42 protein-coding genes, 1 tRNA gene and 2 pseudogenes (1 of these 45 running past the window's edge) are annotated in these 50,848 nt (G+C 60.3%); 31 read left to right on the top strand and 14 right to left on the bottom strand.

All coding sequences use genetic code 11. The features are described 5' to 3' along the window. Positions 1–251, bottom strand: a pseudogene (locus AKU94_RS20485) (IS110 family transposase); the annotation flags it as partial. Positions 252–415: 164 nt separating this feature from the next. On the opposite strand from AKU94_RS20485, the gene AKU94_RS14380 reads away from it, so the two are divergent. From AKU94_RS14380 to AKU94_RS14370, 3 genes are all read left to right on the top strand, one after another. Continuing rightward, positions 416–1,492 carry an NAD(P)/FAD-dependent oxidoreductase gene (locus AKU94_RS14380; RefSeq protein ID WP_050527947.1) on the top strand — a complete coding sequence of 359 codons (1,077 nt, stop codon included), beginning with the start codon at positions 416–418 and terminating at the stop codon, positions 1,490–1,492. Positions 1,493–1,599: 107 nt separating this feature from the next. Beyond that, positions 1,600–1,938 carry a carboxymuconolactone decarboxylase family protein gene (locus AKU94_RS14375; protein ID WP_050527946.1) on the top strand — a complete coding sequence of 113 codons (339 nt, stop codon included), beginning with the start codon at positions 1,600–1,602 and terminating at the stop codon, positions 1,936–1,938. Positions 1,939–1,996: 58 nt separating this feature from the next. Next, the gene (locus AKU94_RS14370; RefSeq protein ID WP_050527966.1) at positions 1,997–2,785 is read left to right on the top strand and encodes a glycoside hydrolase family 25 protein; all 789 of its coding nucleotides are present in this window, start codon (positions 1,997–1,999) and stop codon (positions 2,783–2,785) included. Here the strand turns inward: AKU94_RS14370 and AKU94_RS14365 are convergent. Continuing rightward, on the bottom strand, positions 2,782–5,280 hold the full coding sequence (locus AKU94_RS14365) for a GcvT family protein (protein WP_050527945.1): 2,499 nt from the start codon (positions 5,278–5,280) through the stop codon (positions 2,782–2,784). The two genes, AKU94_RS14370 and AKU94_RS14365, sit on opposite strands and share 4 nt — an antisense overlap. Before the next feature lie 123 nt (positions 5,281–5,403). After that, the gene (gene selD, locus AKU94_RS14360) at positions 5,404–7,596 is read right to left on the bottom strand and encodes a selenide, water dikinase SelD (protein ID WP_050527944.1); all 2,193 of its coding nucleotides are present in this window, start codon (positions 7,594–7,596) and stop codon (positions 5,404–5,406) included. Between the two features lie 143 nt (positions 7,597–7,739). On the opposite strand from selD, the gene rpoN reads away from it, so the two are divergent. The 11 genes from rpoN (at position 7,740) to AKU94_RS14305 (ending at position 21,222) form a co-directional block, all read left to right on the top strand. Further along, on the top strand, positions 7,740–9,020 hold the full coding sequence (rpoN, locus tag AKU94_RS14355; protein ID WP_050527943.1) for an RNA polymerase factor sigma-54: 1,281 nt from the start codon (positions 7,740–7,742) through the stop codon (positions 9,018–9,020). A gap of 78 nt (positions 9,021–9,098) precedes the next feature. Further along, entirely contained in the window at positions 9,099–11,102 is a 2,004-nt protein-coding gene (locus AKU94_RS14350; RefSeq protein ID WP_050527942.1) for a hydantoinase/oxoprolinase N-terminal domain-containing protein, read from the top strand. Between the two features lie 74 nt (positions 11,103–11,176). Next, a tRNA-Met gene (locus AKU94_RS14345) sits at positions 11,177–11,253 on the top strand. A 187-nt stretch (positions 11,254–11,440) separates the two neighbouring features. Continuing rightward, positions 11,441–12,430 carry a hypothetical protein gene (locus tag AKU94_RS14340; RefSeq protein ID WP_157056556.1) on the top strand — a complete coding sequence of 330 codons (990 nt, stop codon included), beginning with the start codon at positions 11,441–11,443 and terminating at the stop codon, positions 12,428–12,430. Between the two features lie 137 nt (positions 12,431–12,567). Then, positions 12,568–14,232, top strand: a complete 1,665-nt coding sequence (locus tag AKU94_RS14335; RefSeq protein WP_050527941.1) for a Na/Pi cotransporter family protein — start codon at positions 12,568–12,570, stop codon at positions 14,230–14,232. A 76-nt stretch (positions 14,233–14,308) separates the two neighbouring features. Then, positions 14,309–15,208, top strand: coding sequence for a LysR family transcriptional regulator (locus AKU94_RS14330; RefSeq protein ID WP_050527940.1), 900 nt, complete (start codon positions 14,309–14,311; stop codon positions 15,206–15,208). 73 nt (positions 15,209–15,281) lie between these two features. Next, on the top strand, positions 15,282–15,773 hold the full coding sequence (locus AKU94_RS14325) for a formate dehydrogenase subunit gamma (RefSeq protein WP_050527939.1): 492 nt from the start codon (positions 15,282–15,284) through the stop codon (positions 15,771–15,773). Further along, on the top strand, positions 15,770–17,296 hold the full coding sequence (locus AKU94_RS14320; RefSeq protein ID WP_050527938.1) for a formate dehydrogenase beta subunit: 1,527 nt from the start codon (positions 15,770–15,772) through the stop codon (positions 17,294–17,296). Before AKU94_RS14325 ends, AKU94_RS14320 begins: the two co-directional genes overlap by 4 nt. Then, positions 17,293–20,190: a formate dehydrogenase subunit alpha gene (fdhF, locus tag AKU94_RS14315; RefSeq protein ID WP_050527937.1), complete on the top strand. Its 2,898-nt coding sequence runs from the start codon at positions 17,293–17,295 to the stop codon at positions 20,188–20,190. Before AKU94_RS14320 ends, fdhF begins: the two co-directional genes overlap by 4 nt. Then, a complete protein-coding gene (fdhD, locus tag AKU94_RS14310) occupies positions 20,190–21,011 on the top strand; it encodes a formate dehydrogenase accessory sulfurtransferase FdhD (protein ID WP_050527936.1) in 822 nt (273 codons plus the stop codon). The genes fdhF and fdhD overlap by 1 nt, the downstream gene beginning before the upstream one ends. Further along, entirely contained in the window at positions 21,001–21,222 is a 222-nt protein-coding gene (locus AKU94_RS14305; RefSeq protein WP_050527935.1) for a formate dehydrogenase subunit delta, read from the top strand. The genes fdhD and AKU94_RS14305 overlap by 11 nt, the downstream gene beginning before the upstream one ends. An 11-nt stretch (positions 21,223–21,233) precedes the next feature. On the opposite strand, the gene AKU94_RS14300 is transcribed toward AKU94_RS14305, so the two are convergent. Continuing rightward, the gene (locus AKU94_RS14300; RefSeq protein ID WP_050527934.1) at positions 21,234–21,938 is read right to left on the bottom strand and encodes a GntR family transcriptional regulator; all 705 of its coding nucleotides are present in this window, start codon (positions 21,936–21,938) and stop codon (positions 21,234–21,236) included. Positions 21,939–22,118: 180 nt separating this feature from the next. Between AKU94_RS14300 and AKU94_RS14295 the strand changes: the two genes are divergently transcribed. After that, entirely contained in the window at positions 22,119–23,069 is a 951-nt protein-coding gene (locus AKU94_RS14295) for a dihydrodipicolinate synthase family protein (protein ID WP_050527933.1), read from the top strand. 765 nt (positions 23,070–23,834) lie between these two features. Beyond that, positions 23,835–24,027 (top strand): annotated as a pseudogene (locus AKU94_RS14290) (IS66 family transposase); the annotation flags it as partial. A 74-nt stretch (positions 24,028–24,101) separates the two neighbouring features. Here the strand turns inward: AKU94_RS14290 and AKU94_RS14285 are convergent. Further along, positions 24,102–25,136 (bottom strand): Ldh family oxidoreductase, encoded by a 1,035-nt coding sequence (locus AKU94_RS14285; protein ID WP_050527964.1) that lies wholly within the window; start codon positions 25,134–25,136, stop codon positions 24,102–24,104. 199 nt (positions 25,137–25,335) lie between these two features. Between AKU94_RS14285 and AKU94_RS14280 the strand changes: the two genes are divergently transcribed. From AKU94_RS14280 to AKU94_RS14240, 9 genes are all read left to right on the top strand, one after another. Further along, positions 25,336–26,844, top strand: a complete 1,509-nt coding sequence (locus AKU94_RS14280; RefSeq protein WP_050527931.1) for an aldehyde dehydrogenase (NADP(+)) — start codon at positions 25,336–25,338, stop codon at positions 26,842–26,844. 186 nt (positions 26,845–27,030) lie between these two features. After that, a complete protein-coding gene (locus AKU94_RS14275) occupies positions 27,031–27,837 on the top strand; it encodes an ABC transporter substrate-binding protein (protein WP_050527930.1) in 807 nt (268 codons plus the stop codon). A gap of 72 nt (positions 27,838–27,909) precedes the next feature. Further along, complete coding sequence (locus AKU94_RS14270) at positions 27,910–28,575, top strand: amino acid ABC transporter permease (RefSeq protein ID WP_050527929.1); 666 nt, start codon at positions 27,910–27,912, stop codon at positions 28,573–28,575. Between the two features lie 12 nt (positions 28,576–28,587). Further along, entirely contained in the window at positions 28,588–29,241 is a 654-nt protein-coding gene (locus tag AKU94_RS14265; RefSeq protein ID WP_050527928.1) for an amino acid ABC transporter permease, read from the top strand. Continuing rightward, positions 29,234–29,959 carry an amino acid ABC transporter ATP-binding protein gene (locus AKU94_RS14260; RefSeq protein ID WP_050527927.1) on the top strand — a complete coding sequence of 242 codons (726 nt, stop codon included), beginning with the start codon at positions 29,234–29,236 and terminating at the stop codon, positions 29,957–29,959. The genes AKU94_RS14265 and AKU94_RS14260 overlap by 8 nt, the downstream gene beginning before the upstream one ends. Positions 29,960–29,970: 11 nt before the next feature. Then, complete coding sequence (locus tag AKU94_RS14255; protein WP_050527926.1) at positions 29,971–31,194, top strand: NAD(P)/FAD-dependent oxidoreductase; 1,224 nt, start codon at positions 29,971–29,973, stop codon at positions 31,192–31,194. A gap of 10 nt (positions 31,195–31,204) precedes the next feature. Continuing rightward, positions 31,205–32,206, top strand: a complete 1,002-nt coding sequence (locus AKU94_RS14250) for a 4-hydroxyproline epimerase (protein ID WP_050527925.1) — start codon at positions 31,205–31,207, stop codon at positions 32,204–32,206. Beyond that, complete coding sequence (gene lhpI / locus AKU94_RS14245) at positions 32,203–33,891, top strand: cis-3-hydroxy-L-proline dehydratase (RefSeq protein WP_050527924.1); 1,689 nt, start codon at positions 32,203–32,205, stop codon at positions 33,889–33,891. Before AKU94_RS14250 ends, lhpI begins: the two co-directional genes overlap by 4 nt. A gap of 1 nt (position 33,892) precedes the next feature. Further along, positions 33,893–34,921, top strand: a complete 1,029-nt coding sequence (locus tag AKU94_RS14240) for a trans-3-hydroxy-L-proline dehydratase (RefSeq protein ID WP_050527923.1) — start codon at positions 33,893–33,895, stop codon at positions 34,919–34,921. A gap of 4 nt (positions 34,922–34,925) precedes the next feature. On the opposite strand, the gene AKU94_RS14235 is transcribed toward AKU94_RS14240, so the two are convergent. Continuing rightward, complete coding sequence (locus tag AKU94_RS14235) at positions 34,926–38,015, bottom strand: efflux RND transporter permease subunit (protein WP_050527922.1); 3,090 nt, start codon at positions 38,013–38,015, stop codon at positions 34,926–34,928. A 10-nt stretch (positions 38,016–38,025) separates the two neighbouring features. Then, a complete protein-coding gene (locus AKU94_RS14230) occupies positions 38,026–39,114 on the bottom strand; it encodes an efflux RND transporter periplasmic adaptor subunit (RefSeq protein ID WP_050527963.1) in 1,089 nt (362 codons plus the stop codon). Positions 39,115–39,307: 193 nt separating this feature from the next. Here AKU94_RS14230 and AKU94_RS14225 point away from each other — a divergent pair, with 193 nt between their 5' ends. The 3 genes from AKU94_RS14225 to AKU94_RS14215 all read left to right on the top strand — a co-directional run bounded on the left by AKU94_RS14225 (position 39,308) and on the right by AKU94_RS14215 (position 41,534). Then, positions 39,308–39,703 (top strand): YbaN family protein, encoded by a 396-nt coding sequence (locus AKU94_RS14225; RefSeq protein WP_050527921.1) that lies wholly within the window; start codon positions 39,308–39,310, stop codon positions 39,701–39,703. A gap of 156 nt (positions 39,704–39,859) precedes the next feature. Beyond that, complete coding sequence (locus AKU94_RS14220) at positions 39,860–41,173, top strand: NAD(P)/FAD-dependent oxidoreductase (protein ID WP_050527920.1); 1,314 nt, start codon at positions 39,860–39,862, stop codon at positions 41,171–41,173. Positions 41,174–41,183: 10 nt separating this feature from the next. Continuing rightward, positions 41,184–41,534 (top strand): DUF5368 domain-containing protein, encoded by a 351-nt coding sequence (locus AKU94_RS14215; RefSeq protein ID WP_050527919.1) that lies wholly within the window; start codon positions 41,184–41,186, stop codon positions 41,532–41,534. 18 nt (positions 41,535–41,552) lie between these two features. On the opposite strand, the gene AKU94_RS14210 is transcribed toward AKU94_RS14215, so the two are convergent. The 7 genes from AKU94_RS14210 to AKU94_RS14180 all read right to left on the bottom strand — a co-directional run bounded on the left by AKU94_RS14210 (position 41,553) and on the right by AKU94_RS14180 (position 48,416). Beyond that, positions 41,553–42,398 (bottom strand): metal ABC transporter permease, encoded by an 846-nt coding sequence (locus AKU94_RS14210; protein ID WP_050527918.1) that lies wholly within the window; start codon positions 42,396–42,398, stop codon positions 41,553–41,555. Continuing rightward, positions 42,395–43,273 (bottom strand): metal ABC transporter permease, encoded by an 879-nt coding sequence (locus tag AKU94_RS14205; protein ID WP_050527917.1) that lies wholly within the window; start codon positions 43,271–43,273, stop codon positions 42,395–42,397. The genes AKU94_RS14210 and AKU94_RS14205 overlap by 4 nt, the downstream gene beginning before the upstream one ends. Beyond that, positions 43,270–44,190, bottom strand: coding sequence for a manganese/iron ABC transporter ATP-binding protein (locus AKU94_RS14200; RefSeq protein WP_050527916.1), 921 nt, complete (start codon positions 44,188–44,190; stop codon positions 43,270–43,272). Before AKU94_RS14200 ends, AKU94_RS14205 begins: the two co-directional genes overlap by 4 nt. A 51-nt stretch (positions 44,191–44,241) precedes the next feature. Continuing rightward, positions 44,242–45,123, bottom strand: coding sequence for a metal ABC transporter substrate-binding protein (locus AKU94_RS14195; RefSeq protein ID WP_050527962.1), 882 nt, complete (start codon positions 45,121–45,123; stop codon positions 44,242–44,244). 152 nt (positions 45,124–45,275) lie between these two features. Further along, entirely contained in the window at positions 45,276–46,037 is a 762-nt protein-coding gene (gene yaaA, locus AKU94_RS14190; RefSeq protein ID WP_050527915.1) for a peroxide stress protein YaaA, read from the bottom strand. A gap of 39 nt (positions 46,038–46,076) precedes the next feature. Then, a complete protein-coding gene (recQ, locus tag AKU94_RS14185; protein ID WP_050527914.1) occupies positions 46,077–48,122 on the bottom strand; it encodes a DNA helicase RecQ in 2,046 nt (681 codons plus the stop codon). Positions 48,123–48,128: 6 nt separating this feature from the next. Further along, positions 48,129–48,416, bottom strand: a complete 288-nt coding sequence (locus AKU94_RS14180) for a YggT family protein (RefSeq protein ID WP_050527913.1) — start codon at positions 48,414–48,416, stop codon at positions 48,129–48,131. A gap of 129 nt (positions 48,417–48,545) precedes the next feature. Here AKU94_RS14180 and AKU94_RS14175 point away from each other — a divergent pair, with 129 nt between their 5' ends. The 3 genes from AKU94_RS14175 to mepA all read left to right on the top strand — a co-directional run. Continuing rightward, positions 48,546–49,079, top strand: coding sequence for an acyl-CoA thioesterase (locus AKU94_RS14175; RefSeq protein ID WP_050527961.1), 534 nt, complete (start codon positions 48,546–48,548; stop codon positions 49,077–49,079). A gap of 61 nt (positions 49,080–49,140) precedes the next feature. Then, positions 49,141–50,484 carry an MFS transporter gene (locus AKU94_RS14170; protein WP_050527912.1) on the top strand — a complete coding sequence of 448 codons (1,344 nt, stop codon included), beginning with the start codon at positions 49,141–49,143 and terminating at the stop codon, positions 50,482–50,484. Beyond that, on the top strand, positions 50,484–50,848 hold the beginning of the coding sequence (mepA, locus tag AKU94_RS14165; protein WP_050527911.1) for a penicillin-insensitive murein endopeptidase. 526 nt of this gene lie beyond the right edge of the window; 365 of the gene's 891 nt are visible here — the first part of the coding sequence; the start codon lies at positions 50,484–50,486; its stop codon lies beyond the right edge, outside the window. Before AKU94_RS14170 ends, mepA begins: the two co-directional genes overlap by 1 nt.

Here is a 50,848-nt window from a genome sequence, read left to right as displayed (position 1 = left end):
ACGTAGGGTTTGACGTATTGCGGGGCGATCAGCTTGACATCGTGACCAAGTCCGGAAAGCTCCCGGCTCCAGTGATGCGCACCTGCACAGGCCTCCAGGGCGATGATACAGGGCTCAACCCGACCGAAAAACTCCAACACTCGGCCTCGCGGTAAAGCCTTACTAAAAACCTTCGATCCGTCCTCGGCCGCTCCATGTGCGTGAAATGAATTCTTGGCAATATCCAGCCCAACAATGCTAACCTTTTCCATGGGCGCTTCCTCCTCGTAGCAAGTTTCGACACCGCTACCTTGGCACAAAGATGCCGTGAGGGGGCGTCCACCCCATCAAGGGGGGCCACCCCTTCGGGATATTTTTTTCCATAACGCCTTTGACGGGGCTTTTCTTGTCGGCTTGCCCGTGTCAGGTTCGCGCTATGGAATATGATTTTTTGATCATCGGCGGCGGCATTGCGGGGGTGTCCTGTGCCGCCAGATTGGCGGGCGCAGGCTCGGTTTTACTGCTGGAGGCCGAGGAGGCCTTGGCGCATCACGCCTCGGGCCGCTCCGCCGCCCTTTATGAGCCGCATTATGGCTTGGCCCCCGTGGTCGCACTGTCGATGGCCTCGGGCGCTTATTTCCACGGCACCAAGGATTTGCTGACCCCGCGCGGCATTATGATCGTCGCCAAAGCCGAAGAACGCGCCGCCTTTGAGGCCGACGCCGCAGTTATGGACCTATCGCCGGTATCCTTTGACGCGGCACAGGCCGTGGTCCCGATATTGAACTCCGAAACCGTGGCCCATGTGGCGGTGGCCGAACATGCCTGGGACATTGACACCGATCTTTTGCTGCAAGGTTTCGCGCGCGAGGCACGCAATGCGGGCGCGCAGATCCTGACCAAAGCGCCGGTGACTGCGATTGCCCGTGAGGGGGCGGGGTGGCGTGTCACCTCTGCCAAGGGGCATTTCACGGCGCGGGTTCTGATCAACGCCTCGGGCCCTTGGGCCGATGTGGTGGCGGGTATGGCTGGGGTGCGCCCCTTGGGCTTTACCCCGCTACGCCGGTCGATGGCGCGTATTCCCGCCCCTGGTGGCCTTGATGTCAGCAAATGGCCGATGATCTTTAACGCAGGTGAGACTTGGTACGCCAAACCCGACGCCGGCGCGTTGATTGTTTCGCCGGCCGAGGAGGACCCAAGCGTGCCGCATGACGCCTTTGCCGATGATATGGTGCTAGCTGAGGGCCTTGCCCGATATGAGGAAATGGTGACCGAACCCGTCACACGCCTGCTCGCAAATTGGGCGGGACTGCGCACCTTTGCACCCGACCGTGTGCCTGTGATCGGCTTTGATACCGAGGTGCCGGACTTCTTCTGGCTGGCGGGTCAGGGCGGATACGGGTTCCAATCCGCGCCCGCAGCCTCAGAACTGGCCGCCGGTTTGCTGACCGGCACCCCCTGCGGGATCGACCAGGATATTATCGCCAGCCTAAGCCCTGCACGTTTCATCTGAACGCGGCGTTTTCGCCAAAACATATTCTAAACTTGATATATGTCAATGCGCTGCGCCCTACCCTATGCCACCTCTGCCCCAATGAAACATTGAGCGGAGCCTAAGGCATGGATTGGAAATCGAAAAACGCAGAAATGCGGGATCATTTGCGCACAATGAACAAGGCCATCCCCGAGGTGACCAAAGGCTTTGGTGTCCTCTCCAAAGCCGCCAAAGAGGCACAGGTTCTTGACGTAAAGACCTTGGAATTTGTCGCCCTCGGGATCGCGATTGCTGACCGCTGCGAGGCCTGCATCGGGTTCCACGTCGAAGCTCTGGCCAAGGCGGGTGGCACGCGCGAGGAATTGGGCGATGTCTTGGGCATGGCGGTGCAAATGGGCGGTGGACCGTCATTGATGTATGCAGCCAAGGCGCTGGCGGCATGGGATGAGCTGACGGCCGGCTGATCACCGATTACAGATGACAAATAGCAAACCGGCTGTCAGATTGGCAGCCGGTTTGCTTATGGGCAGGTGCGGCGTGCGGATACTCTTTGGCATTTTGGCGTTATTCTTGGCGGCTTGCGGCGGCGGGCAGCCCGCGCCAACGGCGGTTTTTACCGCGAACACCGCCCGTTTTGGTGATGCCGATCCGCATGACTGGGACGGGCGCGCGCCTGAAACCTATGCCGTGCATGGGATCGATGCTTCACGCTGGCAGGGTGCAATTGACTGGCCCAAGGCGCAGGCAAATGGCGTATCCTTTGCCTTTTTCAAAGCGACCGAGGGCGGTGACATTGTTGATCCCGCCTTTGACGCTTACTGGCGCGCGGCAGGGCGGGCCGGGGTGCCGCGCGGAGCCTATCACTATTTTTACTTTTGCCGGCCCGCGATCAAACAGGCTCGCTGGTTCATCCGCCATGTTCCGCGCAGCGCGGGCGCCCTGCCGCCGGTGCTGGATATGGAATGGAACGCCCATTCGCCAACCTGCACCAAACGCCCGGATGCCGCCCATGTGCGCCGTGAGGCCAAGCTGTTCATGGATGCGCTGACGCGGCATTACGGCCAACGGCCGATCCTTTATACTACGGTGGATTTCTATGCCGACAACCAGATGGGCCGCATGTCCGGCACCGAATTCTGGCTGCGCTCGGTCGCGGGGCATCCGTCCAAAACCTATCCCGGGCAGCACTGGACGTTTTGGCAATACAGCGGCACCGGCCTTGTCCCCGGAATTTCCGGCAAGGTCGATCTGAACGCCTTTGCCGGAACGCGGGCGGACTGGGCGCGCTGGCTTGCGCGCCGCACGCGTTAGCCGTCCACGCGGATGCGGGCGTTTTTGGGATCAAAGGGGCTGTCCTCGACCACCTCGGCGTCCCATTCCTGCAACTGCATTTTGACCTTCAGCTTGGTGCCGACCTCGGCCAGTTCGGGGGGGACATAACCCATGCCGATCTGTTTGCCAAAGGCAACCGACCACCCACCCGAGGTCAAACGACCCACCTTCTTGCCATCTGAAAACAGCGCCTCACGGCCCCATGGGTCGGCATCCACCGGCCCTTCGATCAGCACGGTCACACATTTGGCACGGATGCCGGTGTCGATCATCGCCTGCTTGCCCTGAAACGCCTTGGACAGGTCGATAAAGCGGTCCAACCCCGCCTCCATCGGGGTGGCGTCGCGGCCCAATTCATTGCCAAAGGCGCGATAGGATTTTTCCTGCCGAAGCCAGTTTTGCGCCCGCGCGCCGACCAGCTTCATCCCGTGTTTCTCACCCGCCTTCAGCAAGAGATCCCACAGGTAGCGGTTCATCTCGATCGGGTGATGCAGCTCCCAGCCCAGCTCTCCGGTATAGGCGACGCGGATGGCGTTGACGGGACACATGCCCAACTCCAGCTTGCGGGCGGTCAGCCATGGGAAACGCTTGTTCGACAGCACGCTGTCGGGGTCGGCATCCCTGACCACCTCGCGCAGGATCTTGCGGGCATTGGGACCGGCCAGCGCAAAGACACCCCATTGGCTGGTCACATCATGGATTTCCACCGGCGCGCCGCCGCCTGCCATGAAATCCTCGGCCGATTTGCGCAGATAGTCGGCGTCATAGGCGGTCCACGCCCCCGCCGAGACAAGGTAATAGTCGTTCTCGCCGTGGCGCACGATGGTATATTCGGTGCGCGTCGTGCCCGTAGGCGTCAGCGCATAGGTCAGGTTGATCCGGCCGACATTGGGCAGTTTGTTACAGGTGAACCAGTCCAGAAACGCCGTCGCCCCCGCCCCCCGCAGGCTGTGCTTGGTAAAGGCGGATGCATCGATCAGCCCCGCAGTTTCACGCAGGGCTTCGGCCTCGGCCAGCGCGTATTGCCACCATTCCCCGCGCCGGAAACTGCGCGAATCGTGATCGAAATTCGCGGGCGCATCAACGGGACCGTAATAGTTCGGACGTTCCCAGCCGTTGACCTGACCCATCTGTGCGCCAAGGGCGATTTGCTTGTCATAAACCGGCGTCGTGCGCAGCGGGCGGCAGGCGGGGCGTTCCTCATCCGGATGATGGAGGATAAAGACGTGGTCGTAGCATTCCTCATTCTTGCGCATGGCATATTCTGTGGTCATCCAGTCGCCATAGCGGCGCGGATCGAGCGAGGCCATGTCGATCTCTGCCTCACCTTGCGTCATCAACTGCGCAAGGTAATAGCCGGTCCCACCCGCCGCCGTGATGCCAAAGCTGAACCCTTCGGCAATCCACATATTGCGCAGGCCCGGCACCGGACCCACCAGCGGGTTGCCATCAGGCGTGTAACAGATCGGCCCGTTGAAATCATCCTTGAGGCCGACATTTTCCGAACTGGGCAAACGGTGGAGCATCGACATATACTCCACCTCGATCCGGTCGAGGTCGAGAGGGAAGAGGTCAGCACGGAAACTGTCGGGGACGCCATATTCAAACCGTGACGGCGCGCCCTTTTCATAGGGACCAAGGATCCAGCCGCCGCGCTCCTCGCGCACATACCATTTGGCATCGGCATCGCGCAAAACGGGATGTTCGGGGTTGTTCTTGCGGTATTCCACCAGCATCGGGTCAGGCTCGGTGACGATGAACTGATGTTCGACCGGAATCGCGGGGATCTTGATCCCCAAGAGCTTGGCCGTGCGCTGTGCATGGTTGCCGGTGGCGGTGACGACATGCTCGGCGTGGATCTCGAAACTTTCCTCGGAAGGGATCAGATTGCCACCCTTATCCACCATACGGGTGCAGCTTACGATCCATTCCGATCCGGTCCAGCGATAGCCGTCGACCTGAATTTTCCGCTCGATCGTGGCGCCGTGCTGACGCGCGCCCTTGGCCATCGCCTGGGTCACATCGGCGGGGTTAATATAACCGTCTTGCGGATGGAAAAGCGCGCCCTGAAGGTCATCGGTGCGCAACAGCGGCCAGCGTTCCTTGATCTGGGCGGGCGTCAGGAACTCGTGATAGACATCCGCGCTTTCGGCCACCGCCGAATAGAGCATATATTCGTCCATCCGTTCCTGACATTGTGCCATGCGCAGATTGCCGACAACCGCAAAACCTGCGTTCAGGCCGGTCTCTGCCTCCAGCGACTTATAGAAATCGACCGAATATTTATGGATATGGGTCGTCGCATAACCCATGTTGAACAGGGGCAACAACCCCGCCGCATGCCAGGTGGAACCGGAGGTCAGCTCATCCCGCTCTACCAGCATCACATCCCAGCCCGCCTTTGCCAGATGATAGGTGATACCATTGCCAACGGCACCCCCGCCGACGACCAAAGCTTTGACATGCGTTTTCATTCAGCGGCTCCCCTGTACGGTTTTCCCTATCAATGCCCGATTGTGGCGGGCAGGGGCAATATCCGCCGACGCTTGACGGATAAAAACGACATGGGTGGAATTTGAGCCGCAAAAATCCGCGTATCAGCCCGTAACCCGCAACATCACCGGACCGTTTCCGGTATGCCCGATGAGGGCCGCCGGTTCGCCCGCCTCATGCAAGGCCGCCAGAACCTCGGTGGCCCGCGCGGCCGGGACCGTTGCCAAAAGCCCGCCTGCGGTTTGCGGATCAAACAGCAAGGCCGTGCGCGCATCATCCGGCGCCGCGATCCGCCCGACACAGGCCGCGCGGTTGGCCGGTGCCCCGCTAGAGGCGATACCAAGCCCTGCAAGGGTTACGGCGCCGTCAAGAAAGGGGATCTGGTCAAGTTGCACATCAGCCGCAAGCCCCGCCCCCTCCAGCATTTCCAGCAGATGGGCGGCAAGGCCAAAGCCGGTCACATCCGTCATCGCGGTGGCATGGGGGGCAAGGCGTCTGCTGGCTGCGCCAAGCGGGTGCTGCATCGAGGCATAGCAGCCCGCCACAGCCTCCCCCAAGAGCATCCCCTTGGCATTGGTCGCAGCCATCTCGGCGGCAAGGATGGTGCCGGTACCGATGGGTTTGGTGAGGATGATCGCATCCCCCGCGCGGGCCGAGGTTTTCAGGATCGGCTTGCCGACAAGCCCGGTGAGGGAAAAGCCGATGCTCAACTCGGCGCCGATGGTGCTGTGACCGCCCAGAATATCGGCACCCGCCGCCGTGAACACCTCGGCCGAGGCGGCAAGGATCTCGGCCAGCATATCGGCCTGAAGCGCGGGGCCGAGGCGCGGCAATGTGATCTGCGACAGGGCCGATTGCGGCGTGGCCCCCATTGCCCAGATATCGCCCAGCGCATGAATGGCCGCGATCCGTGCCATCAGCGCGGCATCATCGCTAAAGGCGCGCAGATGGTCAGTGGTCAACACCTGCATCCCCTTGCCCACCGATATGATCCCCGCATCATCGCCGGGACCGGACAGCACATCGGCCCGCCGCGGCGCAGGCAACGACGTCAGCGCCCCGCGCAAGGTCTCACCCCCGACTTTGGCACCACAGCCGCCGCAAAGAGGCTTCTCGCCCATCACCTCGGCCAGCCCTTCCACCGCGCCCTTTGGCAAAACGGGCTGCTCCATCGCAGGATACGCCTCAAATTTCGCCATGAATTTGCGGTCGATCCGGTCCTTCCAACGCCACAGCCACGCGCCCTCCAGCCGCAAACCCAGCTTGTCGGCCACCGCCCGTTGCCCGCCCATGGATATCAGCTTGAGGTAATCACGCTGCGGGCGGTAACGGCGCAAAGGCGCGCCCGAAAGGCTGGCCCGCAGGTTGTGGAAAAGGATCGGCGCCTGACGTACGGCAAAAACCCCGGCCTTGGGCCGCGGCGCATACCCCATATGCGCGCAATCGCCGACGGCAAAGATGCTCGGGTCACTCGATTGCAGGGTGGGGTTGATGGTCACGAAGCCGTTGTGCAAGGCCAACCCTGTATCTGCCAACCACGGTTGCGGCTGTGATCCCGCTACCGAGAGCGTGAAATCGGATGGCAACACCTGACCATCCGCCAACGTCACCGACCCTTGCGCCACCGCCGCAGGCGTAGCCCCGGTTTTGACCACCACCCCATGCCGCGCAAGTGCTGCAAGCAGTGCCTTGCGCGCGCCCTCGCCAACATTGGGCAGGGCTTTATCCTCACGCTCCAACAGGGTGATACTGGCTTTGCGGCCCGTTCGGGCCAGCCGGTGCGCTGAGGCCATGGCCAGCTCTGCCCCGCCAACCCCTGCGCCGATGATAACCAGATGCGCAGCCTCGGGGGCGCAGGCCAAAAACGCCTCCCACCCTTCGGCGTACCCGCCCAAGGGTTTGGCCGCCAATGCGTGATCCTCAAACCCCGGCAGATCAGGCAGGGTTGAGGCAATACCGATATCAATCGAGGCCACATCATAGCGCAAGCGCCGCCCGTCTGCCAAAACCGCCTGCTTGGCGTCCCGATCAAGCCCCACAGCACGGCCCATGATCACCCGTGCCCCCGCAAAACGTGCAAGGCGGATCAGGTCGATCATCATCACATCACGCGGATAATGCCCCGCGATATGACCCGGCAACATACCCGTATAAGGGGCCACAGGGCCGGGGTTGATCACCGTAATGCGGCTACCCGCTTGCGGTGCCATCCCCCATTTGCGCAACACCAGCGCATGCGCATGGCCCCCGCCGATCAACAAGACATCGCGCATTTGTGGCCAGAAGGGGCTTTGCATCCGGGGACAACTTTCACTTTTCAATCATTGGTGCTGCAAACTAGCCGCCCGTCGCACAAAAGGCGATGGGGCCTGCTGCCACAGTTGCGTGACCGCATATCCCCGCCTAAAGTGGCGGCGGTATCATCTTGGAAAGACACACAATGTCCCGTCAGGTCCAGCGCCTCTCCCTGACCCAGAAACTGCAATTGAACATGCCGCTTGCCACCTCTATCCGGGTGCTACACCTCGATGCCAGCGGCCTGACCCGTTATCTGGAAGAAGAAGCCAAAACCAATCCCCATATCACCCTGACCCCTCCTGCTCCCGAGACAACCCCCTGGTTGCCCCGCTGGACCGCCGCTTTTGCCGCACAGAACGCGGGCGCCCCTCACGACATCGATATGGGTGCGCAGCTGCAAACCGCAGCACTCGGGCTGATCGCCCATGTTACCCAGCAAATCTCTCAGGTCACCCGAACCCCTCGCGAACGCGAAATCGGGCTTTGCTTCATGCAGGCGCTGGAGCCCTCGGGCTGGCTGGGACGGCCGCTTGGCCCCTTGGCACAAGAGGCCGGTTGCAACCTTGAGGAGGCACGTCAGGTCCTGCACCGTTTGCAAGGGATGGAGCCGACGGGCCTTTTCGCGCGATCCTTGGCGGAATGCCTCACGCTACAAGCAAAAGAGGCGGAGGTTTATGATGATGTGATGGCCTGCATCTTTGACAATCTGGACCTGTTGGCCGAGGGCCGTTTTTCCGCGCTTGCAAGAATATGCGCAGTGGAACAGGAGGAGATCACCCAACGGCTGCGCATCATTCGCGGATTTGACCCCAAGCCCGGCGCGCAGTTTGGCATGGTGTCAACCCTTGTACGCGAACCTGATCTGCTGGTCACCCGCGACAGAACCGGCTGGCGCATCAGCATCAACCGCGCGGCGCTGCCAGATGTGACCGTCACCACCCGAGGCCCTTCTGACCCTGTCGCCCTGACCAAAGCCCGCGAGTTGCTGCGCGCCGTCAACAGCCGCAGCCAGACGCTGCTGCTGATCGGGCAAGAGGTGCTGACACGTCAGGAGGCCGTCTTGACATATGGATTGGAGGCCCTGAAACCCATGGCGCTGCAAGACGTGGCCGAGGCGCTTGGCCTGCACATCAGCACCGTCAGCCGCGCCGTCGCAGGGGTCAGCGTCGATACGCCACGCGGAACGATCTGGTTGCGGCCGCTCTTTACCGAGGCCGTGGGCGGTGAGGCCGCCGGTGCCGTCCGCGCCCATCTGCAACGGATGATCCAGCAAGAGGATACACGCGCGCCGCTCAGCGATCAGGCCTTGGCCGACAGGCTCTCGGAAAACAACGCGCCCATCGCGCGGCGAACGATTGCCAAATATCGCGCTATGCTCAACATTCCGCCCGCGCATCGTCGCAAACGCATCACATTGACATGACGGGCGGTCTTGCGGCGCAATAAGCTGCGCAAACCGTGCCAAACCACCCTAGACAGCATAGGCAGGATGAGGAAACCAATGGCGATTTTTCTGGGCGTGGATACCGGCGGGACCTATACGGATGCGGCTTTGCTGGAGGCCCAAACCGACCGCATCTTGGGCACGGCAAAATCCCTGACCACCCGTCACGACCTCTCGCTTGGCATCGGTCGCGCGGTTGATGCCGCTCTGCAGGATGCGGGGGTTATGCCTGCTGATGTGGCAATGGTGTCACTGTCCACCACGCTTGCGACCAATGCGCTGGTCGAGGGGCAAGGCGGGCGTGTGGCGCTGGTCTTTATCGGCTTTGACGAGGGCGATCTGGAACGAGGCGGGCTGGCCGAGGCCTTGGGCGGGGATCCGGTGCTCCGCATTGCCGGGGGTCATACACATGCCGGTGCCGAGGCCGCCCCACTGGACCTGCCCGCGCTTCGGACGGCTTTGGCCACGCATAGCGTCATGGGCTATGCCGTGGCCGCCCATTTCGCCACCCGCAACCCAGCGCATGAGCTGGCCACCCGCGACATGATCCGCCAGATCACCGGCCGCCCTGTCACGTGCTCACATGAGCTGTCGGCAAATCTGAACGGACCCAAACGCGCGTTGACGGCGGTGCTGAATGCGCGGCTGATCGGGATGATCGACCGGCTGATAACCGCCTGTGAGGGCCATATGGCCCGCGTGGGCATCACGGCCCCCCTGATGGTCGTGCGCGGCGACGGCGCGCTGATATCGGCCGCGATGGTGCGCGAACGGCCGATCGAGACGATCCTCTCCGGCCCCGCGGCATCCATTGTCGGCGCGCGCTGGCTGACGGGGGTCGGTGATGCCTTGGTCGCCGATATTGGCGGCACCACCACCGATATTGCAATGCTACGCAACGGCCTGCCCGAAATTGACCCGCTTGGCGCGCGGGTCGGCGGGTTCCGCACCATGGTAGAGGCCGTCGCCATGCGCACCAGCGGCCTTGGCGGCGACAGTGAGGCCCATCTGATTACCGAAGGGCTGGAAGGGGGCTTCACCCTTGGGCCGCGGCGCTTGATCCCCGTCGCTTTGCTGGCGGTGGATCATGGCGCGATGGTGCATGACGCGCTGGATCGCGCACTGCGCGGCACCGCTGTGGGCGAATACGACGGGCGCTTTGTCCTGCCCACGAGGTTTGAGGCAGAGGGCCTTTCCCCGCGCGAGGCCACGCTTTTGGCCCGCGTCACCGCGCCGATACCGCTTGGTCAGGCGCTGACCTCGCGGTTGGAGGTTGCCGCACTGGACAGGCTGGTCGCACGCGGGCTGGTGATGCTGTCGGGGATCACGCCCTCTGATGCCAGCCACGTTCTGGGCGGGCTGACCGATTGGGACGGAACAGCGGCAGAAAAGGCGCTGACCCTCTTGGCGCGGCGACGGGGTGGCAACGGTATGCAGATCGCGCCCGATGCCAAAACCGTCGCCCAAGCCATCATCGACCAGTTGACCGCACAAACCGCCACCCACCTGCTTGAGGCCGCCTTTGCCGAGGATCCCCGCTTTGACGGCGATGATACTGCCGCCCTCGCCCGCCACAGCCTGCTGCGCGCCGGGCTGGAACAGCATCGCGGCGCGATAGAGATCTCGGCTCGGCTTGGCGTGCCCGTGGTCGGGCTTGGCGCATCGGCGCCCTATTACTACGGCGCTGTGGGTAAACGGCTGGGGGCAAAGATGATCCTGCCCGAACATGCGGGCGTGGCCAATGCCATCGGTGCCGTGGTCGGACAGATCAGCCAGCGCACGACGGGGCTGGTTACCTCAGCCGGAGAGGGGCAGTTCATCGCACATCTGCCAAGTGGCCCCAAGTATTTTGACAATCAGACCGCCGCAATGGCCGCCATGCAAGATGCCCTGATCACCGAGGCCACAAACCGCGCCCGCGCCGCCGGTGCCCACGAGGTAACTCTGACCACGACACAGGACCTGCAAAAAGCCACGGTCGAAGGCCGTGCCATGTTCGTCGAGGCCACCCTGACAGCCACCGCATCGGGACGTCCGCAAATCACCCGCACAATGTCATAGCGACCCTTTCCGGTCGTCGCGCACCGATTTCCTCTTGACGGCCCGCGCCAGCGCCCCTAATCAGCCCCCCAAGTGGCGAGGTAGCTCAGCTGGTTAGAGCACACGACTCATAATCGTGGGGTCGGGGGTTCAAGTCCCCCCCTCGCCACCACTTTCCCCGTAAATGTCAGAATCCATAGCCCGTCTGACGGAATTTCTGTGAAATTTACCGTTGCGTAATCAAACCGCTGCACAACGAGATTGGCGGGGTGTCCCCATGGGCACCGCTTTCAATCTCTGGTCGCCGCTTTATGCTGATAACAAAACAAAACCGGTCAATGACGCAAATGGGGCACAGCATGGAGGACAAGCGGCAATTCAATATTGTCGCCGTGGGTCAAAGCGGACGTTTGTCCTTTGAGGCGGTCTTGTTGGCCGCAAGCCTGCGCGCGACCAATCCCGATTTTACCGGACGTCTTTTGATTGCAGTGCCACAAGCCGGACCGCTTTGGCCGGATGATCCCGCCATTCAGGACCCAGATATTTTGGCGCTCTTGGCCGCTTTCGGCGCCGAGATCATACCATTTGAAAACAGAATCTTCGGCGCCTCATACCCCTATGGCAACAAAATCGAATGTCTGAGCGCCCTGCCGGATGAACCCTTTCTTTTTCTTGATACCGATACCGTCTTTACCGGGCCGCTTGCATCCATCGGGTTTGATTTTGCCAAACCATCGGCATCGATGAAACGTGAAGGTACCTGGCCGGTGTTGGAGCTTTACGGCCCCGGCTATACCGAGGTCTGGCGCGCGCTTTATGACCGTTTCGGGCTGGATTTCGAAAGCAGTCTCGATACCAGCCAACCTGATGAATACTGGAATCGCTATCTCTATTTCAACGCAGGCTGGTTCTTTCATCAAAGCCCGCAGCAGTTTGGCAGTCGTTTTGCCGAATATGCCCGTGCGATCCGCGATGAGACCCCGCCCGAGCTTATATGCCAACCCCTAAGCCCGTGGCTCGACCAGATCGCCCTGCCCTTGGTCGTTCACAGCTTTGGCGGCGGCCGACCGGGGGAGGCGCTAGCCGGGTTGGACGGCGATGTGACCTGCCACTGGCGCACCATGCCGCTGTTTTACGCCCGCGAAAGCGACCGTGCCGTTGAGGTTGTGGAACAGGTTCTTGCACCAAACCCGATCAAGAAGGTGCTTAAGGAATATCTGCCGTTCAAAAAGATGGTCTACCAAGGAAAAGGCCGCGATGTGCGCGCTTTGTTTGATCGCAACGACCTGCCAAGACGTGAGCAGCAGATCCGCAACAAAATCAAGCGTGAGGGGCTTTGGGTTCGTTAATCGCGATGCAAAAGCGGGCTTATGGCCTCGGTTCACACAGCTTTTACGACCGCGCCCTGAATTTTACCGTTTGTCCAATGGACGGCGGGCATTCTATGTGAAATGACGCCCTCTACTTAAAACAAAGGACCCTGTTGATGCTGCCTGTTGCCTTTCTGATCCACCTCGCCGGGGCTGTCCTGCTGTTGCTCTGGGCGGTTCGCATGGTGCGCACGGGGGTGGAGCGGGCGCATGGGACGCGGCTGAAATCCGCCCTGCGCGGGGCAAAGGGCGGCACCCCGCAAATGGCACTGGTGGGAATGATTCTGGCCGTGGTCCTGCAAAGCTCTACGGCGGTGGGGATTCTGGCGGCGGGTTTTGTGACCTCTGGGATTTTGACGGTCGGCACGGGGATTGCGGCCCTCTTGGGGGCTGATCTCGGCTCGGCCTTGGTGGTCAAGATCCTGTCCTTTGACCTGTCGGGCCTGATCCCCTTTCTGCTTTTGGTCGGTGCTACGATGTTTTTGAAATTTGAGGCACGAACCATCCGGCAAACCGGGCGAATCGTGTTGGGCATCGCCTTTATCCTGTTGTCCTTGCAGATGGTCGGCGACGCGACCGAACCTTTGCGCGACTCTGCCTTGATGCCGGGGATGATGGCCTATTTGCAGGGTGATCCCCTGACCGCCTTTCTGGCGGCGGCCGTGATTGCATGGGTTGTGCATTCCTCGGTTGCGACGGTGCTTTTGTTCGTGACCTTTGCCAATAGCGGGCTGTTGCCGTTGGAGGTCGCCGTGCCAATGGTGCTGGGTGCAAACCTTGGCGGCGGGATTATTGCCGTTTGGCTGACCCGCGGGATGGAGGTAGAGGCCCGCCGTATTCCGCTTGGCAACCTGATCTTTCGCGGGGTGGCGGCAGCGGTCGTGTTGACTGTTTCGCAAATTGTCGAAATCCCGATCACGCTTCTGGGCGGGTCGGAACCGGTGCAACTGGTCAATTTCCATCTTGCCTTCAATCTGGGTCTTTTAGTGCTGGCCCTGCCCTTTGTGCGGCCCATGGCACGGCTTACGGCAGCCTTGCTGCCGGATTCTGCCGCAGAAGCCGCTGCGAATGATGCCACCCCCACCGTCAGCATGCTTGACCACGCGTCGGTCGATAATCCGCGCATCGCACTTGCCAGCGCCAAGCGTGAGCTGTTGCGCATGGGGGAAACGGTCGCAACAATGTATCATCCCATCATGGAGCTGATGGACGGCGGCAGCCCCGAGCAAATCAAACGCGTGCGCGCGCTGGATGCACAGGTCAACCGCAAGCACACTGAAATCAAGCTCTTTGTTGCACAGGTCCAACGCGGAAAATTAACCGAGGCAGAGGCAAAGCTTGGCAATGATCTGACCGAGTTTTCCATCAACCTTGAATATATCGGGGATATCATCACCAAAAGCCTGCTCAACCTTGCCGAGGCACGGACCAAAAAAGGGCTGCGTTTCTCGGCCGAGGGCTGGTCCGAAATGTGCAATCTTCACAGTCGGGTAGAGGCGAATTTGCAACTTGCCCTGAATGTTCTGGTCTCGGGCGATGTGGAAAGTGCGCGCCAGCTGGTCAAGGAAAAGGAAATGATGCGCAAGCTGGAGCGTGAAAGCCATGACCGCCACCTCGAAAGGCTGCGCAACGGCCATTCCGATAGTGTCGATACCTCTGACATTCACCTCGAAACCGTGCGGGCCTTCAAGGAAATCAACTCTTTGCTGGTGACGGTGGCCTATCCGATCCTGACCGAAAGCGGGCATCTGCTGCAAAGCCGTCTGGCACAACCGGAATAGCGGCGCCCTTGACCGGCGCGGCGGATCCTTCCATAACTCTGATCAAAATGACCGGATTTGATCGGAGATCCCGATAATGATCGACAAGCTTGAAATGTTCATCGCCGTCGCCCGCGAAGCACATTTCGGGCGGGCGGCGCAAAGTCTGAATATCTCCCAACCCTCGCTGTCTTCGGGGATCAAACAGCTGGAGGAACAGCTGGGCGTCCAGCTGGTCTTTCGCGGCTCCCGCTTTGGCGGCCTGACCCCCGAGGGGCAAACCGCGCTGATCTGGGCCCAGCGTATCGTCGGCGATGCCCGTCAGTTCCGCGAAGAGATGCGGGTCAAGCGCAACGGCCTTTCGGGCGAGTTGCGCCTTGCCGTTATCCCCACTGCCCTGACATGGGCTGCCCGGCTTTCGTCGGATTTCACCAAGCGCAATCCCAAGGTCCATTTCACCATTCTGTCCAGCACCTCACGGGAAATCCTTGCCCTGCTGGACGGTTTCGAGGTCGATGCCGGCATTTCCTATCTCGACAATGAGCCCTTGGGCCGCGTGCATACCGCGCCGCTTTATGACGAAAGCTATGTCCTGCTGTGTCGGCACGACTCCCCTTTTGCCAGCAAGGCCGAGGTCTGCTGGTCCGAGTTGAAGGACGAGACCCTGGCCCTGTTGACACCCGATATGCAAAACCGGCGTATCATCAACCAGATCTTTGCCGAACATGACATCTCTCCCGTCACCCGCATTGAATCCAATTCCATCATGGCCTTGACCGCGAGTGTGGAAACCGGACGCTGTATGACAGTGCTTTCGGCCGATATCGCGCGGTTTTTGACGGCAGGCAAAAAGCTGGTGGTTGTACCGATGTCAGAAGCGCGCAAACAACATTCCGTCGGGCTGATCGTGCCCCACCGAGAGCCGCGCAGCCCCGTGATTGATGCATTACTGACCTCGGCACGCAAGCTTTCCACGGCTCTTGATCGGGAATCCTGATCACTTAACGGAACTTTATTATTGATTTCCGTATGACTGGCGGGGTTCTATAGGGCAAAGAAGGAATTTTACCATGCCCGCAGTCTCGCCAGCCCCGGATCAGCCAGCCCCTGATCAAAATGAAATCAGCGATATCATCGCCGCCTATACGCATCTCGAAGGCCCCATGTTGCCGATCCTGCATGCGCTTCAAGACCGGTACGGCTGCATCCCCCAAGGCGCAGAAGCCCTGATTGCAATGGCACTCAACATCACCAAGGCCGAAGTGCATGGGGTGGTCTCCTTCTATCACGATTTCCGCGAGGAACCGACGGGTCGGCATGTCATCAAGATTTGCCGGGCAGAGGCCTGTAAGTCCGTGGGCGCGGATGCTTTGGCGGCCTCGACATTGGCCAAGCTGGGGCTGGACTGGCACGGCACGACCGCGAATGGCGCGGTAACAATTGAACCGGTCTATTGCCTCGGGCTTTGTGCCTGCGGGCCTGCCGCGATGGTCGACAACAAGGTCGTGGCAAGGGTCGATGAAACGCGGATGGCCGCCCTGTTGCAGGAGGCCGGCGCATGAAGATTTTCCTCCCCCTTGATAGCGTCGCCAAGGCGCTTGGTGCCGATGAAGTGGCCAAGGCGATCACCCAAGAGGCGGCACAGCGCGGGATTGAGTTGACGCTGGTGCGCAACGGATCACGCGGGATGGTCTGGCTGGAACCTTTGGCGGAGGTCGTGGTTGACGGCATCCGCCACGGCTTTGGCCCGATGGAGCCAGGCGATGTTGCGGGGCTGTTTGGCGATCTCTCCGCGCACCCCAAGGCCCTGGGTCCGGTGGATGACCTGCCATGGATGCAGCGCCAGACACGGCTGACCTTTGCGCGCGTCGGGGTGATCGACCCGCTGGATCTGGCCGATTATGAGGCCCACGGCGGGCTTGCGGGCCTGCGCCGCGCGGCCGGCATGAGCAGCGAGGACATCGTAGCCGAGATCACGACAAGCGGCTTGCGCGGGCGCGGTGGTGCGGGCTTTCCGACCGGCATCAAATGGAACACGGTTCTGGGCGCAAAAGCCCCGCAGAAATACATCGTCTGCAATGCCGATGAGGGCGACAGCGGCACCTTTGCCGACCGGATGCTAATGGAAGGCGACCCCTTTACCTTGATTGAGGGCATGGCGATTGCGGGCCTCGGCGTGGGCGCGACCAAAGGCTATGTCTATATGCGTAGCGAATACCCTGATGCGGTTGCGGTCTTGCAAGAGGCCGTCGAGATCGCACGTACAAAGGGCGTGCTTGGCCAGGATGTCATGGGGTCCGGTCGTGCCTTTGATATGGAGGTTCGCGTTGGTGCCGGCGCATATGTTTGCGGTGAGGAAACCTCGCTGCTGAACTCGCTTGAGGGCAAGCGCGGCGTGGTGCGCGCCAAGCCACCGCTGCCCGCGCTCGAAGGGTTTCTTGGCCGCCCGACCGTGGTCAATAACGTCATCAGCCTTGCCACCGTTCCGGTGATTTTCGAACGCGGCGCGCAGGCCTATGCCGATTTCGGGCTTGGCCGGTCGCGCGGCACGGTCACGCTGCAAATCGCCGGCAATGTAAAGCAGGGCGGCTTGTTCGAGACCGCCTTTGGCATGACGCTTGGCGAGGCGGTGGATGTGATCGGGGGTGGTACGGCCTCGGGACGTCCGGTCAAGGCGGTGCAGGTTGGCGGGCCATTGGGCGCCTATATGCCACGCCACAAGTTCGAGACCGCCATCTGCTATGAGGCGTTTGACCAGCAGGGCGGTTTGATCGGCCATGCCGGTTTGGTCGTCTTTGATGATGCCACCGATATGCTGGATATGGCCCGCTTTGCGATGGAATTCTGCGCGGTCGAATCTTGCGGGAAATGCACGCCGTGTCGGGTCGGTGCCGTGCGCGGGGTCGAAACCCTCGACCGTATCCGCCAAGGCGATGCGGGTGCCGCGGAATTGCTGACCGACCTGTGTGACACCATGAAAGACGGCTCTCTTTGTGCCTTGGGGGGCTTTACCCCCTTTCCCGTCATGTCCGCCCTCACCCATTTTCCTGACGATTTCGCGACCCAAAAGGAGGCCGCCGAATGAAAGATTTCATCATCCCCACCGATGACCGCGATATGGGCACCCCCGCACGCAGCGGCGCGCCCGTAACCCTGACCATTGACGGTTTTGCCGTAACCGTACCCGATGGCACTTCCGTGATGCGCGCCGCCGCCGAGGCGGGCCTACAGATCCCCAAGCTTTGCGCCAGCGACAACATGGAGGCCTTCGGGTCATGCAGGCTGTGCGCGGTGGAAATCGAAGGTCGGCGCGGCACGCCCGCCTCTTGCACCACACCTGTGGCCGAGGGCATGGTCGTCCAGACCCAGACTGCGAAAATCAAAAAACTGCGCAAGGGCGTGATGGAGCTTTATATCTCCGATCACCCGCTGGATTGTCTGACCTGTTCGGCCAATGGCGATTGCGAGTTGCAGGATATGGCCGGCGTTGTGGGCCTGCGCGATGTGCGCTACGTCGCCCCCGAAAATGCACCTTTGGCCAATCACTTTGCCCCGCGCAACACCAGCGGCGAGGCGAACCCCGAATGGATGCCCAAGGACGAAAGCAACCCCTATTTCACCTATGATCCCGCGAAATGCATTGTCTGCAGCCGTTGCGTGCGCGCCTGCGAAGAGGTCCAAGGCACCTTTGCCCTGACCATCGAGGGCCGCGGTTTCGACAGCCGCGTGTCCTTTGGCGCGAAAACCGATGATGCGCTGGCCTCGGATTGCGTTAGCTGTGGTGCCTGTGTTCAGGCCTGCCCGACCGCGACCTTGCAAGAAAAATCCATCGTTGAGCTGGGCACACCGCAGCGTTCTGTCATCACCACCTGCGCCTATTGCGGGGTGGGCTGTTCGTTCAAGGCCGAGTTGAACGGCGATGAGCTGGTGCGCATGGTGCCCTATAAGCATGGCAAGGCAAACCGGGGTCATAGCTGCGTCAAGGGGCGTTTCGCCTATGGCTATGCCAACCACAAGGACCGCATCCTGAACCCGATGATCCGCGACAAGATCACCGATCCATGGCGCGAGGTCAGCTGGGATGAGGCGCTGGATTTTGCCGCCAAGCGGATGCGCGGGTTGCAAGAGAAATACGGCCAGAAATCCATCGGGGTGATTACCTCCAGCCGCTGCACCAATGAGGAAACCTTTCTGGTGCAAAAGCTGACGCGTCAGGTCTTTGGCAATAACAACACCGATACCTGTGCGCGGGTCTGCCATTCCCCCACCGGCTATGGGCTGGGTCAGGCATTCGGCACCTCGGCCGGCACCCAGGATTTCGATTCCGTCGAGGAAACCGATGTGGTGATCGTGATCGGTGCCAATCCGACCGATGCGCATCCGGTCTTTGCCAGCCGCTTGAAAAAGCGGTTGCGCGAAGGGGCCAAGCTGATCGTAATCGATCCCCGCCGGATTGATCTGGTGAAATCCGCCCATATCGAGGCGGCACACCACCTGCCCCTGCGCCCCGGCACCAATGTCGTTGTCGTCACCGCCTTGGCCCATGTCATCGTGACCGAGGGGCTGATGGATGAGGCCTATATCCGCGAGCGTTGCGATTGGGATGAATTCCAAGACTACGCCGCCTTCGTAAGCGATGCGCGCCATTCACCCGAGGCGACGGCCATGCTTACCGGCGTTGACCCGCAGGAATTGCGCGCGGCCGCACGGCTGTTTGCCACGGGTGGCAATGGCTCCATCTATTACGGGTTGGGCGTGACGGAGCACAGTCAGGGGTCCACCACCGTGATGGGCATCGCCAACCTTGCCATGCTGACCGGAAATGTCGGGCGCAACGGCGTTGGGGTGAACCCGCTGCGGGGACAAAACAACGTCCAAGGCTCTTGCGATATGGGCAGCTTCCCGCATGAATTGCCCGGCTACCGCCATGTCAAACTGCCCGAGGTGCGCAAGATATTCGAGGATGCCTGGGGCACTGTGATCGACCCCGAACCGGGGCTTCGCATCCCCAATATGCTGGATGCTGCGGTGGATGGCACCTTCAAGGGGCTTTACTGTCAGGGCGAGGATATCTTGCAATCCGACCCCGATACCAAACATGTGGCTGCGGGATTGGCCGCGATGGAATGCGTGATCGTGCATGATCTGTTTTTGAACGAGACCGCCAATTACGCGCATGTGTTCCTGCCGGGTTCGACCTTCCTTGAAAAGGACGGCACCTTCACCAATGCCGAGCGCCGCATCAACCGCGTGCGCCGTGTGATGGCCCCCAAGAACGGCTATGCCGATTGGGAGGTGACGCAGATGCTGGCCAATGCGATGGGCGGCAGTTGGACCTATACCCACCCCTCCCAGATCATGGAGGAAATCGCGGCCACGACCCCCAGCTTTGCCGGCGTCAACTATGCCATGCTGGAGGAAAAAGGCAGCGTGCAATGGCCCTGTAACGAAGAGCATCCCGACGGTATGCCCTTGATGCATGTCGACGGCTTCATGCGCGGCAAGGGGCGGTTTATCGTCACCGAATATGTCGCCACCGACGAAAAGACCGGCCCGCGCTTCCCGCTTTTGCTGACCACGGGGCGGATCCTGTCGCAGTATAACGTAGGCGCCCAGACACGGCGGACGGAAAACACCGTCTGGCACGATCAGGACTTGCTGGAGATCCACCCCCATGATGCCGAAGTACGCGGTTTGCATGAGGGCGATTTCGTCAAGCTGGCCAGCCGCTCTGGTGAAACCACCGTGCGTGCCAAGATCACAGATCGTGTCAGCCCCGGTGTGGTCTATACCACCTTCCACCACCCCGACACGCAGGCCAATGTGATCACCACCGATTACACCGATTGGGCCACCAACTGCCCTGAATATAAGGTAACGGCGGTGCAGGTCAGCGCGTCGAACGGCCCGTCCGAATGGCAAGAGGATTATAGCGCGCACGCCGAGCAATCGCGCCGCATCCTTCCGGCGGCTGAATAGTGACGCATCCCGCCTCCTCCAGCCTTTCGGGCCTGTCGGTACAAGCCGATGGCAACCGCGTGGTTCACCGCGCGCTGCCCGAGGAGGTGGCGGTTGCCATGGTTTTCAACGGCTCCACCCAAGCGGTAATGATGGCCAGCCCCACCGATCTTGGCGATTTCGCGCATGGGTTCGCGCTGTCCGAGGGGGGGATAACCGACCTGTCCCAGATCGAAGATTTTGAACTGCTCGATCATCCCAACGGCATCGAGGCCCGCTTCTGGCTGACCGAAGACCGGGCCGAGGCCATCGCCGCCCGTCGGCGCATGATGGCCGGTCCGGTGGGTTGCGGGCTATGCGGGATCGACAGTCTGGAACAGGCGGATCGCGACCTGCCACATGTGGGGGGCGCGGATCTGAGGTTCTCACAAGCCGATATCGCGGGGGCCACCGACAGCTTGCGCAATCAGCAGCCCCTACACGACCTGACCCGTGCCACCCATGCGGCGGGGTTCTTGCAGCCGGGAAAAGGGATCATCCTTGCCCGCGAGGATGTCGGACGTCACAACGCGCTGGATAAGGTGATCGGCGCCTTGGCGCTTGCAGGGATCGACCCGGCAAGCGGCGCCTTTGTCATGACCAGCCGCCTCTCGATTGAGCTGATACAGAAAACAGCCATGGCCGGTGCCCCCGCATTGATTGCTGTTTCCGCCCCGACCGCCCATGCCCTGCGTGCCGCCCAAGCGGCCGGCATTACGCTGGTCGCCTTTGCCCGTGGCGGCGGGTTCGACATCTATTCCAATCCACAACGTATTCTTTCCGAGGTTCCCAATGTCCCCTGAAAAAATGGCCTATATGGCCAATCAGATCGCCACGTTCTTTCGCTCTCAGCCCGAGGCAGGGCGCGTTGAGGGCATCGCCGCCCATCTCGGTGATTTTTGGGAACCGCGGATGCTGGAACAGCTTTATACCCATATCGACGGCGGCGCCGCAGGGCTTGATCCGCTGGTGATTGAGGCGGCAAAACACGTGCAGCAGGCCAAAGCGGCCTGACCGCACACCTTCTATAGCGTGATGTTCTGACGTCGGTCGCTTGCGATAAGGCGCTGGATTTGCGAAACGATCTGATTGGCATGGATCAATGCCAAACTGTCTGATTTTTCAATATCACGGGCCGCGATTGCGGCGATGATATCTTCATGCTCGGTCACATATTCCTGTGGCAACTGGTCATGATAGGATTGGTAGTACAGCCGCAAGATCCGCCGCCCCTCATCCAGCAGCCGCAAGAACAAGCCCTCATAATAGGTGTTTTGCGCCGCCGCCGCGATAGCCGCATGAAAATCGCGGTTGGTTGCGATCATGGCAAGTGCATCCTGATTCTGCACCGCTTGCGCAAAAAGCGCCTGATGCGCGCGGATGGAAACCAGGTCTTCCTCGGTATGATATTGCGCCGCCAGCCGGGTCGTCACGCGGTACATCAATGTCAGCGCATCAAAGAACGTATGCAGAGTCAGAAAATTGATGTTGGACACAACCGTAGAGCGGTTGGGCAATGTCGTCACCAAACCTTCGCCCGCAAGGCGCACCAAGGCCTCACGGATCGGGGTGCGGGACATTGCGAACCGTTCGGACAACTGAATCTCGTCAATCGGGCTGCCCGGCTCCAACGCCAGATCGATAATCTCGTCGCGCAAGACATCATATACATGTTTGACGCCCGAGCCACGTTTGCGGTCTGGTTTGGCGGGGGGTACAGGGATGCTCATGCCATTTCCTTTGTTGCAAAATTTGGATAGGGGAGTTGCCCTGCGCTATCAAGTCCTGCGGTGACTTTTGGCTGTGTAATTTGTGTCGACAAATAGTATGCAGTTTGTTATAGAGAGATGGAACACGTTCACCCCCGTGCCGGACACCGGCACCCAAGCCGCAGTTTCAAGGAGCGATTGATGACAACCAATATCTTTTCCGGCACCATTCCGGCGTTGATGACACCATGCAAACCTGACCGCAGCCCGGATTTCGACGCGCTCGTCTCCAAGGGCAAAGAGTTGGTCGCGGCAGGCATGTCCGCAGTGGTCTATTGTGGCTCGATGGGTGACTGGCCGCTATTGACCGATGCCCAGCGCATGGAGGGCGTGGACCGTTTGGTCAAGGCCGGTCTGCGCGTGATCGTGGGCACCGGTGCGGTAAACTCTGCCTCTGCCGTGGCCCATGCGGCGCATGCGCAAAAGGTTGGCGCCCATGGTTTGATGGTGATCCCGCGGGTGTTGTCGCGCGGCTCTTCCATCCCGGCACAAAAAGCGCACTTCAAGGCGATCCTGAATGCCGCCCCCGATCTGCCAGCCGTGATCTACAACAGCCCCCACTATGGCTTTGAGACCCGTGCCGATCTGTTCTTTGAGTTGCGCGCCGATCATGCGAACCTGATCGGGTTCAAAGAGTTCGGCGGGACGGATGCAATGTCTTATGCCGCTGAATTCATCAGCAGCCGTGACGATGATGTGACCCTTATGGTTGGTGTTGATACCTGCGTTGTGCATGGTTTTGTGAATGCCGGCGCCACCGGCGCGATCACGGGCATCGGTAACGTCTTGCCCGCCGAGGTCTTGAACCTTGTGCGCCTGTCCAAAGCGGCCGCCAAGGGCAGCGCCATTGCCCGTCAGCGTGCCCAGGAGCTGGAATCCGCGCTGGCCGTTTTGTCGAAATTCGACGTTGGTGTGGATCTGGTTTTGTATTTCAAGTACCTTTTGGTGCTGAATGGCGATGCCGAATACAATCTGCACTTCATTGAGACGGATGAGCTGTCAGAAAGCCAGAAAGGTTTTGCCAAGGCCCAGTTGGAGCTGTTCCGCACATGGTATGCCGATTGGTCAAAATTGCCGGGTGCAGTTGCCTAAGGCATGAATTTGAAAAGGCCCGCTGGTTAGGCGGGCCATTGAGTACAGCAGGGCATAGACTTCTGAAACCTGTCAACTGAAAATCTGACAGGTTTTTGTTTTTAAATCTAAATTCCATCGAAAACTTAGCTTTTGAGGCGCATACTCACCCAAAGTTAAAACTTCCCGTGCGCGGCATCATCTTGTGTCATTATGAATTTTGCGTCTGGCCGCTTTGGCCAACATTATAAGTGAACAAGCTCTTGACGAAACGGGCCTAAGGACCGAACGGAATGCAGGGTCTCCCGAACCTTACGCTTGCCCAAATATACCCCCGAGTATCGGGTGATACAAATCTGGACTGCGGCGGCGCCCCCGACTGCGGGAGCGACGGAATCGAGTTTGAAGGTAACCCACGGACCTAGAATGACGGCAGGGTTCTCCTGTGCCAACTTCTTCGAGGAAACACGGAATGCAATGTGCAAACCAAGTTACTTTCAAACGATAGCGAAGGTCGACTTCCCGCCCGTCGTGCCTCGGTTCAAAGTCGACAATTCGCTTGGCCTGCTTCGTCGTTACAGGGTGCGCAAGCACTTAACGCCGCCAGCCCCATCCCTACAGCCCTTTTGATGGAGAGCGGGCTGGGGCTGGCTCATCTCATATCCAAACTGTGCCGCTTATAATTTCGCATTCAGGTTTGGTCTCAATGTCTAAGCCGCGCAAAACTATTAAACTTGCGCGGCGACATTGGACGAAACCGCGAGGCGATCGCATGGAAATATGCACGAAGCCCTCAAATACATTGCCAAATACTGGAACGGGCTGATCCGGTTCCTGTCCGAGGGCGTGTCGAAATGGACAGCAATGCCGTCGAGCGCACAATCCGCCAATCGCGTTGCAAAGAAAGAATGCGCTCTTCGCGGGTCACGACTCGGGTGCAAAAAACTGGGCCATGCTCGCGTCGCTGATCGAAACATGCAACGGACGGTGAGGAAAATCACCGCCCGTATCCTGTAGCTCGGAATGGCTCCCTGGTTAGGCGGGCCTTTTATATTAGCTGACGGCGTCCAAGCCACCCGTCTGCAAACGTTCCAGCATGGACTGTTCATCCGCGTTCAGCGTAATGCCGTTGGCCATTGACGCCGTCCGCGCTGTAAAGCGGCGCGTGGATGGCAGCCTTGCCCCCTGCCCCAGCACCGCATCAAACAGTGCCTCGGCTTGGTCCATGTTCACCCCCCCTTTGGCCGCGGCGAAACGGTCGGGGCAAAAGGCGATGATCAACTCGCCATGACGCGGGGCAATGGTCGTGGTGCCAAGGAATTCCAGCGCCTCGGGGCTGGTCATATCGCCGATCATCACGCCAGCGAGCAGTTCGATCATCATAGAGATGGCCGAACCTTTGTGCCCGCCAAAGGGCAGCATCGCCCCTGCAAGCGCCGCAGTCGGATCGATGGTCGGCGCACCCTCGGCATCGACGGCCCAACCCTCGGGCAGGGGTTTTCCGGCGATGCGGTGCAGCTCCAGCTCACCTCGCGCGGCAACGCTTGTGGCAAAATCGAACACATAGGGCGCACGGCCCTCCCGCGGCCAGCCAAAGGCCAGCGGGTTCGTCCCCATCAGCGCGGTTGTGCCGCCCGTCGGGGCCACCGTGGCATAGCTGGGGCACATCGCGATCGCCGCAAGTCCCTGCGCGGTCAGGGCCTCTACCTCTGGCCAAAGCGCGGAAAAATGCGTGCAATCATTGATGACCAGCGCCGCAAGCCCAAGGGCCTTGGCGCGTTCAGCCAGCACTGGCGCGCCCATCTCGAACGCGGCATTGGCAAAGCCGCCCTTGGCATCGACGCGCACAATCGCAGTCTCGTCTCGCGTCAGCGCCGGCACGGCATCGGGGACAACCTTGCCATGCTTCAACGTCCGCAAGCAGCCCTCGATCCGGTAAATCCCGTGGGACTTGCAGGCGTCCCGCTCTCCGGCGACAATGACTTCGGCTATGGGCCGGGCCTGCTGTGCAGAAAACCCCACAGCACGAAAAATAGACTCAACCTTGCTTACAAGCTCGTCAGGGGTCAGCGTAATATCGGCAGCCATCCGGCGCTCCTCTTTTGCGATCAGGTCGTCGGTTGTACGGGCTTGGCACATCCGTTAGACCTTGGGTGGATATCAGTTGCTAATCTGTATACATATTGTATGCATGAACTGCAGGACGGGGCAAGGCATCAGCCACCCCGACCAACATAGTTTCACTTTAGCCCGGACACGGGCCACAGAAACCAAGAAGGGCCACAAGATGACATTTACTCCCCATGGCAAACATTTGATCGCAGGCGAATGGGTTGCAGGCGACCAGACCTTCCAATCCGAGCCCGCCACCGGACCGGCGCACAGCTATTCTGTTGGCACGGTCGCCTTGGTGAACCGCGCCGCCGAGGCCGCCGAGGATGCCTTCTGGAGCTATGGCTATTCCAGCCGCAAGGACCGCGCCGCCTTTCTCAACGCCATCGCGGATGAGATCGACGCCCGCGGTGAGGCGATCACCGAGGTTGGTTGCGCCGAAACCGGCCTTCCCGAAGCGCGCCTTCAGGGGGAGCGTGGCCGCACCGTGGGCCAGCTGCGCCTGTTTGCCGATCACATCCTCAAGGGTGATTACCTCGACCGTCGCCATGACGCCGCACAGCCCGACCGCCAGCCTGCCCCCCGCCCCGAGATGGTGATGATGCAGCAGCCCATCGGGCCGGTTGCGGTCTTTGGCGCGTCAAACTTTCCGCTGGCATTTTCAACTGCGGGCGGGGATACGGCCGCCGCCCTCGCCGCCGGTTGCCCTGTCGTTGTCAAAGGCCACTCCGCCCACCCCGGCACCGCCGAGATCGTCGCCGAGGCCATCAAGGCCGCGATTGAAAAAACCGGAATGCCCAAAGGTGTGTTCTCTCTGATCCAAGGCGGCAAGCGGGATGTTGGCACTAGCCTTGTGCAGCATCCGCTGATCAAGGCCGTCGGCTTTACTGGCAGTCTGGCCGGCGGGCGCGCCCTCTTCGACCTTTGCGCCGCACGTCCAGAGCCGATCCCCTTCTTTGGAGAGCTGGGATCCGTCAATCCAATGTTCCTGCTGCCCGAAGCGATTGGCGCGCGCGCCGAGGCGCTTGGCACCGGCTGGGCCGGATCGCTGACCATGGGCGCGGGACAGTTTTGCACCAACCCCGGCATCGCTATTGTCATTGACGGGCCGGACGCGGACCGCTTTGTCGCCAGCGCCAAAGCAGCGCTTGAGGCCTCTGCCCCGCAGGTCATGCTGACCCCCGGCATCGCATCGGCCTATCATCAGGGCGAGGCGCGCTTTGCCAAGGCAGAGGGCGTGAGCACGGTGCTTGCCTCTAAATCCGAAGGGCGCGAGGCGCGGCCGAACCTGTTTGAAACCACTGGCGCGGCCTTTACCGCCAATCACGACCTTGCCGAAGAGGTCTTTGGCCCACTTGGTCTGGTGATCCGCGTCGGTTCCGTCACTGAAATGGTTTCTCTTGCCAAAGGCTTTGCGGGGCAGCTGACCGCCACCCTGCACATGGATGCAGGCGATATGGATGCCGCCCGCAGCCTGCGCCCTGTATTGGAGCGCAAAGCAGGCCGCGTATTGGTCAACGGCTTCCCAACAGGGGTCGAGGTGGTCGATTCGCAAGTTCATGGCGGCCCATATCCAGCCAGCACCAACTTTGGCGCGACCAGCGTCGGCACCTTGGCGATCCGCCGATTCCTGCGCCCGGTCGCCTATCAGAATATGCCAAAGGAATTGCTGCCCGAGGTTTGACATCTGCCCCCGAGGGGCTAACCTGATTACTGGGTGCGCCCGCTTCGGCGGGCGTTTCCATTGGTGGGGCGCCGCCAAATATACTTTTTGTATATTTCAATTATTTCTTCTTGCACCAAGGCCGGACCCTCAACATAGTCAGTGTAGGAACGAATCAAAAAAACAAAAAACCAAAGGGAGATACCAATGAAAAAGACTGCACTTTTGGGCGGACTGCTGGCCGCGACCTGCCTTGCCGGTACCGCACAAGCGGACAAGCTGGATGACATCATGGCCTCGGGTACGCTGCGTTGCGCCGTTGTGCTGGACTTCCCGCCGATGGGATCGCGCGATGCCGATAACAACCCGATCGGGTTTGACGTCGATTACTGCAACGACCTTGCGGCCGCCCTTGGCGTTGAGGCGGAAATCGTTGAAACGCCTTTCCCCGACCGCATTCCGGCGCTGGTCTCGGGCCGGGTTGACGTTGGCGTAGCCTCCACTTCGGACACGTTGGAGCGGGCAAAGACAGCCGGGTTCACCATCCCCTATTTCGCATTTACCAATGTGGTCCTGACCCGCGAAGACGCCGGTGTCGAAGGCTTTGACGACCTTAAAGGCAAGACCGTAGGCTCGGTTGGTGGCACCTATGAAGGGATCCAGCTGGAGGATAACATCAAGGCATGGGGCGACGGCGATTTCCGTCCTTACCAGTCACAAGCCGATGTGTTCCTTGCGTTGTCGCAGGGCCAGATTGACGGCACCGTGGTTACCTCCACCGTGGCCTCTTCGATTGTGCAATCGGGAAAATATGACGGTTTGGTCATCAAGGGTGATGCGCCCTACCTGCCCGATTATGTTGCCCTTATCGCGCTGCGTCAGGAATACGGTCTGCTGAACTATCTCGATCTGTTCATCAACCAGCAGGTGCGCACCGGCCGCTATCAAGAGCTGTTCGACAAATGGGTCGGCGGTGAGGCACCCGATCTTACGGTCAACAAAGCTTACCGCTAAGCGTTACCGAAACAAAGGAAAGGGGGCACGTTCCCCTTTCCTCCTGCGGACCCCACCATATGAAGGGCCGAGATGTTCACTTACACCTTTCAATGGCGCCAGGCATGGCAAAAGATACCGCTTTTGCTGGATGGCGCGCTGGTCACCTTGGAAATCGCACTTTTGTCGATGGCAATGGGTGTGGCCTTTGCGGTGATCCTTGCGGTTGCCCGCAACTCCAAATCACGCTGGATCTATGCGCCCGCAACAGTCTGGGTCGAGGTGGCGCGCAACACGCCCGCCCTCTTCCAGATCTATATGGCACATTTCGGCCTTGGGTCTTTTGGTATTCACCTAAGCCCTTATATCGCCCTTTTGGCCGGGATTACGTTTAACAACGCCGGCTATCTGGCGGAAACTTTTCGCGGGGCCTTGCGTGCCATTCCCGGAACGCAGCTGCGTGCGGCACGGTCCTTGGGAATGCCACAAACGCAGGCCTTTCGGCTGGTGATCATGCCGCAGATGTTTCGCATCGCCTTTTTGCCCACGACAAACCAGATGGTCTGGGCGATCCTCATGACCTCGCTGGGTGTGACCGTGGGGATGAACACCGACCTTGCCGGCGTGACGCAGGATATCAACGTCCGCAGCTTCCGCACATTTGAAATTTTTGCCCTCGCGGCGGTGATTTATTACCTGATCGCCAAGGCGGTGACGCTGGGTGCAAGGCTGCTTGCGCGGCGCATGTTCCGCTATTGAAGGGAGAGCGCTATGTTTGAAACCTCTATGACCCTCAGCGATCTGATGTTCCTGGCCAAAGGCGCGGGGATGACGATTGCGGTGACCTTTTTCGCTGTGACGGGTGGCACCGTGATGGGCCTTTTGTTCGGCGTGATCCGCGCACAGATCAGCCCTTGGGCCGCCCTGCCGCTGACCTTTGTGCTGGACGTCTTTCGCTCGGTTCCGCTGTTGATCCAACTGGTGCTGGCCAACGCGTTTCAGGCGATTGCAGGGCTGAACCTGCCGCCCTTTGCGACGTCCTGCATTATTCTGGCACTTTATACCTCGGCCTATTGCACCGAAATTGTACGCGGCGCGATTGATGCGGTGCCGATGGTGACACGCCGCGCGGCACGGTCATTGGGCCTGAGCTGGGGGCAGGATATGACCTATGTCGTGTTCCCGATGGCCCTGCGCGTGGCCTTGCCAAGCTGGATCGGGCTGACCTTGGGCGTGCTCAAAGACAGCGCGCTGGTGCTGTGGCTGGGGCTGATCGAGCTGCTTCGGTCGGGCCAGATCCTTGTGACCCGCCTGCAAGAGCCGATGTTCATCCTGCTTGTCGTAGGTCTGATTTATTTCCTGCTAAGCTTTCCCATTGCCCGCTTTGGCAGCCAACTTGAAAAACGGTGGCGCGAGAATGATTGAAATTAAAGACGTCTATAAATCCTTTGGCACGCTCGAAGTGTTAAAAGGCATCAATCTGACCGTTGAAAAAGGAGAGGTTGTTTCGGTGATCGGCGGGTCCGGTTCGGGTAAATCGACCCTGCTGACATGTATCAACGGGTTGGAGCCGATCAACTCCGGCTCCATCCTTGTCGACGGGGTAGAGGTTCACGCCAAAACCACCGACCTCAACAAGCTGCGCCGCAAGATCGGCATTGTGTTCCAGCAGTTCAACGCCTTTCCGCATCTGACAGTGCTGGAAAACGTGACCCTCGCCCCGCGCAAGGTGCTTGGCATGTCCAAACCCGAGGCTGAAGCCATCGCGGAAAAGCAACTGGCCCATGTCGGTCTGGGCGATAAGCTTGCCGTTTATCCCGGCAGGCTTTCGGGCGGGCAGCAACAGCGAATGGCGATTGCCCGCGCACTGGCGATGTCGCCCGAATATGTACTGTTTGATGAGGTGACTTCCGCGCTTGATCCGCAGTTGGTGGGTGAGGTGCTGGATACGCTCAAACTGCTGGCCGATGACGGTATGACCATGATCTGCGTAACCCATGAGATGACCTTCGCGCGCGATGTATCCGATCGGGTGGCCTTTTTCCACAAAGGAATCATGGCCGAGATCGCCCCATCCAAAGAGTTTTTTAACGCGCCTCAACACCCCGAGACGCAGAAGTTCCTGTCAAACATCCGGTCGTAAGGGCACATAGAATGAAAGCGGTAGATGTCGTCGTTGTCGGCGCGGGTGTTGTTGGCCTTTCGGTCGCCTTGGCCGCGCAGGCACGCGGGTTGTCGGTGCGCGTCATTGACCGTGAGGGCGTCTGTGCCGGCGCCTCGGCGGGCAATGCCGGGGCTTTTGCCTTTACCGATATTTTCCCGCTTGCCTCGCCCCGCGTGATCCGGCAGGCGCCGAAATGGCTGCTTGATCCGCTGGGGCCGCTGTCGGTGCCGCCGCGCTATGCCGCACAGATCACGCCCTGGATGTTGCGCTTCTGGCGGGCAAGCTGGCCCGCGCAGGTGCGTGCCTCAACCATCGCGCAAACCGGGCTGATGGCCCTGTCCAAGGCCTCATTGCAGCCGTTTCTGGCAACGCATGGCCTGTCCTCGATGCTGCGACAAGACGGGCAATTGCAGGTCTATGAAGGGCAGGCCGAATTTGACGCCAACCTGCCAAGTTGGGCCGCCCGCGCCAAGGTGGGCATCCCGTTCGAGCATCTGACGGGTGATGCGATTTCTGAACGTCAGCCGGGGCTGGATGCGCGGTTCACCCATGCCACCTTTACCCCCGAATGGTATTCCATCGCGGACCCAAAGGATTACACCGAAGCCTTGGCCGAACGGTTTTCTGCGGGTGGCGGCGAGGTGGTTATCGCCGAGGCCACGCATCTTCTGGATGACGGGGTGGATACGACGCTTGGTGCGATGAAGGGCCGCGTGGTCTTGGCCGCGGGCGCGTTCTCGCACCATCTGGCACGCACCGCAGGCGTCAAGATCCCGCTGGAGACCGAGCGCGGCTATAACACCACCCTGCCTGCAAATGCGGTCGATCTGCGCTGTCAGGTGACCTTTGGCGGGCACGGGTTTGTCATCTCCAAAATCACATCGGGCATCCGCGTCGGGGGCGCAGTAGAGCTGGGCGGGCTGAAGCTGCCGCCGAATTTCAAACGTGCCGATGCGATGCTGACCAAGGCCAAACAGTTCATGCCGGGCCTTGAGACTTCAGGCGGCGTGCAGTGGATGGGGTTTCGCCCCTCACTGCCCGACAGCCTGCCCGCGCTTGGCCCCCTGCCCGGTCAACCCAACACGATCTGTGCCTTCGGGCATGGGCATCTGGGCCTGACCCAATCGACCGGCACTGCCCAAATCATCGCCGATCTTTTGACCGGCAAAACTCCTGACATTGACATCACCCCCTTCGCGCCCGCGCGTTTCTGAAAGCCAACACATGACGAGCTATACTTTTCCCTGCATTGACGGCCATACCTGCGGCAATCCCGTGCGTCTTGTCACCGGCGGCGCGCCGATGCTGGAAGGCGCGACCATGCTTGAAAAGCGCGCGCATTTCTTGACCGAATTTGACTGGATCCGCACGGGATTGATGTTTGAACCCCGCGGCCATGACCAGATGTCCGGCGCGATCCTGTTCCCACCCACGCGCAGCGATTGCGATGTTGCGGTGCTGTTTATTGAAACCTCGGGCTGTTTGCCGATGTGCGGCCATGGCACCATCGGCACGGTGACGATTGCGCTGGAAAACGGACTGATCCGCCCCGCAACCCTCGGCGTTTTGCGCCTTGATACCCCTGCGGGCCGCGTGGATGTAACCTACCGCCAAGAGGGTCGCTTTGTCGAGGAAGTGCGCCTGACCAACGTGCCCGGATTCCTCCATTCCGAAGGGCTGACCGCCGAGGTAGAGGGCATGGGCGAGGTGGTCGTCGATGTCTCTTACGGTGGTAATTTCTATGCCATCGTGGACCCGCAGAAAAACTTTGCCGATATGGCGGATTATGCGGCGGGGGAACTGGTGCATCTGGGCCGCAAGCTGCGCGATGCGTTGAACGCAAAATACGAATTTATCCACCCCGAGCATCCCGCGATCTGCGGTTTGTCACATATCCTTTGGACGGGTGCAGCGCAGGACCCCGCCGCGCATGGGCGCAATGCCGTGCTTTACGGCGATAAGGCGATTGACCGTTCCCCCTGTGGCACCGGCACCTCGTCCCGCATGGCGCAGCTGGTGGCCAAGGGCAAGCTGGCGGTGGGCGATGAATTTGTGCATGAATCCATCATCGGATCGCTGTTCAAAGGCCGGGTAGAGGCCGCCACCACCGTGGCCGGAAAACCCGCGATCATCCCCTCTATCGCCGGATGGGCGCGGGTGACGGGCTTCAACACCATCTTCATTGATGAGCGCGACCCCTTTGCCCACGGCTTTGTTGTCAAATGAGCGGGCAAGCCATCATCGCAGGCCGCGCCCGGGGCAAGGTTCTCGCCTCGGCCGAGGGGATCAGCTTTTGGGGCGGGGTTGATCCGCTGACCGGCATAGTGATCGACGCGCATCATCCGCTGCATGGGCAATGCCTGACGGGCAAGATCTTGGTGATGCCGACCACGCGCGGGTCCTGCAGCGGCAGCGGGGTGATGCTTGACCTTGCACTGAACGGGATCGCACCCGCCGCCTTTGTCTTTCGCGAGGCCGAGGATGTCGTGACCCTTGGCGCGATGATCGCGGGCAAGATGTTTGACCGACCCGTGCCGGTTATCCGGCTGGAACCTGCGGCCTATGACACGGTTGCCGCCGCCCGAAATGCCGAACTGACAGAGGATAGGCTGATCGCGGATGGCGTGACCCTGCCCTTAACGCCCCTGCCCGTCACAGCACTTGACCTGACGCCAGAAGACCACGCGATGCTGAACGGCGAGGACGGCCCTGCCCGCCGCATCGCGATGAAGGTGATCTGTGCCATGGCCAGTTTGCAGGGCGCGCAGACGCTGATCGATGTTACCCAAGGCCACATCGACGGTTGCATTCTGGCCAATGCGGCCAACCTGCGCTTTGCCGAGACGATGGCCGAGATGGGGGCGAAAACCTGCATCCCGACCTCGATCAACGCGATTTCGGTGGATCACGGCAACTGGCGCACCCAAGGCGTCGCCCCCGATTTCGGGCTGCGCGCCGCCCGTCTGGCCGATGCCTATGTGGCCATGGGGGCGCGCCCGACCTTTACCTGCGCGCCTTATTTGCTGGATACCGCGCCCAAAGAGGGCGAGGCCATCGGCTGGTCGGAGTCCAACGCCGTGGTCTATGCCAATAGCGTCTTGGGCGCGCGCACGGTCAAACACCCTGACTATCTTGACCTGTTCATCGCAATGACGGGCCGTGCGCCCTTGTCGGGGGTTTACCTACCTGAAAACCGGCAAGCGCGGCTGGTGATCCATGTCACAGCCCCCAACGGTGCCGATGATGCGCTTTGGCCGATGCTTGGCTATCTGGCGGGGCAACGCGCGCCTGACCGCATTCCTTTACTTGCAGGGCTGGAACATCTGTCCCCCTCGCCGGATGACCTCAAGGCGATGTGCGCGGCTTTTGGCACGACATCTGCCGCGCCGATGCTGCATGTTGCGGGCCACACCCCCGAGGCGCATCTGATTGCCCCCGATGCCAAATCCGAGACCGCCGATATCCAAGACCTCGCGCGGATCTGGGCACAGTTGAACCCCGACACCACGCCCAAGCATATGGACCTGATCGCCTTTGGCAGCCCGCATTTCTCGCTGGATGAGACCCGCAAGCTGGCCGCATTGCTCAAGGGCAAACCCCGCCACCCCGATACGGCGGTGATCGTCACCTTGGGCCGTGAGGTGCTGGCCGCGATCAAGGCTGATGGCACGTTGGAGGCGTTAAAAGTCGCCGATGTACAGCTGGTTGCCGATATCTGCTGGTGTTCCATCACCGAGCCGGTGTTCCCACCAACGGCCACAACCCTGATGACCAACTCCGGCAAATACGCCCATTACGGGCCGGGGCTTTCGGGCCGCGCGGTGCGTTTCGGGTCATTGGCCGATTGCGCCACCGCCGCACAAACCGGACAGGCCCCAGCACATCCCCCCGCTTGGCTACAAGAGGCATAACATGCGATCCAGCAAAACCGTTCACGTCATTTCCGCCCATGCCGAGGGAGAAGTTGGCGATGTCATCGTCGGCGGTGTCCTGCCACCGCCCGGCGATACGCTCTGGGAGCAATCGCGCTGGATCGCCAAGGATGAAACCCTGCGCAACTTCGTGCTGAATGAACCACGCGGCGGGGTGTTTCGCCATGTGAACCTGCTGGTGCCGCCCAAGGACCCCCGCGCCGATGCCGCCTTTATCATCATGGAGCCAGAGGATACGCCGCCGATGTCGGGTTCCAACTCTATCTGTGTGTCGACGGTGTTGCTGGACGGCGGGCTGATCCCGATGCAAGAGCCTGAAACCCGTATGGTGCTGGAGGCGCCCGGCGGGTTGGTCCATGTCCGCGCCGAATGCAAGGATGGCAAGGCGGAACGGATCTTCGTGCAAAACCTGCCCAGCTTTGCCGCCGATCTGGGCCTGACGTTGGAGGTAGAGGGCATCGGCACCCTAACCGTCGACACCGCCTATGGTGGCGATAGTTTTGTGATCGTGGACGCGGCCGCCCTTGGCCTTGATCTGGTGGCTGACGAGGCGCATTTCATCGCCAAGATGGGCGTGAAAATCACCAATGCCGCCAATGCGCAGCTTCGGTTTCACCACCCCGACAACCCCGACTGGACGCATTTCTCCTTTTGCCTCTTTGCCGGGCCCGTCACCCGTGAGGGCAACGAACTGCGTGCAGGGTCAGCCGTGGCGATCCAGCCGGGCAAGGTGGACCGTTCGCCCACCGGCACGGCGCTTTCGGCGCGGATGGCGGTACTCCATGCCAAGGGGGAAATGGGTCTGGACGACCGGCTGACCATCGTCTCGGTCATCGGCTCTACCTTTGTCGGGCGGATCGTGGGGGAAACCACGGTGGGCAACAGACCCGCCGTCATCCCCGAGATTTCAGGCCGTGGCTGGATCACCGGCACGCATCAGCACATGCTGGACCCCTCAGACCCTTGGCCCGAGGGGTACCGGCTTACCGATACCTGGGGGGCGCGCTAAGCGTTCAGGCCTCGCCCTTGGCCCCGTCAAACATCCGTTTCTTATCGCCCTGCGCCGTCAAGAATTGCGCATCAGAGCGTGAGATATAGGTGTAGAACATCGGCACCACAAAGAGCGTAAAGATGGTGCCGATCAACAGACCGGTAAAGATCACCAAGCCCATCGCTTGACGCGCCGCAGCCCCCGCCCCTTCAGCTAGGATCAACGGCACCACGGCCAGCGCCATGGCGGCGGTAGTCATCAGGATCGGCCGCAGACGGGTTTTGGCCGCCGCCACAATCGCCTCACGCCGGGTCAGGTTATGTTCCTCACGCTGCTGATTGGCGAACTCCACCATCAAGATACCGTGCTTGGTGATCAGGCCGATCAGGGTAATCAGCCCCACCTGCGAATAGATGTTCAGCGTCCCCAACCCAAGGTTCAGCGGCAAGATCGCGCCAAAGATTGACAGCGGCACCGACATCAGGATGATAAAGGGGTCACGGAAGCTTTCGAACTGCGCGGCAAGCACCAGATAAATCACGACCAAAGCGGCGGCAAAGGCAAAGATAATGGTGTTACCCTGCTCCACCTCCAGCCGCGATTGGCCGGAATAGTCGATAAAGAACCCGTCAGGCAAAACCTCGCGGGCGATCTGTTCCAGCTGTGCCAAGCCGTCCCCCGTCGACGTCCCGATCGAAGGCAGCGCCGTCAGCGTGGCGGCGTTCAACTGGTTGAACTGCTCGATCGAGGCTGCACTCGCCCCCGTATTCACCGAGACAACCGAGGACAAAGGCACCAAGGCCCCGCCGGATGCGCGCACAAAGAACTGGCCCAGACGTTCGGGGTTGTTGCGCCATTCCTGCGGCACCTGGGTGATGATGTCATAGCTGTTGCTTTCCAGATCGAACTGCGCAACCGCATTGCCACCGACCAACAGCGCCAGAGTCGACCCGATATCGGAGATCGGCACATTCAGGCTGGCGGCCCGTTCGCGGTCAATCGTCACCGTCACCTGCGGCGCATCAAAGCTGAGCGAGTTTTGCACAACGATAAACCGCCCCGAGGCCATCGCCTTTTGCCGGATCTCCTCAGCCACTTCGACCACCCGTTCGGGCGCATAGATCGACTGGATCACCAAGGACACCGGCAAGCCACCCCCCGCCCCCGGCAAGGTCGGCGGCGCAAAGACAAAGCCCTCCACCCCGGTGTTTCCCGCAAGACTGGCCTGAATATCGCCCTGCACCTCTTGCTGGCTGCGACTGCGATCAGCCCAGTCTTTCAACGACCAGATATATATCCCGCTATTTTTTGCCCCGCCAAAACCCGCAATGGAAAATCCGACATCGACCTCTTCGACCTCGGCAGTAGCTTTGGTCACCTCCTCGATATAAAGTGAGGTGTAATCGGTCGTGGCATAGCGCGGCCCGTTGAGGAAGGCGAACAGCGCGCCCTGATCCTCTTCGGGGGCAAGCTCGCTGGTGGTGTTCATGAACATAAAGCCCGTGACACCCAACAAAGCGGCAACCATCAACAAGGTAACGGGACGGTAATCCAACGAGGAAGACACCCGCCGCTCATACCAGTTCGAGACCCGATCAGAGGTCCGGTCCACGATCTTCTGGAACCGACCGACATTGCCATGGCTCAGCAAACGCGCGGCCATTGCGGGTGTGATCGTCAAGGCAACCAGCCCCGAAATGATAACCGCACCGGCCAAGGTCATGGCAAATTCGGTAAAGAGGCTGCCAGTCAACCCGCCGGTAAAGGCCAAAGGCGCCAGAACCGCCGCCAAGGTCAGGGTCATCGCGACAACGGGACCGGCAATTTCCTTCATCCCCTTGATCGCGGCAGGAGCGGGCTGCATGCCCTCTTCGATATGGCGGTGAATGTTTTCCACCACCACAATCGCGTCATCCACCACCAGACCGATCGCCAGAACCATCGCCAGCAATGTCAGCAGGTTGATCGAATATCCCAACGCCAACAGGATCGTACAAACCCCGATCAACGACAGCGGAATGGTCGCAACCGGCATCAGCACCGAGCGGAACGACCCAAGGAACAACAGGATCACCACAATCACAATCGCCACCGCCTCGGCGATGGTCTTGAACACCTCGAAGATAGAGCTGCTGATGGTCTCGGTCGAATCGTAAACCAGTTTCAAGGTCATGCCCTCGGGCAGGCTGTCGTTCAGGCTGGGCAATTCCGCCAATACCGCCTCGGCCGTGGTCAGCGGGTTGGCGGCAGGCGTGGCGGTGATGCCGATAAAGGTGCCGCCCTCGCCGTCAAAGGTGACGATCTCTTCCTGGTCCTCAGAGGCCAGCTCAACCGTGGCGACATCGCGCAGACGCACAACGCCGGTATCGGTCGTGATCAGGGGCAATGCGCCAAAGGCCTCGGCAGTTTGCAGGGTGGATTCGAGGCTGATCGAATAGGTGACATATTCGTTTTCGGTGCTGCCCGGCGCCGACAAGAAGTTCGAGGCACGGATCGCGGCCAGAACCTCACCTGCGGTGACCTTGCGCGCGGCCAGACGCAGCGGATCAATCCAGACCCGCATCGCATAGTTGGATGCCCCGATGATCTGCATCTCGGCCACACCTTCGATGGTAGAGACGCGCGGACGGACCACGCGTTCCAGATATTCGGTCAACTGCTCGGGCGTCATATTCGGGTTTTGCGCGGCCAGATACATCAGCGCAAAGGTCTGCCCCGTACCCTTGGTGATGATCGGATCTTCGGCATCGCCGGGCAACTGGCCCCGGACCTGCTGCACCTTGGAGAGCACTTCGGTCAGCGCCGCCTCGGAATTTGCGCCCAGCTGCATCTGCACCGACACCACCGAGGCCGAGGGCCGCGACTGGCTGGTGACATAGTCGATATTTTCGGTTGTGGCGACGGCGGCGGCGATCGGGGCGGTCACAAACCCCTGAATAAGGTCCGGCGCGGCACCGGGATAAACCGTTGTCACGGTCACGACGGTTTCTTCAACCTCGGGATATTGCCGGACGGGCAGGTTTAAAACCGACTGCAGGCCCAACAAAATGATAAATGCCGCAAGCACCGAGGACAGAACCGGGCGGCGAATGAAGACTTCAGAGAAATTCATGCTATCGCCCCTATTCCACTGCCGCCGCAGGCGAGACGCTGTTATCGACCGCAACAGCGGCCCCGCCCGTCAAACGGTTCTGACCGGCATCGACCACCTCATCCCCGGCCTCGATACCATCCACAATCTCGACCATCCCGCCCGAGCGGCGGCCAACCTTGACAAACACCTGTTCCACGGTCGGTGTCTCACCCTCACGCACAACAAAAACGGAATCGCCATAAAGGTTAGAGGTCACAGCCGTTTGCGGCAGCGCCAGAACCCCGTCTTCGGACGGCAAGACGACACGGATGCGCACAAACTGGCCGGGGAAAAGCTTGCCATCGGTATCGTCGATCAAGGCCCGCAGGGTGACCAGCCGCGAGACCGGATCGACGCGCGGCTCAATCGCGATGATCTTGCCGGTGAATTGCATGTCTCCGGCCTCGGTCCGTGCGGTGACATCCATGCCAATCGCCACCGCACCGATCTGTTGTTCGGGAACGGTAAATTCCGCCTGCATCCGGTCAAGGTTTTGCAAGGTGGCATAGATCATGCCGGGGGTCACATATTCCCCCGCCTCAACCCGGGCAATTCCGATCACACCGCCAAAGGGGGCAACCATTTCCTTTTGGTCCAAAATGGCCGTCAGCTTGGCAACCTGTGCGCGCGCGCTCTTCTCCTGAACCTCGGCGGTATCGACGGTATTGGTGGTGCTGATCCCGCGTTCCTGCAAGGTCTTGTTGCGGTTCAACTGGGTGACGGCAAGATCAAGCGAGGCCATCGCCGCGCCCAGATCCGCACGCTCGATCCGCTCGTCAAGCTGAAGCAAGGTCTGCCCTTCGGACACCTTGTCATTGGCATCAAAGCTGATGCTGCGCACCAGACCAGAGGCCTCAACCGCCAGATCCACACCTTGGGATGCAATCGCCGTACCCACGGCGTCAATCCCCGACTGCCAGACGATCGGTTCAACCTTGACGGTTGATACAGCAACCGGGGGGGGCGTCATGGTTGCAAAATACTCGGCGATCATCTTGTCGCGAAACTGATTGAACCCGACGATCCCGCCAACAATCAATGTCAGCAAAACAACAGCAATAATGAGACGTTTGATCATCTGGCTTCCTCGGGTCAATATTTTGTGGGTTTGATATGACATAGCGTCGCAGCCTTTGCCAGTCGCAGCTCAATACACAAAGCTGTTTTTTTACGTAGATCATGCCAGGCGTGCCCTTTGCAAAGCAGGGTAGGTCGATTGAACAGCTAGGGCGACTGCGCTAGATTGCCATCGAAATATCAAGGGATACCCGATGACCAACCCCGCTCCACGTAACGGCACGCGTGCATTCCTGTCGCTTTGGGGCTGGCGGGTATTGGGCGGCACTGCGCTGTTTTTGGGCGCAATAGGCGTGGTTCTGCCCCTGCTGCCCACCACGCCCTTCATCATTCTGGCGGCATTTTCCTTTGCCAAAAGCGCACCCGGCCTGCATGCGCGCCTGGTCCAAAGCCAGACGTTCGGCCCCGCACTGGCAAGCTGGCAAAGCAATGGCGCCATCGCCCCGAAACATAAGGCAATGGCCGTAGGCATGATGACAGCGGCCTTCATCGGCGCCTTAGTGGCCGGTGCGCCTGCCTACGCCTTGGGGCTGCAGGTTTTGTTTATGGGCGGCGCGGCAATATTCGTGCTGACCCGCCCCCCCCGCTGATCCGCGCTCCGGCACAAGGCAGCCGCGGCATCATTTCCGCGCTGTATTGACGCAGATCAATGCCCGAAAACCTTTTGCATTATAAATTCTGTTTTACGAATGTATAGTTCAACGCCTGCCAACCATCGGCCTGCACGTATTTCAAGGGAGTCCTATATGAACCAGTTCAATGAATTATCAGCCTCCCGCCGCGGATTTTTGGGATTGGTTGCCGGTGGTCTGGCCATCGCAGCCACAACACCGGCCAAGGCAGCGCGCATCAAAACCAAGGCCAAGATTGTGATGATCGGCGCAGGGGCCGCAGGTACGGCGCTTGTCAACCGGCTGGTGGACCGGCTGGACGGGGCCGAGATTACGATCCTTGACCCGCGTGTTGACCATTTGTACCAACCCGGCCTGACATTGGTTGCGGCGGGGTTGAAACCTGCGGAATATACGCAATCCAAAACCACCGATTGGCTGCCTAAGGGCATCACCCATTTCCCCGAGGCTGTCGCCGCCGTTGACCCCACAGCCAAGACCGTCAGCACCGCCAGCGGGCAAACCCTCTCCTATGACTTTCTGATCCTCGCCCCCGGCCTTGTGCTGGACCATGACGCGATTGAGGGGTTCTCGCTTGATCTGATCGGCACCAATGGTATTGGCGCACTTTATGCAGGGCCGGATGCAGCGGCACGCACATGGACCGCCGCACAGAAGTTTACCGAAGAGGGCGGCGTCGGCATTTTCACCCGCCCAATCACTGAGATGAAATGCGCAGGCGCGCCGTTGAAACACGCCTTCCTGATCGACGACATCGCCAAGCGCACTGCGGGCCCGGGCAAGCATGACATGCATTACGCCGCCCATGACCACACGCTTTTCGGTGTGCCGATTGTTTCGGAAAAGGTGCGGATGCTGTTTCTGGATCGCGGCATCACGCCCCATTACAGCCATGTCCTCAAAGCCATTGAGCCGGGTGCAAAGCGCGCGACCTTCGCCACACCAGCGGGCGACGTGGAAATGCCCTATGACTACCTGCACGTCATCCCGCCACAGCGCGCCCCCGATTTCGTCCGCGAGTCGGGCCTCAGCTGGGTCGATAAATGGGTCGGTCAGGACTGGGCCGAGGTGAATATGCAAACCCTGCGTCACCTGCGTTTCCCTGAAATCTTTGCCCTCGGCGATGTTGCGGGCGTGCCAAAGGGCAAAACCGCAGCTTCGGTCAAGTTTCAGGTGCCCGTGGTCGAGGACCATCTGGTCGCGGCCATTCAGGGCAATGAGGGCACGGCCACCTATGGCGGCTACACCTCTTGCCCGATGATCACCCGCGTCGGGCGCGCGATGCTGGTGGAGTTTGATTACAACAACAACCTCGTCCCTTCCTTTCCGGGCATCATCGCCCCGCTAGAGGAGCTGTGGATCAGCTGGTTGATGAAGGAAGTGGCCCTGAAAGCCACCTATAACGCCATGCTGCGCGGCAAGGCATAAGGGGAAAACCATGGAACAACTTACATTAGAGACGATGATCGCGGTTTTTGAGGAAATCTTTGGCCGCGCTCTGTTCTGGGGCATGGTCGCTGTGGCAGTCGTGGTGACGGTCGCCTACCTTTATGTACTGATCCGCGACCGCGAAATGTCGATGAAGAAATTTCTTCTGGCACAGCTTTCCATGCCCTTTGGCGCGATTGCCGCCGTGCTGTTCGTCCAAGCCATGACCAATTCGCATTTCCGCGATCTTGGCGGACCGATTGATGTGGTCGTCCTGCTTGGCGTGGCGGCGATGGGGGCGGCGGGCGCGGCCATTCTGGTCTATACCGCGCAGTCGCTTTTCCGCAAAACGCCTGATTAACCCTGCGCGCCCCGCCTCTTATACGGGCGGGGCCATCCGCTGTGAGGTTTGATGCGTGATATAAAGCCTGCGCACAAAGGCTATGATAAACACCAAGGTCAAGATCAGCACAATCGTCGCGGCAGGCGCGCTATCAAGGTAAAAGCTGGCATAGCATCCAGCCAGCATCGACCCCAGACAGGCCAGCACTGAAACAATCATCATCTGCCCGAAACTGCGCACCAGCAAAAAGGCGATGGCGCCGGGTGTGATCAGCAAGGCCACGGCCAAAATCAACCCCACCGATGACAGCGTCGAGACGATGGTCAGCGACAACAGGCTGAGCAACCCATAATGCAACCAGTTCGTCCGCAACCCCGAGGCCTGTGCCTGTGCCGGGTCAAAGGCATGGAGCAGCAGATCTTTCCACTTCAAAACCAACAGCCCCGCAACCAGCACCCCGATCACCCCCGATGTCCAAAGGTCCTTGGCCCCCACGCCCAGCATGTTGCCAAAAAGGATATGGTCCAGATGCTCGTTCGTGCTGATCGAGGTATAAAGAATGATCCCGACGCCGAACATCCCCGAGAACACCACCCCCATGACCGTATCCTGTTTCACCCGCCCGTTATCCGCCAAATAGCCGGTGGCAAGCGCGCAAAGCATCCCCGCCGAAAACGCCCCCACGATCAACGGCAACCCCAGCATCCACGCCAGCACGATCCCCGGCAACGTCGCATGGCTGACGGCATCGCCCATCAGCGCCCAGCCTTTCAATACCAAAAAGCATGACAACAAGGCCGTGGGTGGCGCGACCAAAAGCGCAATCCAAAAGGCGTTCTGCATAAAGGGAAACTGGAACGGCAAAAGCAACGCGTCGATCATGTCTGTGCCTCCGCCATCGGGCCCTTGCGCAGGGCCGCCCGCGCCTTGGCCCGCGCCGCCCGCATCCCGTGTTTGGGCGCAAACACAAAGGCCAGCAGGAAGATCACCGTTTGCAGCGTCACGATCACGCCCCCCGTCGCCCCATCCAGAAAATAGCTGGCATAGGCGCCCAGAAAGCTGGTGACCGAGCCGATGATCACCGACAAAACGATCAAACGCGGAAAACGGTCACAGAGCAAATAGGCCGTCGCCCCCGGTGTCACCACAAGGGCAATCACCAGAAACGCGCCCACCGTCACCATCGCCGCCACAATAGAGGCCGAGAGCAACAGGAAAAACACCGCCTTCAACACATCAGGCCGCAAGCCGATGGTGCGCGCATGGTTTTCGTCAAAAAACACCACCATCAGATCCTTCCACTTGGCCAAAAGCACCGCAAGGCTGACAAAGCCGATGATGGCCAGTTGCAACGTATCCTCGGGCGTGATGGCAAGGATATTGCCCATGATGATGGTCTGGATCGAGATCGAGGCCGGCGATAATGACAGCATGAACAGCCCAAGACCGAAAAACGATGTAAAAATGATGCCGATGATCACATCGATTTTAAGGCCCGAACGACCCGATAAAAACAGCATCGCCCCCGCCGCCAAACCGCCCGACAAAAACGCCCCAAGCGCAAAAGGCAGGCCCAGCATATAGGCCCCAGCAACCCCCGGCACGACAGAATGGCTGAGCGCGTCACCGATCAGCGACCAACCTTTGAGCATAAGGTAGCACGACAAAAACGCGCATACCCCGCCAACCAGCGCCGAGACCCACATCGCATTGAACATATAGCTGTAACCGAATGGCTCCAACAAGGTGGCGATCACGCGGCACCTCCGGTTTTCTTGGACAGCCCGGCGTGGGCACGATGTTTGGCGCCATATTGGACGAAGGGGCGTTCATCATCCGAAATCACCGTCACCTCACGCGGGTCGTCATCATCATGCAGCTGACCGGCACCAAGGGTGAAATGGCGCAAAACACCGCCAAAGGCATGTTCCAGATTGTCACGGGTAAAGGTCTCTTCGGTCGGGCCAAAAGCCAGCACGGTACCTTTGACCAGAACCGTGCGGTCACAAAATTCAGGCACAGAACCAAGGTTATGGGTCGAGACCAACATCACCCGCCCCTCATCGCGCAGCTCACGCAAGAGGGTAATGATCTGTTCCTCGGTTTTCACATCGACGCCGGTGAAGGGTTCGTCCAGCAAGATCACCTGACCATCCTGCGCCAGACTGCGTGCCAGAAACACGCGCTTGCGCTGCCCGCCAGAAAGCTCCCCGATCTGGCGTTTGCGGAAATCGAGCATGCCGACACGGTCAAGGGCTTGGTCCACCGCCGCGTGATCGGCGGCACGGGCACGGCGCAAAAAGCCCATATGCCCATAGCGCCCCATCATCACCACATCCTCAACCAGAACCGGAAAGGCCCAGTCCACTTCTTCGGATTGCGGAACATAGGCAACCAGATTGGCCGCAAGCGCCTCTTTGACCGTTTTACCGAGCAGGCGGATTTCGCCACGCGCAGCAGGCACAAACCCCATGATCGCCTTGAAAAGCGTCGATTTTCCCGCACCGTTCACCCCGACCAGCGCCGTAATCGTCCCGCGCGGAATCTCAAAACTGGCGTCATAAAGCGCGGTATGACCGTTACGATAGGTCACGGTGACATCACGCACCATAATGCCGCCCGACGCCCCGCCAAAACTGGCAGGGCGCGGCGTCCGGGGCGATTGGTCAAGCATGAAGCGATCCTTCTGGGCAGTGCTGGAGACGTTTATATTCACACCAAATACCTACTCGGTCTGCGGTGCAAGCGCATCTGCAAGGGTTTCGGCATCAACACGCAAGAGGTCAAGATAGGTCGGCACCGCGCCATCAGCTTCGGTCAGACTGTCAACATAGAGCATCCCGCCATATTCCGCGCCGGTTTCGCGCGCGACCTGCTTGGCCGGGGCCTGATTGACCGTGCTTTCACAAAACACCGCCGGGATCTTGTGTTCGCGCACACCGTCAATCACTTTGCGGACCTGTTGCGGGGTGCCGGTCTGATCGGCGTTGATCGGCCAGAGGTACAGCTCTTGCAAACCAAAATCATGCGCCAAGTAGCTGAACGCCCCTTCGCAGCTGACCAGCCAGCGGCTTTCCTCGGGCAGTGCCAGAATACGGTCGCGCAAGGGGCCAACCGTCTCGCGGATCTGTTGCTTGTAGCTCTCGGCGTTCAGGGCATAGGTTTCGGCGTTTTCGGGGTCATGCCGGGCAAATGCCTGTTGGATATTGTCGACATAGACCATCGCATTATCCAAACCCATCCAACCATGCGGGTTCGGCTTGCCCTCATAATCGCCCTCGGAAATCGAGATCGGCGTGATACCATCAGTCAAAACCGCAGAGGGCATATCCCCGAGGTTGGCGATGAATTGTTCGAACCAGATCTCAAGGTTCATCCCGTTATAAAGCACCAGATCCGCGCCCGACGCCTTTACAATATCTTGCGGTGTCGGCTCATATCCGTGGATTTCCGCGCCCGGTTTGGTGATGGAAACCACCTCGGCGGCATCGCCTGCCACATTCTGCGCGATGTCTTGCAGGATGGTGAAAGTGGTCACCACCTTGAACGGCTTATCCGTGCCTTGCGCGTTGGCCGAAAGCGCGAAAAGGCAGGTCGCGCCAAGCATCATTAGACTTGTCAGGGGTCGGTTCCGGCAAACTGTCATTCTTCTGGCTCCACTTTGTGTTTGGCCATAGATAATGCGAACCATTCGCAACTGTCAATGATATTGATAATCATTCTCAAATTATTTGCCGCCCCGACTTAAGGCGCGAATACTCATGCCCTGCGCAAAAAGACAGGGGCCAGCGCCGAAGACCGCGCCCTGTCATAGGCATATCCACCTGTGTTGAAATCACAAAGCGCCTCGGGGTCCGTTAAACGGTTTTCCGCAATGAAACGTGCCATCGCCCCGCGGGCTTTCTTGGCGTAAAAGCTGACGATCTTGGCCTCGCCGTTCTTTTCCTCAAGGAAGGTCGGCGTGATGACGGGGATGGTCAACGCATCCACATCCACCGCGCCGAAATATTCGATCGAGGCGCAATTGACCAAGGCGCGCGCCTGCACATCCGCGGCAAGCTTGTTGATCGCAGGCGCGATCTCGGCGCGCCAATAGGCATAAAGATCAGCGCCGCGCGGGTTTTTCAGCTTGCTCCCCATTTCCAGCCGGTAGGGCGCAATCGCATCCAGCGGGCGCAACATCCCGTAAAGCCCTGACAGGATCCGCAGGTGGTCCTGCGCCCAACGTAGCGCATCGGCGTCAAGGGTTTTCGCCTCTAGCCCCGCATAGGTATCACCGGCAAAAAACAAGGCGGCAGGTTTCGTTTCCGCATCGGCAAACTGCGCAAAACGGGTGACGTTCAGATCCGCCAAAGACGCCGAGATATGCATCAACTTGCGCAGATCGTCGGCGTTAAGGTCTTGCGCGACGCCTGCCAGAACCTTTGCATCGGCGCTGAATTGCGGCACCGTCGTCGTCATGCCTTCGGGCAGGGTTGCGCCGTCATCCAGACGTTTGGCAGGGGAAATAACAGTCAGCATAACAAAGATCCTCCGGTAGGGCGCGGGCAAAACACCAGGTCAATCCCCCGCAACAACGGTTAGAAATGCGGCGCCGAAACGCTCAGCCTTTTGCGCGCCCATGCCGGGGATACGCTCCATCTCGGCCAATGTGGCCGGGCGGCGTTCGGCGATATGGCGCAGGGTGGTCTGGGTACAGGAAAGCGGCTTGTCGATACCCTCCGGCCCGCGCTGCAAATCCAGATGCACCTGTGCCAGCCGGTCAAAAACCGCGCCCGCGTCCCGCCCCGCAAGGCGCATCCGTTGCGGATGAAGCTGCGCAGTTTGCGCGCCGGTGATCACCGCCAGAAAGGCAGAGCCATAGCTTTCCAGCTTTTTCGCGCCGATGCCGTTGATCCGCGCCATATCGTCAAGGTTCGCAGGGCGGCTCTCGGCCATCTCGATCAGGGTGCGGTCGGGAAAGATCACATAGGCCGGTACGCGGGCCGCCTCGGCCAAGGCGCGACGTTTGGCCTTGAGGGCGGACAGTAGCGGCGCATCCTCCTCCGAGACCATCGTCTTGACCACAGGGCGCGCGCCCGCCGACTGGATCGTATCCTTGCGCAGGGTGATATTTTCCTCACCACGCAAAATCGGGCGCGCGGCATCGGTCATGCGCAGCGCGCCATAGCGTTCGGTATCGGGACGCACCAGATCGCGCCCCATCATCTGACGGAAAACCGCACCCCACGCAGGTTTGGAAAGCTCCTTGCCCACGGCAAAGGTTGGCAATTGGTCATGGCCGCGCTGGCGCACTTTTTCGGTGGAATTGCCGGTCAGTATATCGATCAGATGCCCCGCGCCAAAGGTCTCGCCCGTGCGCAAAATCGCCGAAAGCGCCTTGCGCACGGCCTCGGTCGCATCAAACACCAAGGCGGGCCGGTCACAGATATCACAATTTTTACAAGCGGTTGAGGTTTCGCCGAAATACCCCAGCAACACCTGACGCCGACATCCCGTCGCCTCGGCCAGACCCAAAAGCGCATTCAGGCGGGCATGATCGGCGTCCTTGCGCTCCGGCGGGGCAAGCCCCTCGTCAATCTGAGAGCGGCGTAGTCGGATATCATCGGGTCCGTAAAGCGTCAAAGTTTCTGCGGGGGCGCTATCACGACCCGCACGACCGATCTCTTGATAATAGCCCTCGATGGATTTGGGCAGATCGGCATGGGCGACCCAACGGATATCGGGCTTGTCGATCCCCATCCCGAAGGCCACAGTCGCCACCACGATCAACCCGTCCTCACGTTGGAAACGGGCCTCGGTGGTGCGGCGATCCTCGGCATCCATACCACCGTGGTACGAGGTGGCCAGATGCCCCGCCTCACGCAGCGCCTGGGCCAGTGTTTCGGTCTTGGCCCGCGTGCCGCAATACACGATGCCCGACTGCCCCTTGCGCCCGGCGGCAAAGGCCAGGATCTGCTTGCGCGGGTTGTCTTTGACAGCAAATGCAAGATGGATATTGGGCCGGTCAAACCCCCGCAGAAATGTCGAGGGCGTCTGACCATCAAACAGCCGGGTGATGATCTCGGTACGGGTTTCCTCATCCGCGGTGGCGGTAAAGGCGGCAAGCGGCACATCCAGCGTGCGGCGCAACTCCCCGATACGCAGGTAATCAGGGCGGAAATCATGGCCCCATTGGCTGACACAATGCGCCTCATCAACCGCAATCGCGGACACCCCGATCCGGCGCAGCATCTGCAATGACGCCCCCGAGGCAAGCCGTTCCGGCGCAAGGTACAAAAGCTTCAGGCGGCCCTCATCCAGCGCGCGGAACACCTCTTCGGTTTCCTCATCGGTGTTACCAGAGGTCAGCGCGCCCGCCTCAACCCCCGCCGCGCGAAGGGCGCGCACCTGATCCCGCATCAGGGCAATTAGCGGCGAGATAACAACCGTCACCCCTTCGCGGCACAGCGCGGGCAGTTGGAAACACAGGGATTTCCCGCCCCCCGTTGGCATGATCGCCAGCGTATTCTGACCGGCCAGAACGGCCTCGACGATCTCGGCCTGACCGGGCCGGAATTCGGAAAACCCGAAAACAGAGGCAAGAAGATCGGAAGGGTCAGTCATTTGAGATCAATAAAACATGGCGGCGTTATTCACCAGAACAATGCGCAGCACATAGATCGCCAGAATTGCGACCAGTGGCGCAAGGTCAAGCCCCAACCCTTGTGGCAGGACCGACCGGATACGCGAATAGGCAGGTTCCAATATCCGGTTCAAACCGTACCAGATCTGGCCGACCAAGGGCTGGCGCAGGTTCAGCACCTGAAAGTTGATCAGCCAACTCATGATGATATGTGCGATGATGAAAAATTGTGCGACTTGCAGCAACAGCATCAGGATTTCGAACAAAGAGGTCATTTAGGGGGCTCCGGCCACTATGGATTGTGGATAGGTAAGCCGCTTGCGCAAAAAGGGCAACCGTTTCCGCTGGGTTGTGCTTGACCAATGCGCCGCAGTGCGGCAACCAACCCACAAAAGGAGGCCGCGATGTATCCCTATCTGCGCATGTACAAAGAGCTGTGGAAGTTCCGCAATGCTCCCCCTCTGCCTATTCTGGGCACCCATATCAGCCACCACCGTTGCTGGCCCCAAGATATCGACCCGTGGTGGGAGCTGAACAACGGGCGCACGCTGACGCTTTATGACATGGGCCGTATTCCCTTGGGGGAACGCACCGGCCTGCATAAGCTGCTCAAGACCAACCGCTGGGGGATGACGGTTGCCGGTGCCAGTACGCGCTATCGCCGCCGTGTGCGGCTGTTCGCGCGGGTGGAAATGCACAGCCGTTGTATCGGTTGGGATGCGCGCTTTATCTATATAGAGCAAAGCATGTGGAAGGATGGCGACTGCACCAGCCACGTCATGCTGCGCTGCGCGATCACCTCCAAGGCCGGGATCGTGCCCCCCGCTAAGGTGCTAGAAGCCCTCGGCCAATCAGCGCAAAGCCCCACCCTGCCCGATTGGGTGCAGGCGTGGATTGATGCCGACGCCGACCGGCCCTGGCCACCGATGCAGGACTGAACCGCGCCCTTGCGCCGCCCGCCGGTTTCGGGCTTGATCACACCCAACGCAGGAGGCAGTGATGACGCGCACAAAGAAACGGATCTGGGGCTGGTTCTTTTTCGACTGGGCAAGCCAACCCTATAGCACCCTGCTGATCACTTTTATCTTTGCGCCCTATATCGCGGATATGTTGGGCGATGGCAGCCGCGCCCAAACCGTCTGGGGCTATGGGATCGGGCTGGCGGGGCTTGTGATTGCGCTGATGGCGCCCCTCTTGGGGGTGATCGCGGATAAGGCTGGCGGGCGGATGCGGTTTATCGCGCTGTTTTCCGTGCTTTATGTGCTGGGTTCATGGGGGCTTTGGTATGCCGCGCCGAATGATTTCAACCTGTTCTTTGTTATGGGCTCTTTTGCGCTCGGGCTGATCGGGATGGAGTTTGCGACCATCTTTTCCAATGCGATGCTGCACGACCTTGGCCCCCGAGAAGAGATCGGCCGGATCTCGGGCTCGGGTTGGGCGTTTGGATATCTGGGCGGGTTGCTCTCGCTTATCATCATGCTGTTACTGTTGGCTGAGGGGACAACAGGCAAGACCCTGCTGGGCATCGCGCCGCTGTTCGGGCTGGATGCCGCCGCACGCGAAGGCACGCGGGCCGTCGGGCCGTTCACGGCACTCTGGTACGCGGTTTTCATGCTGCCCTTTTTCCTCTGGGTGCGCGAACCAGCCCGCCCCGCCGCAATGTCCATCACAGCCGCCGCCAGAACCGCCCTGCCCGATCTGGTTCAAAGCCTGAAGGGCCTGCCCGCAAGGCGCAGCCTGTTCGCCTTTCTCGGCAGCTCGATGGCTTACCGCGACGCCTTGAACGGTATGTATGTGTTCGGGGGCATCTATGCCGTCGGCGTCTTGGGGTGGAGCGTGATTGACGTGGGCATCTTTGGCATCCTCGCCGCCTTTTCCGGTGCCCTATTCGCATGGCTGGGCGGCAAGGCAGACAGCCGTTTCGGCCCCAAGCCGGTGATCGCCTGTTGTGTTCTGGCGCTGACCGGCGTGGCAATCGGCGTGGCGATGATTTCGCGCACATCGGTTTTCGGCATCCCCGTTGCCGCCAGCAGCGCCCTGCCCGATATCGCGTTTTATATCATGGGGGCTTTGATCGGCGCATGCGGGGGGGCGCTGCAATCGGCCAGCCGCACGATGATGGTCCATCAAGCCGACCCTGCCCGCATGACCGAAGCCTTTGGCCTGTATGCACTGGCGGGCAAGGCCACCTCCTTTGTCGCGCCCCTGTCAATCGGGGTGGTGACGGATATCACCAAAAGCCAGCAACTTGGCATTTCCCCATTGATCGTGCTATTTCTGATCGGGCTGGTTCTGCTGTTTTGGGTAAAACCGCAAGGGGACCAAAACAGAGGGGCACCGTGATGCTAAAGCCGTTTTTCCTTGGCCTGCTGTTGACGGGACTGGCCGCGCCGCTTCAGGCAGATCCACTGGCCAATCACCTGTTTGGTGCCCAGAAAACCCCGTCACGCCAAGCGCCCATGCCCATCGGCACCTATGCCAAGGGCTGCGGCGCGGGCCAGGTACAGCTGCCCGAAAGCGGGCCGACATGGCAGGCCATGCGCCTGTCGCGAGATCGCCACTGGGGTCAGCCGGTCATGATCGACTACCTCAAGGATCTGAGCCGCACGGCAGTCAAGGTCGGATGGAAGGGGCTTTATATCGGGGATATTTCCCAGCCGCGCGGCGGGCCGATGACATCGGGTCATGCCAGCCACCAGATCGGGCT

Origin of the sequence: Pseudorhodobacter aquimaris (assembly GCF_001202025.1) — a bacterium.
Lineage (GTDB): Bacteria > Pseudomonadota > Alphaproteobacteria > Rhodobacterales > Rhodobacteraceae > Pseudorhodobacter > Pseudorhodobacter aquimaris.
Note: the sequence above shows the minus strand (reverse complement) of the source record. Positions and strands in the feature narration are given on the sequence as shown.

Bases quoted from the DNA above. Each gene is read 5' to 3' on its own strand.
- yaaA (WP_050527915.1), bottom strand. From the start codon at position 46,037: ATGCTGACTGTTATTTCCCCTGCCAAACGTCTGGATGACGGCGCAACC.
- AKU94_RS14170 (WP_050527912.1), top strand. From the start codon at position 49,141: ATGACGCGCACAAAGAAACGGATCTGGGGCTGGTTCTTTTTCGACTGG.
- AKU94_RS14210 (WP_050527918.1), bottom strand. From the start codon at position 42,398: ATGATCGACGCGTTGCTTTTGCCGTTCCAGTTTCCCTTTATGCAGAAC.
- AKU94_RS14215 (WP_050527919.1), top strand. From the start codon at position 41,184: ATGGAACAACTTACATTAGAGACGATGATCGCGGTTTTTGAGGAAATC.
- AKU94_RS14180 (WP_050527913.1), bottom strand. From the start codon at position 48,416: ATGACCTCTTTGTTCGAAATCCTGATGCTGTTGCTGCAAGTCGCACAA.
- AKU94_RS14350 (WP_050527942.1), top strand. From the start codon at position 9,099: ATGGCGATTTTTCTGGGCGTGGATACCGGCGGGACCTATACGGATGCG.
- AKU94_RS14195 (WP_050527962.1), bottom strand. From the start codon at position 45,123: ATGCTTGGCGCGACCTGCCTTTTCGCGCTTTCGGCCAACGCGCAAGGC.
- AKU94_RS14200 (WP_050527916.1), bottom strand. From the start codon at position 44,190: ATGCTTGACCAATCGCCCCGGACGCCGCGCCCTGCCAGTTTTGGCGGG.
- AKU94_RS14365 (WP_050527945.1), bottom strand. From the start codon at position 5,280: ATGAAAACGCATGTCAAAGCTTTGGTCGTCGGCGGGGGTGCCGTTGGC.
- recQ (WP_050527914.1), bottom strand. From the start codon at position 48,122: ATGACTGACCCTTCCGATCTTCTTGCCTCTGTTTTCGGGTTTTCCGAA.
- AKU94_RS14230 (WP_050527963.1), bottom strand. From the start codon at position 39,114: ATGATCAAACGTCTCATTATTGCTGTTGTTTTGCTGACATTGATTGTT.
- AKU94_RS14330 (WP_050527940.1), top strand. From the start codon at position 14,309: ATGATCGACAAGCTTGAAATGTTCATCGCCGTCGCCCGCGAAGCACAT.
- AKU94_RS14375 (WP_050527946.1), top strand. From the start codon at position 1,600: ATGGATTGGAAATCGAAAAACGCAGAAATGCGGGATCATTTGCGCACA.
- AKU94_RS14250 (WP_050527925.1), top strand. From the start codon at position 31,205: ATGACGAGCTATACTTTTCCCTGCATTGACGGCCATACCTGCGGCAAT.
- AKU94_RS14380 (WP_050527947.1), top strand. From the start codon at position 416: ATGGAATATGATTTTTTGATCATCGGCGGCGGCATTGCGGGGGTGTCC.
- AKU94_RS14325 (WP_050527939.1), top strand. From the start codon at position 15,282: ATGCCCGCAGTCTCGCCAGCCCCGGATCAGCCAGCCCCTGATCAAAAT.
- fdhF (WP_050527937.1), top strand. From the start codon at position 17,293: ATGAAAGATTTCATCATCCCCACCGATGACCGCGATATGGGCACCCCC.
- AKU94_RS14340 (WP_157056556.1), top strand. From the start codon at position 11,441: ATGGAGGACAAGCGGCAATTCAATATTGTCGCCGTGGGTCAAAGCGGA.
- AKU94_RS14235 (WP_050527922.1), bottom strand. From the start codon at position 38,015: ATGAATTTCTCTGAAGTCTTCATTCGCCGCCCGGTTCTGTCCTCGGTG.
- AKU94_RS14265 (WP_050527928.1), top strand. From the start codon at position 28,588: ATGTTTGAAACCTCTATGACCCTCAGCGATCTGATGTTCCTGGCCAAA.
- AKU94_RS14295 (WP_050527933.1), top strand. From the start codon at position 22,119: ATGACAACCAATATCTTTTCCGGCACCATTCCGGCGTTGATGACACCA.
- AKU94_RS14285 (WP_050527964.1), bottom strand. From the start codon at position 25,136: ATGGCTGCCGATATTACGCTGACCCCTGACGAGCTTGTAAGCAAGGTT.
- AKU94_RS14220 (WP_050527920.1), top strand. From the start codon at position 39,860: ATGAACCAGTTCAATGAATTATCAGCCTCCCGCCGCGGATTTTTGGGA.
- AKU94_RS14335 (WP_050527941.1), top strand. From the start codon at position 12,568: ATGCTGCCTGTTGCCTTTCTGATCCACCTCGCCGGGGCTGTCCTGCTG.
- AKU94_RS14280 (WP_050527931.1), top strand. From the start codon at position 25,336: ATGACATTTACTCCCCATGGCAAACATTTGATCGCAGGCGAATGGGTT.
- AKU94_RS14240 (WP_050527923.1), top strand. From the start codon at position 33,893: ATGCGATCCAGCAAAACCGTTCACGTCATTTCCGCCCATGCCGAGGGA.
- AKU94_RS14275 (WP_050527930.1), top strand. From the start codon at position 27,031: ATGAAAAAGACTGCACTTTTGGGCGGACTGCTGGCCGCGACCTGCCTT.
- rpoN (WP_050527943.1), top strand. From the start codon at position 7,740: ATGTCCCGTCAGGTCCAGCGCCTCTCCCTGACCCAGAAACTGCAATTG.
- AKU94_RS14260 (WP_050527927.1), top strand. From the start codon at position 29,234: ATGATTGAAATTAAAGACGTCTATAAATCCTTTGGCACGCTCGAAGTG.
- AKU94_RS14320 (WP_050527938.1), top strand. From the start codon at position 15,770: ATGAAGATTTTCCTCCCCCTTGATAGCGTCGCCAAGGCGCTTGGTGCC.
- AKU94_RS14255 (WP_050527926.1), top strand. From the start codon at position 29,971: ATGAAAGCGGTAGATGTCGTCGTTGTCGGCGCGGGTGTTGTTGGCCTT.
- lhpI (WP_050527924.1), top strand. From the start codon at position 32,203: ATGAGCGGGCAAGCCATCATCGCAGGCCGCGCCCGGGGCAAGGTTCTC.
- AKU94_RS14300 (WP_050527934.1), bottom strand. From the start codon at position 21,938: ATGAGCATCCCTGTACCCCCCGCCAAACCAGACCGCAAACGTGGCTCG.
- AKU94_RS14370 (WP_050527966.1), top strand. From the start codon at position 1,997: ATGGGCAGGTGCGGCGTGCGGATACTCTTTGGCATTTTGGCGTTATTC.
- AKU94_RS14225 (WP_050527921.1), top strand. From the start codon at position 39,308: ATGACCAACCCCGCTCCACGTAACGGCACGCGTGCATTCCTGTCGCTT.
- AKU94_RS14175 (WP_050527961.1), top strand. From the start codon at position 48,546: ATGTATCCCTATCTGCGCATGTACAAAGAGCTGTGGAAGTTCCGCAAT.
- AKU94_RS14305 (WP_050527935.1), top strand. From the start codon at position 21,001: ATGTCCCCTGAAAAAATGGCCTATATGGCCAATCAGATCGCCACGTTC.
- AKU94_RS14270 (WP_050527929.1), top strand. From the start codon at position 27,910: ATGTTCACTTACACCTTTCAATGGCGCCAGGCATGGCAAAAGATACCG.
- selD (WP_050527944.1), bottom strand. From the start codon at position 7,596: ATGCAAAGCCCCTTCTGGCCACAAATGCGCGATGTCTTGTTGATCGGC.